Here is a 57,671-nt window from a genome sequence, read left to right as displayed (position 1 = left end):
ATTGAAACATGGAGATACAATGATGAAGCCACTCAAAATACTTCGTGCACTTAAAACGCGTGTTCCTTCGCCTTTTTCCATGCTGCGCATGGCGGCTGAATATGTACCGGCCGCTGCTGCGGGCGTCGCGTGGACGGTCTTCTCCAGCGGGCCGGCCGCGGCCCAGGTGACCGGAGGGACGGATCCTGCCAAGATGGTCCAGAATATCTGCGCCTTCATACTTGGTCCCTTCGGACAATCACTGGCCGTGCTCGGACTCGTGGCCATCGGCATCTCCTGGATGTTCGGTCGTGCTTCACTTGGCCTGGTTGCGGGTGTTGTTGGAGGAATTGTCATCATGTTTGGCGCCAGCTTCCTGGGCAAGGCGCTCATAGGCGGTGGCTGATGAGCGACCGGTTGGAAGTGAGCACCCTCTATGTGGCGGCGACACGCCCCGCACTGTTTCTGGGGGTGCCGCTGACACTGGCCGGAGCGCTCATGATGCTGGCGGGGCTCATCATCATTATCCTTAAGAACCCGCTTTATGAAGTCGTGCTCGTGCCACTCTGGTTCGGAGCACGGCTGATTGTTGAGCGTGACTATAACGCCGCAAGCGTCGCGTTCCTCTATTTGCAAACGGCCGGCAGAAGCGTGGACGGGCCGGTCTGGGGCGGCGCGAGCGTCAGCGCCAATCCGATCAGAGTGCCGAAACGCGGAAGAGGAATGGTGTAATGTTTGGCGCCAGTGGCCGGACCGAGAGATCTGGCGAGATCTACCTTCCTTATGTCGGTCATCTAAGCGATCAGGTTGTCCTTCTGGAAGACGGATCGATCATGGCCATGGCACATGTGAACGGGCTGCCGTTTGATTTGGAAGACGCTGAGATGCGCAACTCGCGCTGCCGCGCGTTCAACACTCTCTTGCGCAACATCGCAGATGACAATGTCTCGATATACGCTCACCTTGTGCGACACAATGATGTGCCGGCGCCAGCGCCGCGCCAGTTTCAAAGTGCATTCGCTGGCAGTCTGAGCGAGGCCTACGAGCGCCGTGTGCTGTCGGGAAAGCTCTTTCGCAACGATCACTTCCTCACTGTCATCGTGTTCCCCCGCAGCGCAATCGGCAAGATCGGCTTGCGGATTTTCAAGTCCCCCAGACGGAATGACAATGATCTAGCCGCCCAAATTCGAAGCCTGGAAGACCTCTGGCACATCATTGCTGGCGCACTCGGCGGTTACGGTCTGCGCCGGTTGGGTATCCGTGAGAGAGGCAACGTGCTCTTCACGGAAATTGGTGAGGCGCTTCGGCTGATGATGACTTGTCGGTTTCTTCCGGTTCCGATGGTTACCGGCTCACTCGGCGCCTCGATCTACACTGACCAGGTCATCTGCGGGAAGCGGGCGCTTGAGATTCGAAGACCTGGGGATAGCTCCGTGGGATCATTGTTTTCATTCCGTGAATATCCGGCGACGACGCGGCCAGGCATGCTAAATCCCTTGCTGTCGGCCAACTTCCCGCTTGTGCTCAGCCAGAGCTTTTCCTTCCTCACACGGCCACAAGCTCATGCGAAGCTTAGCCTTAAGTCCAGCCAGATGACGAGCGCCGGCGACAAGGCTCTCACCCAGATCAATGAACTTGCCGAGGCAGAGGACGCACTGGCAAGCAACGAGTTCGTCATGGGTTCGCATCATCTGAGCCTGTGCGTCCATGCCGAGAGCCTCAACAGCCTTGCAGATCGCGCAGCCAATGCGCGCGCAAGGCTGGCCGATGCGGGCGCCGTTATCGTCCAGGAGGGTATCGGCATGGAGGCCGCATACTGGTCCCAACTTCCGGGCAACAACAGGTGGCGCACACGCCCCGGGGCGATCACCTCGCACAATTTTGCCGGGCTTGTGTCATTTGAAAACTTCCCAAGCGGTTCCACTTCCGGCCACTGGGGCAAAGCGGTTGCGCGCTTTCGCACGAACGGTGGAACTTCATTCGACTACATCCCCCATGAGAATGACGTCGGCATGACGGCGATATTCGGACCCGTCGGCAAAGGCAAGACGACGCTGATGACGTTTATCCTCGCGATGCTTGAGCAAAGCGTGGTCGATCGCGATGGTGCCATCGTATTTTTCGATAAGGACCGGGGTGGTGAACTGCTGGTTCGAGCCACGGGAGGGACATATCTGGCGTTGCGCAGAGGCACTCCGAGCGGCTTGGCCCCCCTGCGTGGACTGGACAACACCTCCGCCTCGTTGGATTTTCTGCGCGAATGGTTGATGGCCCTGATCGAGAGTGACGGCCGTGGTCCGATCTCGCCGGAGGAAAGCCGTCGATTGGAACGTGGCATTGTTCGTCAACTTTCGTTCGACCCCGTCATGCGCTCACTTGCGGGCCTACGCGAATTTCTGCTGCACAGCCCCTCCGAGGGCGCAGGAGCACGGCTGCAGCGGTGGTGTAGAGGGAATGCGCTTGGATGGGCGTTTGACGGCGATGTGGACGAAGTAAGGCTGGATGCCTCCATTACAGGCTTCGACATGACGCAGCTCCTGGAATTTGAGGAGGTCTGTGCGCCGGCCGCCGCATATCTTCTGCATCGCGTGGGCGCTGTTGTCGATGGCCGTCGGTTTGTCATGAGCTGCGACGAATTTCGTTTCTATCTGCTCAACCCCCAGTTCTCGGCTGTTATCGACAAGTTCTTGCTCACCGTCCGCAAAAACAACGGGATGTTGATACTCGCAACGCAGCAGCCTGAACACGTGCTTGAATCGCCCCTCGGAGCTAGTCTCGTTGCACAATGCATGACGAAGATTTTCTACCCATCACCGACGGCGGACCGAGCGGCGTATGTCGATGGCTTGAAGTGCACTACGCAGGAGTTCGAGGCAATCCGCCACGGAATGGCAATTGGCAGCCGCAAGTTTTTGCTCAAGCGCGACAGCGGGAGTGTTGTTTGCGAATTCGATCTTGGGCAGATGCGCGAATATGTAGCCGTACTCTCGGGGCGGGCCAACACCGTGCGCTTTGCCGACCAGCTTCGTGACCAGTACGGAGATGCCCCAAGTGGGTGGCTCGACAAGTTCATGGCTCGTTACCACGAAATTCAAGACTGACGGAGGAATATTCATGAGATTTGCCAAGCTTGCAGCAACAACGCTTGCTGCTTCCTTTCTGCTTAGCACACAGGCCCGGTCGCAATTTGTCGTCAGCGACCCGGTAACAGAAACACAAGTGACCTTAACAGCGATTTCCAATGCGGCGATCCTTGAGAGGTCAATCACGACGCTCGCTACCACGATCGAAATGGTGGATATGCTAAAGTCGTCATTCGGTGTCACGGGACTGCTGGGCACACTGAACCAAGGAAATCACTACCCGTCGAGCAATACGCTGGAGGGGCAGATGTTTGATGCTCGGGCGCCAGTTTCGACCATGGCGCGTAACATTGCGCAGGACCCAACTCGGAGAGTCACCGGCACCGATGCAGAAGCGAAACTGTTAGAGGGGCAAATCGCTGGTGCCGCCAATGCCGCAGCTCTTGCAGCCGACACTCTGGGCGTAATGGACAAGCGCCTTAAGGCTAACGACAACACGCTTGGTCAGCTTTCCAGCTCGAGAAATATTGTGCAGGCCACCGTGACCAACGGTCTGGTCCTCAAGCAGATTCATGATGCGATTATCCAAAATGCCCAGGCCACGAGTCTGCTGACGATGGCCACTGCACAAGGCAGCCTTCACGCCGCGGAGGAGGCCGCCACGCAGCGTCGCGAACGCCAGGACACCGCCAAGATGTTTAGCATCCTCCCGTAAACCACGCAGAGTTCATTCGGCTCAGCTGCGCTGATCAGGGACAAATCAGGCTCACGCCATGAATTTCAAAATTCCCGCGCCATTCACGGCTATACACACGATCTTTCATGAGGCCTTTACGTTAGGGCTGCACGAAGTGCTTGAAAAGATCCAAGAGGCGGTCAGTGCGCCTCTGGTTGCGTGTGTCACGCTTTGGATAATAATCCAAGGCTGTCTGGTCATGCGTGGTCAAGTCGATGCGCGCGGGGGTATCTCGCGCGTAATCATGGTATCGATTGTCGTTGCTCTTATCTTAGGGCAGGCCAACTACCAGCAGTACATTGAAGCGGTCTTCGACGACACGATCCCGAGGTTGGCTCACCACATCAGTGGCAGCGACTTGCCCTTCATGGCGATCCCTCAGAAGCTCGACTTCATGTTTGCTTCAAGTCAGTATGTCTTTCAGGTGATTGCTTCCGAAATTGGGCCTATGAACGGCCAGGACATACTTGCTTTCCAGGGAGCGCAATGGATTTTCTACGGCGCGCTGTGGACAGCGTTCGAGATCTACGATGCCGTTGGAATCCTGACGAAGGTGCTCTTGGCGATCGGCCCCCTGGTCCTTGTAGGCTACCTTTTTGATCACACTCGAGACATAGCCACCAGATGGATCGGCCAACTGCTCTCGTACGGGCTGCTGCTTCTCCTCCTCAATATCGTTGCAACGATAGTTATCGCTGCCGAAGCAGCCTCGCTGGTATTCATGCTGGGGGTGATCAAATTCTCGGGCACGACAGCAGCCAAGATCATCGGGCTTTACGAGCTCGACATGCTTTTCCTGGCTGGTGACGCTCTGATCGTCGCGCTTCCGACGATCGCCAGCAGCATCGCCGGCGGCTCTTGGGCAGGTGCGAACCAACCTCTTAACAACCTCAATCGCCACTTTGCCAAAACGGCGGGTGGTTAACCAATCGACAAGCGCGGTGCCAAAAATGAAACTTTATCTACTTTTGTCAATCCTCGCTTTGGCGGCCTGCAAGACAACCGATCGGCTTGCGACCTGCACGGGTGCGCCATTCCAACTGAACGTGGGACAATGGGAAACCACCCCTGAGGATCTTCAGGTCGAATGTGCGGAAGAGCCCAAGTGAAATTTCCTGAACATGCCCTTCTGGTGGAGAGAGAAACGCTAGCCGCCCACTACAAGAAGGTGGAAGCGTTTCAAACTTCACGAGCGAAGTCTGCGCGGCGCCTGTCAAAGGCCCTGATAGCCTTTGCCGCAGCGGCGGTCCTAGGAAATGTTGCCCAGGCATTTACCATCGCTGCCATGGTCCCGTTGGCCAAGCTCGTACCTGTGTTCCTCTGGGTACGGCCGGATGGGACCGTTGACAGCGAAGTGTCAATCTCTCGACTGCCGGCAACCCAAGATCGAGCCGTCATAAATGCTTCGCTGTGGGAATATGTACGCCTGCGCGAGGGCTACACAGCAGATACAGCCCAATATGCCTATGACCTCGTGTCCAGTTTCAGCGCACCGGCTGTGCAACAGCAATATCAAGATTTCTTCAACTATCCGAATCCCACCTCGCCGCAAGTCACGGTCGGCAAGCGCGGCAAGCTCGAGGTCGGGCATATTTCCTCAAACGACATCAGTCCGGACGTTCAACAGATCCGATACAAGCGTACGCTTGTTGTCGATGGGCAGATGCCGATAGTGACCACCTGGACAGCTACCATCCGCTACGAGCGCTTGACGGGTCTGCCTGGCCAATCGAGACTCACCAATCCGGGAGGTCTACTCGTCACGTCCTATCAAGCCTCGGAAGATAGCGTATCGAACCTGGGCTATGCGCAGCCATGACAAAAAGAGCATTTCTCGCGCTGGCCTGTTCACTTTTCCTAACCATGGAAGCGTGCGCGGAAGACACGCCACTTGCCGGCAAGCATGATGCGCGAATGCGCTACCTGGCTTACCGTCCCGACGAAGTGGTGCGCCTATCGACCGCAGTGGGGGCAACGCTGGTTGTCACATTCGCGGCCAACGAGACCGTCGCAGCCGTGGCCGTTTCCAACAGCAAAGACCTGGCTGCGCTCCCGCGCGCCAACTATCTCTTTTTTAAGGCTAGCCGGATGCTCCCGCCGCAGCCGGTCATCGTGCTGGCCGAGAGTGAGTCCGGTACACGGAGATACGTCTTCAGTATTTCAACGAAAGCGATGCCAAAACTCGATGAGCAGCAACCTGACCTATATTACAGTGTGCAGTTCACCTATCCTGCTGATGAGGCTGCTGCTCAGAGAAAGGAAGCAGAAAGGCGCTCGATTCTTGGTCAGGCCCGGGCGAAAGTGCTGCAAGACGAGAGAGTTCAGGATCTGTTGAATCGGCCCGCCGCAACTGCCAGTCCGGACGAAAGCAATTTCCACTACGTCGCAAAGGGCGATCGATCGCTGGCGCCGCTGGAAGTTTTCGATAACGGCTTTACGACCGTATTTGGCTTCGCAAGCAATTCCCGCATACCCTCCCTCTACGTTATCAATCCCGACGGCAAAGAAGCCGCTGCCAATTACACGGTCAAAGGGGACTATGTTGAAGTATCCGCAGTCGCCCGGGAATGGCGTCTGAGAGATGGCAATACGGTCTTGTCCATTTTCAACAGGGCTTATGATCCTGTGGGACGAGCGCCAGTGACCGGTACAGTGACACCCGACGTGTGGCGCGTTTTGAAAGGCTCGGGCCGATGAATGAAACCGGCCCACAGTCGGGACATGATGTCCATGCATCCGGATCGATGGTCTCGGAGCCGGCCCGCCGGCATGTTTCGGGATTGCAGAAGTTGGCCGTCGCTGCTCTTGTTCTCGTCTCATCTCTATCGCTCATCTGGCTCGGAGGTCGTCCCGGCACACAAGACGATCCGTCTCAGCCAAAACCGCCAATTGTCGCCAACGCCGAGCCATTCCGCCCTGTGCCAATTGAGATTGCTCCCGAACCTCCAGCACCCGTACAGGCGGCCCAGGCGGCAGATGCTGCGCCATCCACGCCGCCCCCACCGGCGCCAGCTGATCCGCCGCCCGAGGAAACGCCAATTTTCGCCTACAGTAGCAGCAGTCAAATGCCCAATGACGGTCAGCGGAGCGAAGACAACCATAAGGATACTCCCGCGACCGCGGATGAGATTTCAAACGGTGGCGATCTGTCAGGCCGATTGAAGCCAGATATACAGGAGCCGAGCCGGGCCACACTTATGCCGCACCCTGATCTCGTGATTACTCAAGGAACGATCATTCCCTGCATTTTGCAAACGGCAGTCGACACAAATTTACCCGGCTATGTGAAGTGCGTCTTACCAAAAGACGTCCGCGGCGCCACCAACAATGTCGTGCTCTTGGATCGCGGGACGACCGTGATTGGCGAGATCCAGCGCGGTCTCCAGCAGGGGGATGCGCGTGTCTTCGTGCTGTGGACGCGCATCGAAACACCTGACCATGCCCTCGTTTCGATAGCATCGCCGGGCGCTGACGAGCTCGGCCGCTCCGGAATTCCTGGCACGGTGGACAATCACTTCTGGCAACGCTTTGGCGGAGCGATGCTCATGAGCGTCATCCAAGGCGCGTTTCAGGCGGCCGGTCAATACGCGGCCAGCTCTGGCGGAGGAAGCGGCATCAACAGCTTCCAGAGCAATGGTGGACAAGCCGTCGAGACGACACTGAGAGCGACGATCAACGTTCCGCCAACCCTGAAGAAAAACCAGGGAGATGCCGTATCCATCTTTGTGGCTCGGGACCTCGATTTCTCAGATGTATACGATCTTAGAGCGACTGCCGTGGCGCCAGCCCCCCAATATCGCAAACGCCGGAGAGACAACAATGCAATCGGAGGCTGATCCTCAATTGCGTTTGCTTCTCGAGCCCGTTCTGAAATGGCTTGAGGAGCCAAGGACCGAAGAGGTCGCTATCAACCGGCCTGGGGAAGCCTTTGTCCGACAGGCCGGCGTTTTCACGAAACATCCGCTGCCGCTGTCTTATGACGATCTGGAGGACATCGCGATCCTCGCTGGAGCGCTGCGCAAGCAAGATGTCGGACCGCAAAGCCCCCTCTGTGCGACTGAGCTGCCGAACGGAGAGCGGTTGCAGATCTGTTTGCCGCCCGCCGTTCCCTCAGGAACAATAAGCCTGACGATACGGCGTCCCTCAAGTCGTGTGACTGAACTCAAGGAAGTTTCTTCTCGCTACGAACACTCGCGTTGGAATCAATGGCGGTCACGAAAAGAGCGCCAGGAGCGGCAGGACGAAACGATTCTTCAGCACTACGACCATGGTGACTTGGAGCAATTTTTGCGGGCCTGCGTCTGCGGGCGGCTCACGATGCTGCTTTGCGGACCTACTGGAAGCGGCAAAACGACAATGAGCAAGACTTTGATCGATGCTATACCCCCCCAAGAGAGGTTGATCAGTATCGAGGACACGCTCGAGCTTGCAATCCCGCACGAGAATCATGTCCGGTTACTCTATCCGAAGGACCGAACAGGCTTAGGTGCGGTGACAGCCGAGCAACTGTTGCAGGCCAGCTTGCGCATGCGCCCTGATCGAATATTGCTCGGCGAGATGCGCGATGATGCTGCTTGGGCTTACCTTAGCGAAGTCGTCTCCGGCCATGCGGGATCAATATCAACCATCCACGGGGCTGATCCGGTCCAAGGCTTCAAGAAGCTCTTTTCACTCGTCAAGAGCAGCGCGCAAGGAGCCGCTGTGGAAGACCGCACGCTTCTTGACATGCTGTCGGCTGCCGTTGACGTCATTGTCCCGTTCAGTACCCAAGGCGAAGTGTATGAGGTGGGAGAAGTATGGCTCGCCGCTGATGCCCGGCGACGGGGAGAGACAGTAGCCGACCTTCTCAACAAGCACTAAGGTTGAAACAACGTCTCGGGATCGATAAGTCGGTGATGTGACGCGTCATTTTATTCTGCTTCGATGTCTTTTGAGAGGCCTTCCCGGATTGCTTGAGGCCCGAGCGAGCCGGCGGCATCATGCCATCATCATTGTACGAATTGCATGCTCCATTGTCCTGGACGAGACCGGCTTCGCTAGCCAAAGGACGAAGGCCTGATTATCAGATGTGACCGGCATGGGGTCGATTTCACCGACGACTATGACAGGCACCGTCATGAGGGTGGGGCATACGGATTCGGCCTGTCCTCGCTCGAGGAAAGGCATTTTACCCAAGATTAGCAGGTCAGCTCCTTTCCCGCTCTCGATCCAGCCGCAAAGACTTTCGAAGGTCGCGAAGCCGACCGGCTTATAACCCAGCGCGGCGACCTTGTCCTTGTAGATCTCCAACTCTGCTGGATCGGGCTCCACGACTGCAATGATTTCTCCGTTGCCGAGTGATCCCTCGTAGGGACCGAAAGCGATGTCAGCGCTGACTGGCTCCTCCTCGGAGGCCGGTAAGTAAATATCAAAGCGCGTACCTCGGCCAACAGCCGAGGTGACGTCAAGGCATCCTGCGAGCGCGCTCACGTGCCTGTCAACCGCGGCAAGACCCAGCCCGGTCCCGCCGACGCAAGAGCGCGTGGTAAAAAAGGGCTCAAAGACATGCGGAAGTATCGAACTTGCGATTCCTGGGCCATTGTCGCTGATGGAGATGAGAACGTAATCTCCAGGTCTCAAGGTTCCCTGAGCCAGCGGCTTGGTTTGGCACACCTGGGCGCGAGAAACGCTAACCTCGACACGGCCCTCGTTCAAGACAGCCTCCGACGCGTTCTTGCACAGGTTCATGAGAATCTGCTGTATCTCGGTTGGGCTGCCCTCGACCACCGTTTGCCACTCGTTGATCTTGAAGTTCAACTGAACATCGGCACGAACTGTGACCCGCAGCAATGGCGCAAGATCCATAAGAATTTCAGAGACATTGAAAGGCACTGCCACGCGCTGTCGGTTTCGGCTGAGTGACAAAATCTGGTCAACGATCAGCTTGGCTCGGTGTCCAGCTAAGATGATTTGATCGATGTGGTTACGAAGTCTTGAGGGACGACGCACAAGACTTTGGGCAATCTCTGAGTATCCAATTATTGCTCCTAAAATATTGTTGAATTCGTGTGTGGCGCCGCTTGCGATTGTGCCGACAGTCCTCAGCCTTTCCACATGCTCCCATCGACTCACCAGAAGGTCGCATTCCGCATTTACACGTTGCATTTCAAGATGGTTGCTTAAACGCACAATAGCACTGGCAAGAACCCGGAGGTCGTCTGCTGAGGGGAGTGAGCGATCTCCTTCAAAAACAAGGATGCAAACCACAGCCTGCTGATCGGAGGCCCGGCATCCAACAATTTGACACACACCGGAAGTGCCTATGGCGGTCCGAACCATTTCCGCCGCCGGAATGACGCGAAACACTGGCCGTCCGGGGCGGACAAGTGAAACGACTTGATCAATATGCGCGACGTTCCAGACGGGTATGCACGTGTTGGCCATAAAGCACTCGGTATGCCTGCTGAGACTCGGATCCACCAGAGCAAGCGCGCATTGATCCGCATCGAAAACGCGTTGAACGAGTCTAAGCGCTGCTTCGGCGGAAAAGCGCGCCGAGGCGTTCTTTGCTTTACTATCGTTGAAGCGAGCTTCGATCTCATTCAACGCCTCTTCAAGCTCCAACCGCCTTTTCAACCGGTTCGTCCGCAGATGCTGCCTGGAGGACCGAATGATCGCAAGCAAGCAAAGGCATATGGACACCAAGCCAAAGAAAAGTCGCGTACGCTGCGCTTGCGCGTTGGCCAAGCTGTAGCCTTTCAGATGCTCTCGCTCCAGTTCGGCTGCCATGGAGAACGTGTCGAGGGATGCGATCTGATTGGCAGCTTCGTCCAACCTCCATAAAGAAGACAGGAAATTACCCAAAGCATCCGCGGCAGCTCGGGCCTGGTTCGGAGCAAATCGGTCGAGAGGCTGATCCATCTGTGATGCGAGGGTGAGCCCCGGTTCAGCCGAAAACACGATCAGCTTCGAAAGTTCAACCCTGCCCAAGGGTGCCCCCCCGAGGCGACCAATCGAGCGAGCAAGATCTGCGAGAGAGCTTTGCATAAGCTGATTTTGCTTGATCAAGGCTGAGATGGCAGCCTCTTTGTTTTCGATCGAGTTTATGAGCTGCGCGAGCAATTTGGATTGCCCGGAGCTCTCATCGGGCGAAACGTCGAGAGGGCGTTGCAAGTATTCACGATTCCTTTGCAATGCCTGTCCGGTAGAAGCAACCGAACGGTAGTCCAATGCCATATCGGTCCGAGCGCGGGCGACGTCGCGCCGGAGCAATGCATCGTTGATCTGAATCGTTCGCAGCTGGCTTAGGACCGCGTCGTTGATCTGGGGCCCCTGCGTCCCGACCAAGAGCGCAATCGAGGCAGCTAGGGCGATTACAATTGCTTTGTCGGAACTGAGCCATGTTCCCCAAGGAAACGGCGTTTGATCCGTGGTGCACGCCTTGCGAAGGTCCGACCTGAATTCCAGCTCCTTATAGGTTCGGTATGCGGCCGGATTTTGCTGGAACAGGAAAGCCACGCCTACCTCTCCCCTTATGAGGACGGTTTAACACCGTTGCCAAACTTGGTCTTGGTCCGCTTCCAGGACGAGATGAGCTCCCAAAGCCTCCGCGACGCGGAGCACATCCTCACGATCTTGGAAGCAGATGAATATAGCTCGCAGGCGGTGCTTCGACCCCTCACGGCGGCAGGGGCCTCAGCTGAGCCGTGCTCGCCGACCACATGCGGTTTGTAGCAGCTATAATCAGGTAGATGGTCCCAGCTATCTGGCTGAATCCGTGCTCATTGTCTCCACGACCGCCGATTGCCGTTCGATTGCTGATCACATGGTCGACCTCACCGGAGATCGCCTCGGCACCCGGGCCACACTGGACAAACATTCCATGCAACTACTCCGATGGCGCCCACCACGCCAAGTGACGCTTCATATTCATCATCGGACAGCCAGAAAAATCGATTGCTTCGATAAAGAACATCCACGACATGGATGCAATCACGCACAATTTGCGGTGCTGCTGAGGACGCCGGCTCGATCCGCCATATCTCGGCGTCAAATCACGCGCCGGAGAACTAGGCAACGTAGCACCACCGTGGACTAAAGATCGAGCTTATGCTGTCACGCGTTCCGTTCGATCAGGACCAAAGGCTTGCGCGCCTCTGGACGGTCCGCTGCGACTCAGACACTAATCCTTCAAGATGACCCAAACAGAACAAGAATCTTACTGAACCGAACTGATTTTGCAATGACGGTCGTTCTGAACCACTGAGGAAACTTGACGAATGCCTGGACGAAGCTTCCAGGCATTTCTCAGCCGTTCTTGCCGTGCCTCCGAAGCTCTCGATCTCGAGCGCTCATCGCAATGAGGGTAGCACAACAGGGATGCAGATGGGGCCGAGAGACATGTCCTGGACGAGTTATTCAGTGGAATTGCTAAGCGCTCTATGGAAGCCTCGCTGATCAGGCTATGAAGTCCGGCAACCAATGTCCGGGCATGATCGTCCGGAACCACATCTTGAACATCGTAAAGCCAGACACCGAGGCCTCCAGTCGGGCCTCCGACATTCAGGTTCGCTCCGTTAGAACGAGCTTTGGAATCGCAGCACGCCGCCGAGGCTGTTCCTTTTGCCGACATGAGCCGGGTTCATTCCGGAACGGTCGACGGCAGCGAACTTGGCGTAATGGGCATAATCGACTTCGGCTGTGACTGTGAAACCTGGAATGACCATATAGGCGACGTTTGCAGCCAGTCCTGAGTCCCTGAGCTGATCACCCGAGACCTGAAGGTTGAACGAAGTTTTCTCGTTTAACGTGTAAGTGGCGCCCGCCCAGAAAGCCCAATTGCCGCTCCAAATTTTGTAGATGCCGCGACCGTGAGCGGCGACCGCGTTGGTTGGGTCATCGTTGAGATTGCCAATGGAGCCGTAGCCGAACATTCCGAATAGCGACAGGTCATCTGTGACATTGACATCGACTCGGAGCTTGCCGGCCAAAGCTTCGTAGTCGCTGTCACGAGCGATTACGCCGGTGATCGCGCCCCAGCCCTGCGTCTGTTTCACGCCGAAGACGACGTGCGGAACATGGCTGTCGATAGTACCGACTACACCCGACCCTTGTTCAAGTGAAACCAGAGCCGAAAAGCCGTTATCGGCATCGAAGTAATACTGAGCCACGTTGGTATCGAAATCGCCGTACGGAACGAGTACGTTATTGAGCACGTTTCCGGCGTAGCCTGTAAACGTGTCGAAGGCCGAATCGTCCTTGCCAACTCGGAGGCCACCAAGCTGGATCCAGGCGGAAGTCAACTTGACGCCGCTGTTGAAGATATAGTTGTGAGGGCTTTCCGGACCCGGATAAGCGTTTTGGTTGCCGAAGTTCACGCGAGTTTCAGTATAGGTCTTCAGTGCGCCTAGTTCGGTCTCCTGGCGCGTCCAAGTTTTGAACGTGAAACGCGTGTTGTTTCGCCAGGTGCCCTGAGCCTCGCCAGTTCTCACATCGGAGGTTCTTATCCCGTCATACGATCGGACATCGCTGAGGCCGACGTCGTAACGGATGTAGCCGCCGATGCGCACGCAGGTCTCGGTGTCGGGGATATGGAAGTAGCCCGAACCGTAGACGTCGCAGATCTTGACGTATTCGGTCGGAGCCGGCGCGGAGACTTCGTCCGTCGCGCGAGCGACGGAAACGGAGATCAGGGCCGCAACTGAGCCGAGAAGAAGGCTGCTTACGTTCATTCTGAATCTCCAGTTCAAAGAATAAAAGGCGGACGCGTCAAAGGGCGAACCGGCGGCCTATCCCAGGACCAAAAACATGTGCATCTCGCTCCTCTTTGAGGAATGCGCGATACTAAGTTGACTAGAGGAGTTCCGGTGTGAGTAAGCCAAGTGATACTTGTACTGTGCTTTATCGCAGTTCGATTTATGGAAGAAACAACTGTGGTTGGCTACCAACTGCCCGAACGAGGTGAGATTCGACCTCCGTCCGGATCCAAGAAAGGCAAAATCGCCTATTGCCTTGCCGCGCTTCCCACAACCGTTCCTCAAATTCTTTCAGTACACCGGGGGTTCAGCATTTCTGAACCAATATTCATCTCCGTTATTTGTGGGTTGGCCGTCGGCGTTCGATGCGGAGCAGCAAGCGACGTGCCATCCTGAAGAGGTAGCTCCGCGCTGACACTTGAATTGGCCGGCGCAACTTCGTCGCGCTCCCTTCTTTTTGCTTTTTGGGGGTCAGGCTGAGCACCGAGCAGACGTTTTGGGACAGGCTCGTATGTTCGATATGTGACACTTTCGTTCGATACCGACAGCACCTGTTGTTGTGAAGCTCGGGTCGAGACAGCATGCGGCGGCGCCGCTCGGTACGTCAGGCGGGAGCCCCGCTGCAGCACACATCTGGATCGTGCCAAGGATGGCCCGTTTCGTTTTGCAGCGGCGCAATCGTTCACACCCCCGTGCGACTCACCTAGCGCCCATTGCGGATCGGATGGATGCATGCTCACGAGAGTAGTGTGGTTGGTTGCAGGGCCACCGCCTTGTCGATCGGTCAAACAGGCCAACTCTCGACAGATCACGGTTTAGGTCTTATATAAGCGCCCTAGAATGAGTTAAGGTCGTTTGTATGAGACAAACATGCGCTCAACAGTGACAGATACATTGCCTCCCAGAGTCAAGAGGGCGCTTGGCAAGCTCGGTGCCGACATTGCGCTCGCCCGTAAGAAGCGCAGCCTGACCGTGATGATGATGGCGGAACGACTGGGTGTCGCAAAGAGCACCTATCTGAAGATCGAAAAAGGAGACCCGACTGTCGCTATGGGGGCCTACGCCATGACCTTTTTCGTTTTGGGCTTTGATGAGGCTTTGGCGCAGATCATCGACGCACATCGCGATGAGCAAGGCCTGCTCCTCGACGCCGAACGTTTGCCCAAGAGGGTAAGGGTGCGGAAGCCACCGGGTGCAATATGAGACGTTCTATTGCTGTTCACATTGGCGAAGAAGCGATGCCACTGGGTACGTTGCGCTATGATCAGCAGGGTGCGCGCGAGAGCGCTGCCTTTGAATATGATGGAGGTTGGCTGAGAGCAGCGGAAGGCTTCTCGATCGAACCCGGTCTGCCACTCGTTACTGGCCCTCAATTCCATCGAAAGACCGGCGACGGATCCGTGTTCCACAACGCGATCGCCGACACGGAGCCGGACGGATGGGGCCGGCGTGTCATCCAGCGCGACCACGCCAAGCGTCGCCAAGAGGTGCGCCGGGCGGGAAATGTCGCCGAAACGCGGCCTCTGAACGCGATGGATTACCTCTTGGCAGTGGACGACATGAGCCGCATTGGTGCGCTCCGGTTGAAGGACGAAGAAGGGCGTTACCAAAGAACGACCGAGGAGGGTCGACGCACCACGCCGCCGCTCATTGAAATCGGTCAACTCCTCGCAGCCACGCACGCCGTCGAGACGAACACCGAGACGGCAACGGATCTCGCCTATTTGCGTGGACGTGGCACGTCTCTTGGGGGCCTTCGTCCGAAATGCTCTGTCGTCGACGATGACGGACGCCTCGCTATCGGTAAGTTTCCGAGCGTTGCCGATGATCGATCTGTCACAAAAGGCGAAGTGCTCGCTATGAATTTGGCCAGAAAAGCCGGCGTGGATGCTGCTGAGACACGTCTGCTCGACAGCGACGGCGCCCCTGTCGCGCTCATACGGCGTTTCGATAGGACTCCGAACGGCAATCGACTCATGTATATCTCGGCCGCCACGATGATCGGCGCAGAGTCAGGGGACGTTGGCGAGCATAGCTATACTGAACTCGTGGATGTGCTTCGTCAGCACGGCAGCCAGCCAGCAGCCAACATCGAAGAGCTTTGGCGGCGCATCGCGTTCTCGATCCTTATCACCAATGTCGATGACCACCTCCACAATCACGGCTTTCTCCATGTACATCGCGGGCAATGGCGCCTGGCGCCTGCATTCGACATCAACCCGTTCCCTGAGCGCGTGCGAGAGCTGAAAACCTGGATATCCGAAGAAACTGGGCCCGAAGCGACTGTCGACGCACTGATGTCGGTAATCGCTTATTTCCGGATCAGGAGCGATCGAGCGAAGACGATACTCGCAGAAGTCGAAAAGGCGGTCGCGTCATGGCGGGAGGAGGGGCGGGCGCTTGGGATGACCCCCCAAGAACTCGATAGCTTCACCGACGCGTTCGAACATCGGGAACGGCAAGCCGCCCAAAGGCGCAGCAATGATCCCTGAAAGCTCGCCGTTCGCGGTTAAGATGGCGTCCTGCAAGGGCGTCAAGGCGACTGGTGCTCCGTCGCCCACCCTCACTCCATGTCCGGCGCCGAAAGGTCGAGCGCCAGCGCCGTCTTCGAACAGGCCTGGTTCCGGCTGGCCCAGCGCCAGCCGGTAGCGAGTCAGATCCTCCTCTGCCAGTCTCTGAGCCGCACAGCGCTGCTGAAGCGCACGTCGAACGTGATGCTGATCGGCTTGTGCGCAGGCGCGACCACCAGCGCTCGAAAACGATGCCCTCCTTCTTGCCGTCGCGCGCCGCATCGAAGATGGCCCAGAACGGACCGTTCCTGCCCCCGGCCTCGAGCCCCGCGGCGGCATGGGTATTCGCGAGAGAGCGCCGGACGCATAGGCTCCGCGTACTGGGATGCGGCCTTCGCGCTGCTTCAAGTCGACCGGCGCGGCAGATCCCAATGCGCGATGCGATCGCTTTCGTGATCACGTCACCTCGGAGGACGAGAAAAGATTGTCGAGGCACGGATACGAGCTGCCTCAGTCGTTCGTTCGATCGAAAGCACTGTTTGCGGAGGACGCTCTCCATCATGCAGTGCCAGGAGACGCTGGCCGACTTCCTTGTCCGCTGCCGTGAGCCGATGATTCAGGCGAAGAAAGTCCATCCAGGTTGGCGTGCGGAATGTCTCTGTCCAAATCGAAGGCGTTTGAAGATTTCGCTGGAGTGTCCAGTTTCGCGCACCGGCACGGCTCTGAACATGGCGCCTTGCGCGCATGTAGCCCAGAAAGGTCTCGATATTCTCTTCGGCTATAAGATACTCGACCTTGACGACTATGGGGCCACTCCTCGGCTTCAACTCGAGTGCCAGCTCCGGCGGGTGAAAATCCGAACTTTCCTGATCCGCTTCTTCCCATGGACGGACCGGGAACAGTATACCCGCAGCTGCAACCAGCAACAGAGCGCCTGCGGCGCCCTCCAGAGCCCAGGCTAAGGAGTAGTCCTGTGCGACAGTACCCCAGATCCAGCTGCCGGCCGCCATACCCCCTGCGCTCAGGGCGTAGTATATCGACAGTGTGCGGCCGACGACCCACCTTGGGCTTGCCAGCTGCACCGACACGTCGATGCCGGTCCAGGTGATAAGCCAACCCGCGCCACCAAGTGCCAGCGAAATGGCCGCCACGGCGACCGATGATGTGAGTGCAAGGGAAAGGCAACATGCTGCACAAGCAACAGAGGCGAACGATACCAGCCTGTTTTGAGACGTGATCCGCCTTAAAAAGCTATTGCTCATGCCCGCGACGAAAGCACCCATGCCGAAGCCGGCCAGCAAGATGCCGTAGACGATTGGGCCGCTTTTCAGCTGATCCCGGACGACTAGTGGGAGTAGCGCAAGTATGGAGATGCTTGCCAGCCCGAAAAAGGTTGCACGGGCAATCGCTGCCCTGATCTCCAAGGACAATACCGTGAAGCGCACTCCGTCATGAATTGCCATCGTCATTCGCTCACGAGGGAGAGGCGAAGTGCGAACCTTCCATTTGGTACGCCATATCGCGCCGAGAGGGACCAGATCGCTCAGCGCGGCCAGGGCGAAAGCGGCGAGCGGCCCAAAGAAGGCCAGCATCGTCCCACCCAAAGCGGGTCCTATGCTGCGTATGATGTTATATCCGACAGACATCAGCGTCACTGCGGCCGGAATGTCGCGCTTGTCCAAGATATCGCCGACCGAGGCATGCCAGGCCGGATCATTCAGAGCGAAGCCGCAGCCAGCCAGAAAGCCCAATCCAAGTAGGAGCCAGGGATCGACAAATCCCAGGCCCACCGAAATCATCAGCGTCGTCGATGCCAAGGCTATCAGGAAGTGCCCCGCAAACATCACCCATCGGCGGCTGAAGTTGTCGGCGATGGCTCCGGCAAGAATTGAGAGGAAGAATACCGGCAATGTGGATGCGGCCTGCACGAGTGCAACCATCAGATCCGAAGCGGAAATCGTGGCCATCAGCCAACTGATGGCCACCGTTTGCACGAGCCACCCGAGGCTGGATATTTGTGTGGCCGTCCAGATCGAGCGAAACACCGGGTTCCGAAATGGAGCCAGCGTTGTTGAGACAGGCAGATGAGCATTTTTTTCGGACTGCATGACGGTTGATGCCTTCGAGGGGCCGGTTATTCAATTCACGGCTGCCACTACTGCCGTTACGATGTTGGCCAATAAGGGCCGACATATCGAGGATGACTTCATCGCAATGAGGAGTTGGATACCTCCGCTCTCTAGACTGGCGCAAACCACTCCTCGCCCAGCAAGGTAGCCTTGCCGATCGTCCTGCTCGAGAAAATCGTCTGCAGGGTTTTCGCTCTCGCGTCACCGAACCAGCGCCCATGCAGCTTGCCGGCGACTATTTTTTTCGCATTGGGCCCGTTTTGCTAGTGTCATTCGTGACAAATCCTGTGCATGGCCGTCGTACCGCTAAATTCCGAGGATGAGGGCGCCTCCGGTGAGACCGGCACCCGCCGCCGCAAGGAGAACCTTTTCGCCCGGCCGAAACGGCTGCGCCCGATGCGAAAGCGAGAGCGAGAGCGGGATGGTCGCGGCGGAAGAGTTGCCGTACTCGGCGATCGTCTTGACGATTGCTTCATCGGCGATTCCGAGGTTCCTCCCGACCACATCGAAAATGCGGGCATTGGCCTGGTGTGGCACGAACCTGTCGATGTCTTGCGACCGCATTCGGGCAGCAGAGAGCGCGTCCTGCGAGCAGCGAGACATCATCTCCACGGCCTTGGCGAACACTTCGCGGCCGTTGGCGATCGTCATGCGGGTCTGCTCGAGGTCCATGCCGCCGTGGAACGGTGTGTTGCTTCCTCCGGCGGGAATCTGGATCAGGCCGTAGCGCGAGCCGTCCGAAGCCAACGCGGCGCCGAGAATGCCCCGATCCGGCTCTTCGCACGGACCAACCACCACGGCGCCGGCGGCATCGGCAAACAGCACCGCGCTTGCGCGCTCGACTGGATTGATGCGGCGACTGAGGATGTTGGCGGCGATGACCAGGCTCGCTTTGCCATGGAGGCGGGTGAATCCGTCCGCAAACATCAGGGCATAGATGAAGCCGGCGCAGGCGCCTGTGAGATCAATCGCACCGGCGCGGCCTAAGCCCAGGCGATGTGCTACCAGCGGGGCGCTGGGCGGCAGAAGGTGATCGGGCGTCGAGGTGGCGAGTAATAGCAGGCCGATGTCGCCACGGTCGAGGCCGGAATTCGCCAGTGCCATGTCGCCGGCGTGCGCGGCAAGGCCCGACAGCGTATCCTGGTCGGTTGCCCAGAAGCGCGAGCGAATTCCGGTGCGCCGCTCGATCCAGCCGGGTTCGAGTCCAAGACGGGTCTCGATTTCCTGGTTCTCCACCTTTCGGGCCGGCGCATGATCTCCAAACCCGAGAAAGCGCGACGATCTGCTCATGCGCTCGGACCGAAGCGTTCGCCGGCCTCTTCGAAGGCGTCATACAATCCGTCGAGTTCCTCTCCGGTGATGCAATAGGGCGGCAGAACATAGAGCACATTACCGAGCGGGCGCACGAGCAGGCCGCGCTCGAGGAAGAAAGCGCGCAGCTTTGGTCCGATCTCGGCCAGATAGCCGGCCGAGCCGGCGCGCAGATCGAGAGCTGCGATCGTGCCGGTCGCCCGGCAATCTGTGAAGTTGGCATTGTTGCGAAAGCGTCGAAGCCCGAGGGCCTGCCCGGCGCTCAAGGCCGCAATCCGCTCGGCCACCGGCTCGTCCCGCCAGATCTCGACATTGGCGAGTGCTGCCGCGCAAGCGATCGGATTGGCGGTGTAGGAGCTCGAGTGGAAAAAGGCCTTCTGCCGATCTTCGGAGTAATGGGCCTGGAAGATGGCATCGGTCGCGAGTGTGGCCGCCAGTGGGATCGCGCCGCCGGTCAAGCCCTTCGAGGTGCATAGTATGTCCGGAGAGATCAGCGCCTGCTCGCAGGCGAACGTGCTTCCGGTGCGCCCCCAGCCCGTCATCACCTCGTCGGCGATCAGCAGGGTGCCGGAGGCCTCAGTGATCTTTTTCAATTCGGCCAGAACCCAGGCCGGATACATCAACATGCCGCCGGCGCCGAGCACCAGCGGCTCGACGATCAGCGCGGCGGCGCGGCGGTCGCGCGAGAAAGCCTCGAATCTATCCAGCGTTTCCTGCTCGCGCCCTGCGGCCGGAAACGGAATGGTGTCGACCTCGAACAGCAGGGGTTCGTAGGCGGCGTTAAACACGCCGCGGGCTCCGACGCTCATCGTGCCGATCGTGTCGCCATGATAGCTGTGTTCCATGACGACGATGCGCGAACGCGGCGCGCCGATGTTGCGGTAATAGCCGAGCGCCATCTTCAGCGCGACTTCGACGGACGTGGATCCGCTGTCGGAATAGAAGACCCAGTCGAGGCCTGCCGGCACTATTTCGATCAGGGCGGAGGCCAATTGCTCTGCCGGCTGATGGGTGAGACCGGCGAAGATCACCTGGTCGAGCATCTCAGTCGCATTCCGGATTGCTTCCATGATCCGTGGATGGCGGTGTCCGTGGGTGACCACCCACCAGGAGGAGATTGCATCGAGGATATGCCTTCCGTCATTCGTCTCTAGCCAAGCCCCTTCCGTGCGGACAACGGACGGCATGGCCGGCTCGATCGCGTGCTGGGTGAATGGATGCCAGACCGGCGACCGCGACATCATTCGCCTCCGGCAATCTTGGCGAGGTCGAAGCCGGCAAACATCGCCTTCCGCAGAGTTTCGCGCGTCAACGGAACGAGGTGTGGCAGCCTGCCGAGCTGACGCACCGCGCCGAATTCGGTGATTGTCCTTTGCGTATCGGCTACCTCTTCGCCGATGAAGGCGACGCCGATCAGCGGGATGGAGCGAGCCCGCAGGGCTTCGATCGACAGCAGAGTGTGGTTGATCGTGCCGAGCTCGGTGCGGGCGCACAGAATGACCGGCAGCCGCCATTCAGCGAAGATGTCAATAAATCTTGTCTGTCGGTTGATCGGCACCATCAGTCCGCCAGCGCCTTCGATGACGAGCGGTGTCGGCAGGACCGGATATGCAAGATCGGCAGCCTCAATCGAGACTCCGTCAATTTCGGCTGAACGATGCGGCGACAGCGGGCTCTTCAAGCGGTGAGCTTCCGGCAGCACGCGCCCTGACGGCAGGCCGGCGAGCCGTTCAACCGCCTCACTGTCGGTCTCCTCATCGAGACCCGATTGCACCGGCTTCCAATAAAAGCCGTCGAGCAGCCCGGCGAGCCCAGCCGAAAACACGGTCTTCCCTATTCCGGTGTCTGTTCCGGTGACGACGATACGCGTGGTCATGCCGTGGCCAACACCTCGACGAGCGTCTCGACCATGGCCGAAATGTCAGCCTTGCCGACATTGAGCGTCAGCGAAATGCGCAGCCGCGAGGTACCCTCCGGCACTGTCGGCGGACGAATGCCGCGTATGTCAAAGCCGCGAGCCTGCAGAGCCGCCGCGATCGCCATGGTGCGCGTCACCTCCCCAATGACAAGTGGCTGGATCTGCGAGCCGCTCCGCGCCACGCCACAGCGCTCGGCCAGTTGGCGGCCCGCGAAGGCAACGTGCTCATGCAGCTGAACGCGGCGCATCGGCTCGTCGACCAGGATTGCGAGCGCTTCGCGCGCCGCCACCGCCATTAGCGGCGATGGCGCGGTGGCGTAGATAAAGGGCCGGCAGCGGTTGACAATATAGTCGCACAGCACTCCCGGCCCAGTGACGAGTGCGCCGGATGCGCCGAGCGCCTTGCCGCATGTGTGGAGCGCGACAATGTTGTCGCGGCCCTCGAAAGCGGCGGCCATCCCCCGGCCGTCCGGTCCCCAGACGCCCGTGGCATGCGCCTCGTCGACCACTATGAATGCCTCGTACCGATCGGCAAGCGCGACCAGGCTTTCCATCGGCGCGCAGTCGCCGTCCATGCTGTACAGGCTTTCGACCCCGATCCAGACATGCCCCATGCCACCTTCGGCGCGCCAGCGCCTGATCGCGTCCTCAAAAGCATCTATGTCGTTGTGCGTGGCCGGCCTGAACTCAGCGCGTCCAGCCCGCGCCCCTTCATGCATGCTGGCATGCGCGAGTTCGTCGAGGATCAGCAGGTCACCCTTCTGCGGCAGGGCGCTCAGCAGGGCGAAGTTGGCGATGTAGCCGCTGCCGAAGAACAGCGCCTGTTCGGCCCCGAAGAACGCGGCCGCATCTGCCTCCAACGCCTCATGCTCCGGCGCGTTGCCGCGCAGGAGCCGCGATCCGGTAGCGCCGACCGGGGTGCCCCCCTCGATTGCCGCCGCGACTGCATCGCCAAGTCTCTTCGAGGCAGCAAGCCCGAGATAATCGTTGGACGAGAAGTCGAGCCCGGCGCGCGGCGCCAGTGTCCGCAGCCGGCCCTTGCGTGCCAGACCCTGCAAGATTGCTTCATAGCGGGCAAGCGGCGGCTCGTTCATCTTGCCTCGCGTGGCATCGGCTCAATGCCGAGACGCCTGAATAGACGATTATCCTTGTCCTCGCCGGGATTGTCCGCCGTCAGCAGCATGTCGCCGACAAAGATCGAATTGGCGCCGGCAAAGAAGCACAGCGCCTGCGTTTCATCGCTCATCGCCGTCCTGCCGGCGGAGAGCCTTACATAGGACTTCGGCATCATTATGCGGGCGAGCGCAATGGTGCGGACGAATTCGATCGGATCGATGGGCTCGGCCTCCGCAAGCGGCGTGCCTTCGATGGGGATGAGCATGTTGATCGGCACGCTTTCCGGCGGCTCGGGCAGGTTCGCGAGTGTGACCAGCATGTCGATGCGATCGGCCTTTTCCTCTCCCATCCCGACAATGCCGCCGCAGCAGACCTTCATGCCAACCTCGCGCACATGCCCAAGTGTTTCCAGCCGGTCGGCAAAGGTCCTGGTTGAAACAACCTCGCCGTAATAGCGCTCGGACGTGTCGATGTTGTGGTTGTAGTAGTCGAGACCGGCCGCCTTCAGGCGCTGCGCCTGACTGAGGTCCAGCATTCCAAGCGTCATGCAGGTCTCCATGCCGAGCGCCTTCACGCCCTCGATCATGGCGACCACGGAGCCCATGTCGCGTTCCTTCGGACTGCGCCATGCGGCGCCCATGCAATAGCGGGTGGCGCCGGCGTCCCGCGCCTTGATCGCTTCGGCAATGACACGCTCCACCTCCATCAGCTTGGATGCCTTCAGGTCGGTTTTGTTATGCGTAGACTGGCTGCAATAGCCGCAATCCTCCGGGCATCCGCCGGTCTTGATGCTGAGCAGCCGCGACAGCTGCACCCGGTTGCGATCGAAGTTCTGGCGGTGGATTGTCTGAGCCAGGAAGAGCAGGTCATTGAACGGCATCCCGTGGATAGCCTCGGCCTCTTTGCGGTTCCATCGGCATAGTGCCCCCTCGATCGATTGCATGGCTTGCTTCACGTCGCACTCCGAGTTCGTTCCAATCGTCGTCGTCAAAAGCTTTGTCGCTGGTCCGACAGCACGTGCAGGAGTCTGTCGACCCTCCTCGGGTTCGCTACGATCGTCGATCAGCCCGATGAGCCTGAACCAGTTGAAGGGTGCGCCGCACAAAGATGCAGGCTCGCATGGAGCAGCTCCTGCGTCGGCGCGCTCCAGCGGAGGGGGGAATGCTTTTCATTCCATCTCCATCAGTTCAAGCGCGCGCCGATGCGCCGGCATATCCAGGCCGATGTCGAGGATAGGCGCGCTGTGTGTCAGCCATCCGACTGAGATGAGGTCGACCCCCGTCGCAGCAATCGACGGAGCCATTTTCGGCGTCACCCGACCGGAAGCCTCGGTGATGGCGCGGCCACCGACGATTGCCACGGCGCGTGCAAGGTCCTCAACCGACATATTGTCGAGCAGCACTGCGTCGACTCCCAGCGTGAGCGCTGTATCGAGCTGCTCAAGGGTCTCGACCTCGACCTCGATCTTCACCATGTGGCCCGCGGTGGCGCGCGCCCGCTCTATTGCCGTGCGAATATCGCCGGCGATCGCGATGTGGTTGTCCTTGATCAGCACGGCGTCGTCGAGCCCGAAGCGGTGATTGGCGCCGCCGCCGACGCGTACCGCATATTTCTCCAGCGCGCGCAGGCCGGGCGTCGTCTTTCGCGTGCACACGATCTTCGCCTTGTGGCCACGCACGGCCTCGACCATCGTCGCTGTGGCAGTGGCGATGCCGCTCAGGCGGCACAGAAAATTGAGCGCCGTGCGCTCGGCCGTGAGCAGGCCTCGCGCCGGTCCGCACAACTTGGCGATAGTCTCGCCCGCCGCGACATCGCTGCCGTCAGCTCGCCAGATGTGCATGTCGATCGCAGGCTCGACGAGCATGAAGGCGAAGGCGGCCAGATCGAGACCGGCAACGATGCCCATCTGTCGCGACTTGAGCACCAAGGTGGCCGTGCGATCACGCGGGATCACGGCGTCGCTGGTCAGATCACCGCATCTGCCCAGGTCTTCGAGAAGAGCACCGCGCACGATCGGCTCGATCAGGGTTGAGGGAAGGGGTGAGAACGAATTCATGTCAGGGTGCTCCGTATCGGCGCCCGCCAGCTGAGTGCGACTGCGGTCTGTATTGCGCTGCGCAGTGTCAGCCGTGACTGGCGCGCATCTGCATCGCGTCCGGGGAAATCGGAACGACAGTGCGAGCCGCGGCTCTCTTCGCGCCGCAGGGCCGCAATGGCGATCATCAGCGCGACCAAGGCGGGGCCGGAGGCAGCGCTGTCGTGAGCTGCGATCGGCAACAGGGTCGCCACCCCGTCGCGTAGCGTCTCGCTATCGCGTATGATGCCGAGCGCGGCCGAGACGATTGGGCGGATGCCGGAGGCGTCTGGCCGTCGAGGCACGAACGCGGAACACACGCGCGGACGCCGGGTGTGTGATACGTCGGCGACGCTTTCAGCAACCCAGCTCGCTGTGACCGCCGCTTCGATAAGCGAGTTGCTGGCGAGTCGGTTCGCGCCGTGCAGACCGGTGCATGCGACCTCGCCACATGCCCACAATCCCTCGATGGAGCTGCGGCCGGCAGCGTCTACAGCAACACCGCCCATGTGATAATGTGCCGCCGGGCGCACCGGGATCGGGTCGATCGCGGGATCGATGCCGGCCTGGCGGCACAAATCGGCGATCGCCGGAAAGCGCTTGTCAAATCTGAGGCCGAGACATCGCCTTGCGTCCAGGAACACACGGCGTCCGGCAGCGAGCTGGTGCCAAACCGCGCGCGCAACCACGTCGCGAGGCGCAAGCTCGCCCCCGGGGGTTTCAGCGAGGAAACGCTCTCCGTGCTCGTCGATGAGCACAGCACCCTCGCCGCGCACCGCTTCGCTCACCAGCGGCATCGGCCGCCGCGGACCCTCGAGGGCGGTCGGGTGGAACTGCACGAATTCCAGGTCAGCGAACTCCGCCCCGGCACAGGCGGCCAGCGCGAGCCCCTGTCCACATGAGCCAGGCGGGTTTGTCGTATCGCTAAACAAGCCGCCGATGCCGCCGGTCGCCAGGACCGCGCGGCGCGTTGGCAAGGCGATTGCGCCCGTGCACCCGGCCGCGACCACGGCGATAATCGCCCCGTCTTCCACGACAAGCCGGCGGGCCTCCACGTTTTCCAGGATAGTGATCGAGGTTGTGCGCCGTGCCGCGGCGATCAGCGCGCGGACCAGCTCGCGACCGGTGGCATCGCCCGCCGCATGCACGATCCGCCGCTGCGAGTGCGCCGCCTCAAGCCCGAGCCGCAACGCGCCGTCAGCGCGTCGGTCAAATGCGACACCGAAGCGCTCTAGAGTCCTGATCGCTTCAGGTGCAGCTCGGACCGTTCGCCGCACCGTCGTCACGTCGCAGAGACCGTCGCCGGCCGCGACGGTGTCACAAAGATGAAGTTCGGGACTGTCCTCGCCGCCGACGCTTGCCGCAAGACCGCCTTGGGCGAGCTCGCTGCAGGCTCCGGTTCCCAGCCCCGCATTGGACAGAAGCACAACCGGTTCCGGCGCCAGATGAAGCGCCGTCATCAGGCCTGCCACACCGGCGCCGATGATGACCGGCGCCCCGCCGATGTCATGAACGTCGAGGCTCATATGGAAAGCATACGCTCGACCGAGCGGCGCGCGCGCCCTGCAATCCCGGGATCGATCCGAACCTCATGCCGGTTCTCCTCGAGTGCGACGCGAATGTTAGCCAGCGTGATGCGCTTCATGTGCGGACAGAGATTGCAGGGGCGGACGAACTCGACGTCGGGATTCGCGATCGCGACATTGTCGCTCATCGAACATTCCGTCATCAACACTACGCGGGGTGGTTTTTCCCGCTCGACATAATCCGACATGGCCGCGGTGGAACCCGAAAAATCCGCCTCTGTGACAACGTCCGGGGGGCATTCGGGATGGGCCAGCACGATGACTCCTGGATGTGCGGCGCGCAGTTCGCGAATGTCGGCCGGGGTGAAGCGCTCATGCACCTCGCAACGACCCTTCCAGGCGATGATCCCGACCTTCGTCTCGGCGGCGACGTTCTTGGCGAGATATTCGTCGGGCAGCATGATCACACGCGGCGCGCCGAGCGATTCCACCACCGCCTTTGCGTTGCCCGAGGTGCAGCAGATGTCGGACTCGGCCTTCACGGCCGCGGAGGTGTTGACATAGGTGACAATGGGCACGCCGGGATAACTCTGTCGCATCAGCCGCACGTCTTGTGCCGTGATCGAATCGGCCAGCGAGCAACCAGCGCCGAGGTCGGGGATAAGCACGGTCTTGTTCGGATTAAGCAGCTTGGCCGTCTCGGCCATGAAATGCACGCCGGCAACCACGATGATTTGCGCCTCGACCGTAGCCGCCTTGCGGGCCAGCGCCAGGCTGTCGCCGACAATGTCTGCGACGCAATGGTAGATCTCGGGCGTCTGATAGTTGTGCGCCAGGATGATGGCATTGCGCTCGCGCTTCAGCGCAAGGATGGCTTCGATATCGCCCACGAAAGACGGCCATTCAATCGGCGGGATCACGCGCCGGACGCGCTCGTAGAGGAACGCGGCCGTAGGCAGCACGGCGCTCATTGATGCCCCCGCTTATACTCTAGTTGAAGATAACCGGCATATACTTGCCGTGAGTATAAGGGATGTCAACCCCGCGCCAGCGGCAATTTTGTCCCGGCGATGGCCCTTTCGTCGAGAACGGCGTGGCGGAAGCGGTAGAGCTTCGCCGGCCGACCACCGGTCTCCGCAGTGGTCTCACCGGTCTCCTCGACCAGTTCCTGTTGCTCGATCAGGCGGCGAAAGTTGGGCTTGTGGATGAGCCTGCCGGCGAGCGCCTCCACGGTTCGCTGCAGCTGCAGTAGCGTAAAGGTCGGTCGCATAAGCTCAAAGACGACGGGCCGGTATTTGATCTTGGAGCGCAGCCGCGCAATGCCCGTTGCCACGATACGGCGATGATCAGCGACCATAGGTTTGCTCGGCACCAGGGGAAGCGGCGTCTCCCGTCCGCTTCCGGCCTCTTGGACCAGGCCTGCTTCATAAAGTAACTCATATCGCTGAAGCACGAGCTCCTCGTTCCAATAACGGTCGTCGAAGCCAAAGGCGATCGCCGCCCGCTGCCGGCGTTCGCGTCGCGTGGCCGCGTCGCTGGCTCCGTCTGCCCAACCGATCAAGCGCGGTCGCACAACATCCAGCACCACCGGCGGGGTGCCGGAGCGGTGGTCCTCCCATGGAAAATAGTCGTACCAGCTTTGCCAGCCGCACTTGGATGAGCCCGCTGCCTGTTCTTTGCTGGTCAAAGCGAGATAGCTGATGGAGATGACGCGTTGCTGGCGTTCGACGCCGATTCGGTCCCGATCGGCGAAGGTGTAAAGCTGCTCGATGTACCCCAAGGGCTGGCCGGTCTGCTGCTCGACCCACCCCCTCAAACCGGATTGCGGCGACCGGTGCTCAAGCGCAAAAGGTCCGGACGGCAGGGTGTCAGCCTCCCCGATGGTTAGGAGACAGGGGTCACTTTCATTTACGGCCACGACGACGGCGATCAGGTCCACTTTGACTTGGTCCGCCTTGCCGGCTTTGTCTTTCCTGGTTCCTGTTGCCTGATCGTCCATGTTCGTGAAAGTGGTTGACCCGTGCCCGGGAGCCTTAATCGATTTAATGTAAGCGAGGCTGTCCGCGCGTCAACACCGCACAGCTGCATCCCCATTTTTAGCTCTTCGCACTTGCAAAAAAATGTGCCAAACGCGACACCTGCGGCGGGTAACGCTAGGGAAGGAGGGATGGGTTGAGCGCAGCTGGTGATCGAAAGGGAATTGCACCGCTGGATGTTCGGATGCGAAAAGGCCAGACTCCACTCGTCTGCCTGACGGCATATACCACGCCGATCGCCAGGTTGGCCGATCGACACTGCGACATCGTTCTCGTCGGCGACAGCGTCGGCATGGTCCTGCACGGCCTCTCGTCGACGCTGGGCGTCACTCTCGACATGATGATCATGCACGGCCAGGCGGTGCGCCGCGGTCTGGTGCGAGCATTGATGGTCGTAGACCTGCCATTCGGTTCCTATGAAGAAAGCCCCGACCAGGCCTTCCGCAACGCTGCGCGCCTGATGGCGGAGACCGGTTGTGCAGCGGTGAAGCTCGAGGGGGGGGCAGACCATGGCCGAGACGATCCGCTTCCTCGCCGCGCGCGGCGTGCCTGTCATGGCCCATGTCGGCTTACGCCGCAGGCGGTCAATACTCTCGGCGGCTACCGCGTCCAGGGGCGGGGAGACGATGCCGAGCGCATCAGGCGCGACGCCGGTGCGGTCACGGAGGCCGGCGCTTTCTCGGTGGTGCTGGAGAAAGTGCCCGAGCCGCTTGCACGGCGCATCACTGCGGAGATCGCCGTCCCCACGATCGGCATCGGTGCCTCGCTCGCCTGCGACGGCCAGATTCTGGTCAGCGACGATATGCTCGGGCTTTTCAGCTCTTTCCGGCCGAAATTCGTCAAGCGCTACGCCGAATTAGGCGACCAGGCCGATGCGGCGATAGCGGCTTACGCCGCCGACGTGAGGGAACGGCGCTTTCCGGCGGCCGAACATCTCTACGCCAACGAGACGGAGGCCGGAGGCGTCACATGAGCGTGCCGATCGTTCGAACCGTTGCCGAGCTCCGCGCTGTTGCCGCGGGATGGCGTCGCTCAGGCACCCGTATCGCCGTTGTGCCGACCATGGGAGCCTTGCACGAAGGCCATCTGAGACTCGTGCGTGCCGCGCTTCAGAAGGCCGAGCGGGTAGTCGTGACGCTGTTCGTCAATCCCAAGCAGTTCAACAGTGCCGCCGACCTTGCCGCCTATCCCCGGACGGAAAACGAAGATGCTGCCAAGCTCGTGCCGACAGGCGCACATCTGCTCTATGTGCCGAATGCAGACGAGATGTATCCAGCGGGCTTCGCCACGGCCGTTTCGCTGTCCGCTCTCAGCGAGGGCCTGTGCGGCGCCTTCCGGCCCGGCCATTTCGATGGCGTGGCGACGGTCGTGGCCAAGCTCTTCCTGCAGACCGGCGCTGACTTCGCCTTCTTTGGCGAAAAGGATTTCCAGCAGCTTCAGCTTGTCAGGCGCTTGGTCCGGGACCTTGACATCCCGATCACGGTGGTCGCATGTCCGACAGTCCGCGAAACCGATGGTCTTGCACTGTCGTCGCGCAATAGCCGGCTTTCGCCAGCAGAACGCGCCATTGCCCCAAAGCTGGCTTCGGTCTTGCTCGACACGGCTGAGCGGCTTGCGCGTGGCTCTCCTGTCTTGCCCACGCTTGATGAAGCGCGTGCAACAATTCTGGCGGCAGGCTATCGCGAGGTCGAGTACCTGGAACTTCGCGGCGAAACAGACCTGCAGCCGCTAGCAAGGCTTGACCGACCAGCACGCTTGCTTGTCGCGGCTTGGCTCGGCGACACACGGCTCATCGATAACGTCTCAACATCCCCGGTTGGTATGCGGCCAGGTGCGCGGCGTTCGCTTCACGGGGAAGCAGCAAAGTAATGCCGACGATGATGGCGACCAAATCGTCCGCGTCGCATCGATGCGGGGTCATTTAGGCCCAGGTTTCCGCCTGGCGTCGAGCAACATTCGAGGAGGTGGCGCAAAGGGGCTGATGTATCGCGTATTCGAAAACTTCGTCGAGCAACTCTCTGCAAGCGTCGATGCGGTCGACCTCCATGAGGCGATTGCGTCCGCCGCAGCCGGCTTCGACTTTCCGCTCTTCGCCTATTTCAGTTACCCGTCGGCCTCCGGCCAGAGGCCGCGATTGATTTCAAATTATCCTTCATCCTGGACATCGCACTATCTGCAACTGCGCTACCACAGCCATGATCCGGTGATCCTGCGCGGGCTGCAAGGCTGGGATACTTTTGATTGGGGCGTGGATCGACCCCGCCAGTGTCTGCCGGCCTCGCAGCAAGAGATCCTGGAAAAAGCAGCTCACTTTGGCATTCGCGGCGGATTGACCATGTCCATGCATGACCGTCGCGGCCGGTTTGCGGCGCTGACCTTCGCTTCCGACCAGTCCCGTCCGCCTCTCTTGCGGTCACTCACTCGCTACGAAAAAGCATTGCAGCTGGTCGCAATAAACTTTCATATACATGCCCGGCGCCAGCTCGCCGAAGATTGCGTGGTGGATGGCATAACGCTGACCCCGCGGGAGTTCGAATCCCTGAAATGGGCGGCGCGCGGTAAGTCCGCCTGGGATATCAGCCAGATCCTCGGCGTCTCGAAACGCACCGTGACCTTCCATCTGGAAAACGCCAAGGCAAAGCTTGGCGTGCGAACCATAAACCAGGGCATAGCACGGCTAACTGCGTCCCGTCAGTGGAGATCCTGACTCCTTTTGTTGGAAAGCTGTAAAGGTCTACAGGCTGCATCAATGTCGGCTTTGCTCTTCGATAGCGGGAACACATCCTGCACGGAGGCGACAGATGATGCAGCTGATAACACCTGAGCTCTATGGCGAGTTTCCAAACGAGCTCAATGAAATGCACGGGCTCAGGCATCGGGTCTTCAAGGAAAGGCTGGATTGGGAAGTTCAGACCGAAGGCGAGATGGAAACAGACGCATTTGACAGCCTGAACCCCGTCTATCTGCTTCTCAAGGGATCCGACTGGCGAATTTGCGGTTGCGTCCGTCTTTTACCGACTACCGGACCGACAATGTTGCGCGACACCTTTCCGATGCTGCTGGGTGAGACTGCGGCGCCCGCGAGTGTCCGCATTTGGGAGAGCAGTCGTTTCGCACTCGATCTCCCTCCATCAGCGCCTAAGTCTGGCGGACTGGCGCAAGCAACGTACGAGCTCTTCGCCGGCATGATCGAATTCGGCTTGGCGAACAATCTCACTCGGATTGTGACAGTGACCGATACGCGCATGGAACGGATCCTGCGTCTCGCAACGTGGCCGTTGTCGCGCATCGGACAGCCGAAGCCGGTTGGTAACACAGAGGCGGTCGCCGGTTTTCTCGAGATTTCCCACGCTAGCCTCAAGCGCATCCGCTGGAGGGGACGTCTGAACGGACCTGTATTATGGCAACCGGTTCTCGGCCTGTCGGCGTAGCGCTTAACGATGCTCAGCCTGACCAATGCTCCCGCCCGCGTGCGCTACGTACGGTTGATATGCTGGCCGGACTGCGTAGTGCGAAGCTTACGACTATTCCGGTCGATTCCCCCGCACGACCTGGGCCCGGGAAGTTTTTAGGTGCAATCCGCAGTTCCAGCGTTGCCACGCCAAATGGCGCGCCCCGCCGCAGACACCCGAGTTTTTGGACACTGTAAAAGCCCGGATTTCTTTACGCCGCAAAAAAGCAGCAACTCCGGAATCGTTCACAAGCAGCCAAGGCCTGCACCGCTGGACGATTGCTCCTCTCAGCGGTGCCTTCTGGTACCAAAAAAGCCCCGGCGCTGGGTCGATGCGCCGGGGCTTTGGGCACGTACGAGCTACACCAACATGTCCGCTTCTGAACGTGCGCTAATAAAGTGAATGAATGGTGAATCGCGCAATAGCTCGGCGAACGGGGTTCGTATTCATGCTCCCACGTAAGAAGTGTTGCTGGCATGGATCAACGCTGCCGTAGGCCTAAGAGCCAAGGCTGGGGTGAAGCCCGCAGGATCGGTGAATCGCATGATCAGTTTGCCACCTGATTGTAAAGCACCAGCGGTAGTGTGCTGAGTTCTGCAAAATGGCGGGGCATTAACGGTGACGTTGGCGTGTCCGTCGCGCAGCCCCGTGTTTAGCGGAGCGGCGGACATGGCGGGCCGCGTCTCAGGCGGCCAGTGCTCTCAGGCTCTCCTTCTTGTGCTCGCGCAGATGATCCATGTTGAGGTAGCGGGTCGCCTCGAGCCAGTTCTCGTGGATCTCCACTGATTGCGCGATTTTCCTGCTCGATTAACTGCAGAAGCGCGGCGTAACCGCCAAGCAGGCGCACCGGCGGAATATTTTCGCGCAATCCTGTAACGTGAAGGAGAAGGTAACTAAGGAGCGCGGCTCGTGCGCGTGAGGTATATCCGAACGTGTGCAGCAGATCGTCGCGCTCTCCCCGGACACATCCGCGCGCCACAGAGCCTCGGTGGCCGGCAGCTCGGACGCGCAGATGGAGCCAAAAATCCACAGATGCATTCCGGTCATATGCTAGCTGCCAAGCATATGACCGGCATTTCGCAAGGCGCCTAGGAAGAGACCGGCATGGACGGTGACATCGATCTTGGCCTGCATTGACAGGGGCATGCCGGCCCAGTTCTCCAATGGCGAAATGAAATGTGAGAAAGTGCCATTGACCATGCAAGAGCGGGTAACAAGGCCTTGTCTGTCCAACGCGACCACGCCCGTCTGGTCGGCTCGATATCGGATGGCTGCGATCCGCTGGACCTCCGAGTCACCATCGACCCGCACGTCGAAAACCAGGACACCGTGGCTCCTCGTGGCTATCTCTGCGGCTTTTTGGTTGAAGCTTAGGGAGAGTGAGCGGACGCTTTCGACCGCCATCTGGAAAATCGCCAAATCCAGTTCATCCAACGCCATGTAGGCTATTGCGCGCAATATAGGGGTGATTGCAACGACGGATTCGTGTTCCAGATCGAACTGATCCTGAAGCAGGGCGCGCGCACTGTCCTTGAACTTGGGCTTCTGCACTTCCGCCGTTAACGAACTCCGTACCTTCCTCGTTACTTCGCCAATTCCCGTGTGGCCTATGCAAGCATCCCTAACGCAGATTGGATGGGTCATCTTCTTTCCCAGCAATGCCTCGAGGTCGCTTCGCATCTGTCCTTCTGAGCATATGCTTGGGTTTGGACATCCATGAAAGAGCCCGCTGTCGACGCCCGCTGCGCCACGGCACGTCAGCGATCAGACTCCACCGGGTTCACAAAGTTGACTCGCTGGGGTAGGGGGACCGCAGAGAAATCTCCGGTCGCAGCCTTACCCGGTCAAAACAAGGATACCACGATGAAGACTCTCGTCATCTGCTCCGGCGGATTGGACTCCGTTTCCCTTGCTCACAGCATGGCAGCGGAGCACGAGCTCGCCGGCCTCCTGTCTTTCGATTACGGCCAACGGCACAGGAAAGAATTGGGCTTCGCCGCTCTCTGCGCGGAGCGACTGAACACTATGCACCAGATCATCAACATCCCCGAAATCGGCCGCGGCCTTTCCGGCTCAGCGCTCACCGATAATTTCGACGTGCCGGACGGCCACTACGCCGAAGACACGATGAAGATCACGGTAGTGCCGAACCGGAACGCCATCATGTTGGCAATTGCCTTCGGTCTCGCCACCGCGCACAAGGCCGAAGCGGTGGCGATGGCCGTCCATGGTGGGGACCATTTCATCTATCCAGATTGCCGTCCGGCCTTCATCGAAGCTTTCCAGATGATGCAAGACCGCGCGCTGGAAGGCTACGCAGAGATTCGCCTTTACACGCCTTACGTCAACCTCACGAAGGGCGACATCGTCCGGGATGGAGCAAGATGCGGAACGCCATTTGCGGAGACCTGGTCGTGTTACAAGGGCGGCGAGCGTCACTGCGGACGGTGCGGGACCTGCGTGGAGCGGCGCGAGGCGTTTCATCTCGCGGGGCACGCTGATCCTACCGACTACGAAGACCCTGTCTTCTGGCTCGAGGCGCTGCGGAGGAGGAGCGCCTGATGTTCCGCATCACCAAGGAATTCCACTTCTCGGCCTCGCACCAGCTCACCTCTTTGCCGCCGGATCATCAGTGCGCACGCCTGCACGGGCATAACTACATCGTCGAAGTGGAACTTTCGGCGAAGGACCTGGACGCGCACGGCTTCGTGCGTGACTATCACGATCTGGCGCCGCTCAAACGCTATATCGACGAGAGCCTAGACCATCGGCACCTCAACGAGGTGCTGGGACATGAGCAAGTCACGGCGGAATACTTGGCCAGACATTTCTATGAATGGTGCAAGGCACGTCTGCCGGAAACCGCGGCCGTGCGGGTGAGCGAAACCCCGAAAACCTGGGCGGAATACCGGCCGTGACGGACACGTGTCCCGCAATCCGTGTGAGCGAGATATTTGGGCCCACGATCCAGGGCGAGGGAGTGCTCATCGGTTTGCCTACAGTCTTCATCAGAACCGGCGGGTGTGACTACCGGTGCTCCTGGTGCGACAGCCTGCATGCGGTGGACAGTCAATTCCGCCACGAATGGGAGATGATGCCAATCGATGCGGTGTGGCAAAGCGTCGTTGGGCTTTCCGGTGGCCGGCCAGTGATGGTGTCGCTGTCAGGAGGTAATCCGGCCATTCAGCCCTTCGGTGCGCTGATCGAGCGAGGCCATGGTGAAGGTTACCGTTTTGCGCTGGAAACCCAGGGTTCGGTGGTCAGCGACTGGTTTGCGGATCTTGATGTGCTGGTTCTCAGCCCAAAGCCGCCGTCAAGCGAAATGAGGACCGATTGGGCTGCATTCGAGGCGTGCATAGAAGCGGCGCAGCAGAAGCCGCAAATCGTGCTCAAGCTCGTTGTTTTCGACGAGAGTGACTACGCCTATGCCAAAGACGCCGCCGCGCGATTTCCGCGCCTTCCGGTCTATCTGCAACCCGGCAACCACACGCCACCGCGCCCTGGCAATGAAGACGCACCTGTCGACCTGGACGGAATAATAAAACGCATGGAGTGGCTTGTGGAAAAGGTGACACACGACAGGTGGTTCGAAGCACGCGTGTTGCCGCAGTTGCACGTTATGCTCTGGGGAAACAGGAGAGGCGTCTAGTCGCGCCTGTGCGGGAATGCGCCCCCGGATTTTCGGTTCGACGGGTTGGCCGCCATTTGGCGGCGCTGCCGGGTACTTCCGGAGGTGCTCGATGCCGAGATGGTGCTGGGCGCTTCGAAAGTGAGCGCGCACCGGAGCGGCTAGGCTACCGCTCCGCTGTATTGTGGCCGCAAACTTTGGCAGCCATCTATCCATGGCGTGGATGGGCTTCATCGAAACAAACGATTTTCTCAACCTTCCGGAATCTCGCATTGACGTCAGCACCGGCACGCATCGACCATCCGCTGCCTCTGTCGCGTGAAAAGGGGCCCGAAAGGGGAAAATCTTTGCATGACCTCAGACGTGCGCTGGAAATTGTCCTGGGAATGACTTGCAGCAGGCCGACGATTTCGAATTGTCCGACCTCGATTTCTTAGCGGAGTCTTTCCCCTCTCAGAACCGTTGAACGATCGGCGTCACCCAGGCCTAACTCATTCAGGCCAGTCCGCACCTGCCTCTTCCCGCAAAGAAATTCGACAGCCCATCTTTCCGCTCGTCGTTGCCGTCGCTGGTCGGCAACGCTTCCGGACTGACCGGGGCTGACGCCGGAACTCCTCTTTCGGTTCGCAGACGCGAACACTGCAAATCACCAGTCGTTTCAGAGTCGTTTGCCGCGTTAATTTGTTAACGCGGATCAGATTGGAAGAATCCAACCTACACACACATAACTTGGCTAGCAATGTTGTACGTATAACCTCGGAATGGCAATGGGATACTTTACAAAGCGCGACGCCAATCAAATTATATACCGCAGTTGGGAAGAGTCGGAACAGCCAAGCGCCAAGATGAGAATTTTGGCGCTTAAGCTTGATCGTGTCGGGGACTTTTGGATGTCTCTAGCGCCCCTGATGGACCTGCGTCAGCGCTTTGCCGATGCCCACATTACGTTGGTGGTCGGAAGCTGGAACATCGACACTGCAAAACAGTTCGACCTCGCCGACGATTACGTTGCTTTTGACTTCTTTCCTCGCAACCCGAAGGTCGATACCCGCAAGAAAGCGGCCGACATACGGCCGCTGCTGACCGGCGAGTTTGATCTCGCCATTGATATGCGTGTCCCGGATGAGACAAGGCCCATTTTGCTCGAAGTCCCCGCCAGGCATCGTGCGGCGATAGTTGATCCTTACGGAATGCATCAGATCGATATTGCGATAGCGCCATTCGATCTGAAATTGCGCAGAACCATCTTCTACAAGCTGGCCCAAAAAATAGGGATCGCCGACAAATTCCCTCGCACATGGCTTGATTGGTTCGTTGACCGTAAGCAGGTACGTCTCCAGCATGTGTCGGAAATCCTCCTCTTTCTGGTCGCAAAGGCAGCGGCCTGTTTCGACGCAGAAAGTGAAGCGGGCCGCCGACAGAGTTCGGCAGAAGGCAAGTCCCCGATCGTCGTGGCTCCGTTTTCGAATTCCAGCCTGCGCGATTGGCCGATTGAAAATTTTGGCAAACTTGTCGCTGCTCTTTCTACCCGCGGTGAGGTGGTTCTCGTCGGCCGTGGCGAAAGCCGGGAAGCGCTTGAGGAGGTCGCGATGACAGCTCGCGACCGTGGAGCCGCGGAGATTCGAACGGCTGTCGACTTGTCAGAATTGGAATTCAATCATCTCATGAATTCGGCCGCGCTCGTGGTGTCGAACAATTCAGGCACTGGGCATGTCGCTGCCCAGCTTGGCCGCCCTACTGTCGGCATTTTCACCGCGTCACATCTACCGGAAATTTGGGGCTTTCGTGGTCCCCTGGTCAGCATGCTTATGAGCGTTATTGAATGTCGCGGATGTGGTCTGGACAAAGTGCGGCGCTGTCCGGTCAAAGTCCGCTGCAAGTTCGACATCACGCCCGATCTGGTGATTGCCGAGGTAGACGCCTTGATGAATTATTGTAAGGGGCGGGACAAACTTATTGTGGCACGTGGGCGGTGCGGCCAGAACGACGATCGCGCGCGAAGAGGCAGCTCAGGGCCCATGCCGTAACACGGCCGTCGATTACTCCATCTGTGGAACGCCAGACTATACGCGTCGCGGTAGCGATCGCCTGTCGACAGCGGTGTTTGATATCCGACAGGCTCAGCCGACTGGGCGATGGCTTGGACATAGCCATAGCCAGATGTCGACCATCTAGATCCCGATCCGCAGCCACCAAGGCAAACAGGTTGCCTCGACGACCTTTCGGCCGCTGCCAGGTCGCATGTCCGCCGACGGTCTGCCCTTGTTTTTAAGAGAGCACGCGCCTGCGGCGAATGCGGCACTGCGTGAAAGGTCCTGCGCATTATCGCGCCGCCGCTGCTTGGCACGGCACTTGCGCCCGAGATGGCAGCAGCGTTCGACCGGAGCGCCGCCAGTGAGAGGCCTTGAAGCGAGGAAGAGCCCGCCCCGATCCGGCAGGGAGAGAAACGGTGTTAGCTCCACAAGTCCACAGCGCGAACGCCGGGCCTCGTAAGCCCCATATTGCGCGGCTTTACGTTCAGGTGCTTGCCGCCGTCGCCCTTGGCGTCGCTGTTGGCTTTTTCTATCCGGGGAGCGGAGAGGCTCTGAAGCCGCTCGGCGATGCTTTCATCAAGCTCGTGAAGATCATCATCGCGCCTGTCATCTTCCTGACAATTGCAACCGGCATCGGCGGCATGAACGATCTCAAGAAGGTCGGCCGGGTCGCCGGCAAGGCAATGATCTATTTCCTCACCTTCTCGAGCCTCGCATTGATTGTCGGTCTCATTGTCGCAAATGTCGTTCAGCCAGGTGCCGGCCTCAACATCGATCCAGCCTCGCTCGATGCTCAGGCCGTGAAGGGCTATGCGGCGAAGATCCACGAGCAGTTCGTGACCGGCTTGCTGATGCCGTCAATCGTTGGTGCCTTCGCCGAAGGCGACATCATGCAGGTCCTGTTCTTCTCGGTGCTGTTCGGCATCGCTCTGGCGATGGTCGGCGACACGGGCAAGCCTGTGCTTTCTTTGCTTCAGGCGCTCCTCGCGCCGGTGTTCAAGCTGGTCGGCATTCTGATGAGGGCCGCGCCCGTCGAAGGGGCGAGCGCCAGGCGTTCGGTCGTGGGCCTCGGCATCCCGGCCGCATATTCATTCAATCTGCACGGCACCAATATCCACCTGACGCTGGTCCCCCTCTTCCTCGCCCAGGCGACGAACACGGATATGTCGATCGGCGGTCGGATCCTGCTGCTGTTCGTCGCCTTGCTCTCTTCGAAGGGAACAACTCGCATTACCGGTGCGGGCCTCCTCACGTTGGCCGCGGCGCTCTTTGTCGTTCCGACCGCCCCAGCTGTCGGCGTGACGCTTATTCTTCGCGTCGACCACTTTGTGTCGGAGTGCCGTGTGCTGACCATTTTTCTCGGCAACGCAGTGGGAAGGTTCGTGTTGCCCGAAGGGCGAGCCGGATGATGGACGATTGGCAAAGGCTCTCGCGAGCGGGTCCTTCGGCGCTCGGGCGTTCGTTGAAGGGCAGATCGCCCGGCGTGATGACCGGTGGTCTCGGCTGGCAACTCGCGAACGCCGCTCAGCTATGCAGTCAGCCCATTGGAGCGAAGCCGTCATAAAGCAACCGCCAGATGGCGCCGGCATCGACATTGTGAGCCCCCGCGACTGCCGATACTGCGGGAACTGCCGGGCAAGCGATCCAAAGCGACGACCAACTTTCACGCCAAAAGGCCAGCCGTTGCTGCCCCGTTAACGGCTGATTGGAGCCCGACCCATGTCAAAGCAAAACGCCGTCCTTGTCGCCGTAATCGGTTTTTTAGTCCTCGCCCTGTCCGTGCTGGGAACGCTAAGGCGACAGCCAGATAGGTTGACGACCTGCAACGGCTCGGAGATGAACGCCTTGCTCGCGGCGGACTTGAGGATACTCATTCCGCAGCATCGCGACGCACTCCTCAACGACCTCGCCTCGCCAATCGCCGGCAATCCGCAGGGCGACGTCCCCCTGGTCTCATTCCTCGACTACAACTGCCCGCTGTGCAAGGAAATGGACCTCATTCTCCAGCAAGCCCTCAAGCATGATTCCAATCTGAGGATTGTGCGTAAACAGCTCCCGGTCCTGGGACCTGCTTCCGAATTCGCCGCGCGTGCGGCGCTCGCCTCCCACAAACAGGGAAAATATGAGGCGTTTAATCGCGCCCTTTTTGCTTTTCCCGGCTTGGTGAACCAAAGAACCACCCTAGTCATTGCGGCACGTGTCGGCCTCGATGTTGAGCAGCTCAAGCGGGATATGGAAGGCCCGGCCATCACCGAAGCCATCGCACGCGATCGCGCGCTCGCGAACGAGCTGTACATCACCGGCACGCCGGCGTTGGTGGTCGGCGACGAAGTGATAGCCGGGGTGGTAGAGACGGCCGGGCTGCGAAGCTGCATCGCCGATGTGCGCGCAAACGCCAAGGTTCAGTCTTCCACAGCTGCAAAATGGGCATTTTGACCGCATCAACTGCTCTCGGGACCAGAGTCCTGAGCGCCCGCGCGCCTGAAGGCGCGCGCCGGGTGCTCGTGCACCGAGCCCGCTTTTCTTCGACAGGCTCAGGCGGTCTCGGCCATCCGGCTTCGCCCCCTTGACGCCGGCAGCCTGTCGGCTGCTGACGGTCGCCGGCCAGCTGGCCGGCGTCGATTTTTGTGGTGGCCTTCCCCGGTGGCACGGGGTGGGCGGCACTCCCTTCTAGGCCAGCCGCGGCATCCCGCAACCCTCCGCTTGCCGCTCCGGGTCCTCCTCTTCGTTCCGGTCCTTCGGATGCGGTCCGCCTTCTACGGCGGGCCTTTCCGGTCGCTTTTGCCGCCCACCCCGCTTCCGGGGGAGGGCGCAATTGGCGAACGGAGGAACAGACAATGCGTGCAAACAACAAGCGTTCCGGCAGCCGAGGGGCTGGCGCGGGCAAGGGCGGGCGCTCAGGCGCCAGCCTCTATCAGGAGATCACAGATCGCATCGTTGCCGAACTGGAGCGCGGCACCGTGCCATGGGTCAAGCCCTGGGGCAGGGCAAAGGCAGGCCTTGGCCTGCCCAGGAATGCAGCCACCCAGCGGCGCTATTCCGGCATCAATATCCTGATCCTGTGGGGCGCCGTCATCGAGCGCCCATACCCCAGCCAGAACTGGCTCACCTTCCGGCAGGCGCTTGCCCTTGGCGGCAATGTCAGGAAGGGCGAACACGGCACCACCATCGTGCATGCCGATCGCTTTGTCCCAAAGGACGAGAAGGAACGCGCGAAGGCCGATGGCGATGAGCCGCAGGCCGTGCCTTTTTTGAAGCGCTTCACCGTCTTCAATGTCGCGCAGTGCGATAACCTGCCCGAACATCTCTATGCCGCCGCCGAACCGCTGCCCGCGCGCCAGATCGTCCCGCAAGCCGAGGCGCTCATTCATGCAAGTGGTGCTGATTTTCGCATTGGCGGCGATCGCGCTTTCTACATGCCGGGCAGCGACTTTATTCAGGTGCCGCCGCAGCCCGCCTTCTTTCACCAGATCGACTATTACCGCACCTGCTTTCATGAACTTGGCCACTGGACCGGCCACCCGACGCGACTCGCGCGCGACCTGTCAGGCTCATTCGGCTCCAGAACCTATGCGCGCGAGGAATTGGTCGCCGAGATGGCCGCAGCCTTCATCTGCAGCAGTCTCGGTATCGAGCCGACGGTGCGCCACGCCGACTATATCGGCTCATGGCTGAAGGTGCTGCGCGAGGACAATCGCGCCATCTTCCGCGCCGCCAGCCACGCCTCGAAAGCCGCCGATTTCCTGCTCGGCCTTAAGACCGACGTCGAAGGTGAGGCGCATGCCGAGATCAAAAGTGAGGCGAATGCCGAGATCGCCGCGTGAGCACGCTCCATCGCCATGCGCGACCGCCTTGCGCTTCTGAGGGCGCGCCGATGCGCGCCCGCGCGCGGCGCACCAGCCGCTCGTATCCGCCTGTTTCAAAAAGCCGCAACTCAGTCAGCCCGAACCGTCTTGAAGGAATTCCGCAATGATCCTGATCACCGATGAACTGCGCGCCCGGCTCCTCGCCAACGGCGCTGCCGACACCGAAACCGACCACGCACCGGTCGTGAAACTGTTCGATCCGGCCGGTCCTGCGATCTGGCTCCTGACCGAACTCGATGTGGACGGCGACACGCTGTTCGGCCTTTGCGACCTCGGCTTCGGCTTCCCTGAACTCGGCAGCGTCAGCCTTGCCGAACTCGAATCCATCAAGGGTCCGCTCGGACTGGGCATCGAGCGCGACCTTTATTTCATAGCGCGTTTTCCGCTGTCCGTTTATGCGGAGGCCGCGCGCAGCGCCGGCCAGATCACCGAAGCCGAGCGGCTTCTGCGGCAGGCAGCGGAAGCACTTGCCAAATCCCATTCCGAGCTTCCGCCAGACGCGGCGGAGCCAGAGCGCCGCTAGGCGCAAACCCGTCCCCGCCGCATCGGCCTTCGGTCTCCCCGGCGGGGACAATCGCACCCCAAACGAAGGAGAAAGACACGAAGCTTGCCCATATTCCGCTCGACCGACTGAATATTTCCGCCCTCAACATGCGCCAAGGAAAACGCGCGCCCGACCTGTCCGACATTCTGCCGTCCGTCCGCGCGCGCGGCGTCCTCGTGCCGCTTCTGGTGCGGCCCAACGGCTCGCCGGAAAGCTTCGAGATCGTCGCCGGACGGCGCGCTATTTCGCCGCGAAATCGCTCGCCGACGAGTGAAGTACAGCCGATCCCTTGCCCTGCGCCATCATGGAGGCTGGCGAGGACGCCGATGCCCTCGAAGCCTCGTTGATCGAGAACGTCGCCCGCCTCGACTCCGACGAAGTGTCGCAATGGGAGACGTTCTCACGGCTGATCAGAGAGGCGTGCGCTTGGGGCTGCTCGACCGTCCGAGCGAAGCACTTCGCCTGATGGTGGCGCATGCGATAGCCGGTTCCGGCCTGTGGCAGGTTCGCCGCGAACCGTAGCGCGCTTGCAGCGAGATCGTGGCCGCAAGCCTCGCCGGAAGCAGGGCGGAAGCCGCGTTCGCCGAAAAACGGCGCGAGGTCTTGGCGCTGCTTGGGCAACCGGATGAGGATGGCACAATCGCTGCGGCAATGGCGACGACCTCGGCACGGCAAGCATCTTCGCGCGGCTCCGGCGCTCCGCGACGATCATGTCGTGCGCGTTCTCAGCATCGTCATGGCCGAGACACTTGAAGCCGGCAGCGCCGTCATCGAGGCGCTCGGCAAGCATCTGAATGTCGACATCGGCCCTTGCTGGCAACCGGACGACGCATTCTCGACCTGTTGCGCGACAAGGAAATTGCCAATTCCATGCTTGCCGAAGTCGGCGGCGAACATGTCGCGGACGGCAGTGTCGCCGAAAAGGTGAAGACGCAAAAGAGGATCATCCGCGACTTTCTTTCGGGCGATAACGCCGCAGACAAGTCGAGACCTGGCTGCCGTGCTGGATGAAATTCCCGGTCGAAAGCTACACTGATCGAGGCGGCTTCCGCACCGCCGATCAATGGGCACGGGTCAGGTCGCTGTTCGTCTTCGAATAGCCTGTCACGGCCGGCCGCGGCTTCTCGGCAGCAGCCCTTCGGCACTGTACCCCGGTCGCAGTGGCTGCATGTTCGAGCTTCCTTTGCCCCGCATCGCGCACCAAAATCCAGGCCGGCAAACTCCTGATCCCCATGGGTCGGTCCGCCCGCCCGATGCCTGATCTGCGCCCAACCTGCGGTCACGATCTCGATCGGCGTGGGCACCTGATCAGCCGCAGGCCTTGTAAATTCCCGCCCCTCCTGCCTGGCTGTAGCGACCGCGTTTCCCACGATCTCCTGCTCTCTTCAAGGACCATTCCCCTGCGGCTGGCTTGTGACCTATGGGCGGATCCGGCCGCCCGAAACCCTCGCCGATCAGCTTTTTTCCCCGCCGCCTGCGGCGGCTTCCTCGCGCCGCTTCGCTTCAAAAAAGCTGCCCGCTCGGGTCCTCCGCTATCGCTTCGGCCCTGTCGGGTTCAGGCGGTCCGGACGCGCCCATTACGGTCCGCCATCGCAGGGGATGGTCCCCGGCGACAGCAAAAGGAGACTTCGAAATGACCGCGATCGGTTACGTCAACAAGCAGGAAAACGGCAGCTACAAGGGCCAGCTCAAGACGCTCAGCGTCCGCGCCGACATCGACATCGTCCCCAACCAGGCCAAGAGCGCCGACAACCATCCCGACTTCCGGGTGCTGACGCAAGGGGTCGAAGTTGGCGCCGGCTGGATCCGCACCGGCGAAACCTCCGGCAACGACTATGTGAGCCTGTCGATTGCGGCGCCGGAGTTCGGACCGCGCAAGCTCTACGCCAATCTCGGCCGCGCCGCCGGCCAGGACGATGACGACACCTACGCCATCATCTGGAACCCGGCCGACTGATCGGCCGACCCGAGCCTCGCGCCCCAGCCGGCGCGGGGCTCATTCCCAGGCGCTCCAGCCAAACCCATCCGCCCGAAAAGGCGGCGAAAACTCTCCCCGGACTCTTCGCCCGTCCCGGAGGCGATCTCGCTCGCCCATCCTCGCCCTCGCTTGTCCGAAGCGAAACGAGGATCACCATGGACGACGAAAACGAACGCGCGGCCCGCGCCAAAAAGGGCAGTCCCTTTCTCAGCACAGCCCAAGCAGCCTTCTATATCGGGCTCTCCCAGCGCACCCTGGAAAAGATGCGGCTCACGGGCGGCGGCCCGAAATTCCGCAAGCACGGCCGCTATGTCCGCTACCACATCGACGAACTCGACGGATGGTCGAAAGGACACCCACAGTACGCCGGTAACGAGGGTGGTGAGGCCGGTTCCGGCCAAGCCGGCCAGGGAGGCCGAGCATGAGCCGGCGCCCTTCCATCCGTCTGATCGGCAGCGGCCTGCGGCGCCTCCAGGCACCCAAAACCATCGCCGCTGCCGTGATTGGACTGACCCTGATCGGCTTCGCCGGCACCGTCAAACCAAGGCCCTGGCTGGTCTGGAACGCCTCGGCCAGCGCGCCCGTCGGCCTCTATCGCCTCGGGTTTGCAGCACCGGCTCGGGGCGATCTGGCGCTCGTCCGCCCGCCAGAATCGCTCGCCGAACTCGCCGCCCAACGCGGCTATCTGCCCCGCAACGTGCCGCTGGTAAAACGTCTTGCCGCGCTGCCGGGCGACGAAGTCTGCACCTTCAATGAAGCGGTCATCATCGACGGCGAGATCGTTGCGCGACGGCTGGCGAAGGATACCAGAGGCCGCCCGCTGCCACGGTGGAACGGGTGCCGGACACTCGCCGACAACGAAATCTTCCTGCTCGGCAGCGACGATATTCGGTCATTCGACAGCCGCTATTTCGGGCCGGTGCCGCGCGCAAATGTCGTCGGGAGGCTCGTGCCGCTATGGACCGAGTGACCCTCCTGATGTTCGGCACGATCGCGTTTGCGCCATGCGCCTGTTCCGCATCGACCGGCGCTGAGCCGGTCGCCATCTCCCAAATTCCGCAGCTTCATAGGTGGCACCAGTTCACAGGCGAAGCAAGCAGACGCTTCCGTATTCCTCAGGCCTGGATTTACGCGGTCATGGAGGCCGAAAGCGGCGGCAAGACCATGCTCGACGGCCGCCCAATTACCTCACGCGCGGGCGCAATGGGCCTCATGCAGGTGATGCCGGAAACGTATGAGGACATGCGTGCCGAGCACGGTCTGGGAGCCGATCCGCACGATCCGCGTGACAATATTCTCGCCGGAACCGCCTATCTCAGCGCCATGTTTGACCGCTTCGGATTCCCCGGCCTGTTTGCCGCCTATAACGCAGGACCCGAGCGCTACGAAGAGCATTTGAAGCGTGGGAAGCCGCTGCCCAAGGAGACAGCTGCCTATCTTAAACAGCTCAGGGGGAAGGGGATTTCGGCGGACGACATTGATCAATTCGAAGGGGACTCCAAGGCGCCAAACAGCCAAAACGCTCCCTCCGGCCGCTCGCTCTTCTTCCTTCGTAACGGCGTTCGCGCCGGCGAAGCGAAAGGCGATCTCTTTGTGCCGCTGCGCGTCAATCGCGCTCGGACGAAACCGAATGGCGGGTGACTCGGCGAGCGGGCGGTTTGCGGGGCGGGAAAGGGCGGGTGCGGAAGCCGGAAAGCGGAAGGGCGGCGTAAGGCAAGATAAAGGCATTGCCTCCAGGAGGCGGCGAAGTCTTTGTCTGCACATCGTTTTTCCTGGAGGCTGCTGGCAGAGCCGGGAGTGCGGAATACGCAAGTATCTGACACTGCTTGAGATTTCTGGGAGGCCACGATGCAGGATGACGAATTCAGGCCGAAGCTCGGCAGAATAGGCTCGCGCGGCTCGAAGGCAGGCAAACGCTTCGCCAGCCAGGTCCTGGCGGCGATCAACAGAGCCGGCGGCCGGCCCCAGCCCGGCGGCCGCTTTAACGGCAGCTGGGCAGGGCGCGGCGGAGCGGCCGCCGCGCTGCTGAAATCACGCGACAGGTATGCTGCCTTCCGGCAGCGGCGGGTGGTGGTCAAGGCGCGCGTCGTCAAGCTGGCCGGCAAAGGCCAGGGTGGGGCGCGTGCGCATCTGCGCTACATCCAACGCGACGGCGTTACCCGGGAAGGCGCGCCTGGCGAGCTCTACGGCGCCGACAGTGATCGCGTCGACAGCAAGGCCTTCCTTGATCGTGCCGATGGCGATCGGCATCAATTCCGCTTCATCGTCGCACCCGAAGACGGCATCCAGTATGACGACCTGAAGCCACTCACGCGCCGGCTCATGGCGCAGATGGAGGAGGATCTCGGCACGAAGCTCGACTGGGTTGCCGTCGATCATTTCAACACCGGCCACCCGCACACCCATATTATCGTCCGTGGCAAGGACGACCGCGGCGAGAACCTCGTCATTGCGCGGGAATATATCTCAAGCGGAATCCGCGAACGGACCGCCGAGCTGGTCAGCCTCGATCTCGGTCCACGAACCGATCGCGAGATCGAGCACCGCCTGCGCCAGGAAATGGAGCAGGAGCGCTTCACCAGCATCGACCGGCAGCTGCTCAGCATGCGCGACAGCGATGGACTGGTTTCTCCGGTCGGCCGCAACGACTTTCGACAGACCCTGCACCAGGGCCGCCTGCGCAAACTCGGACGGATGGGTCTGGCCGAGGAGATCAGCTCCGGCCGCTGGCGCCTCGACGATGAGCTCGAAGCGACACTGCAGCGCATCGGCGAGCGCGGTGACATAATCAAGACGATGCACCGAGACATTGCGGGTAGAGGACTATCCCGAAGTGCAGCCGACTGTGTGATCCACGATCAATCCGGGCAGCTCGCGCAACCTTTCGTTGGCCGCCTTGTGGCGCGCGGGCTTGCCGACGAGATCAACGACCGCCACTACCTCATTGTGGATGGGGTGGACGGGAAAAGCCACTACATCGATGTCGGCAAAGGCGAGGCCACCGAACCGACGCCCGACGGCTGCATCGTCCGTGTCACGCCAAGAAACACCGGGCCGAGGCAGGTTGACCGCACCGTGGCCGAGATCGCTGCCGTCCACGGCGGGCGCTACAATGTTGATATCCACCTGAAGCATGATCCGTCTGCCAGCGAACGCTTCGCCGAAACCCATGTGCGTCGTCTGGAAGCCATTCGCCGCGAAACCGGCACTGTCAGGCGCGAAGCCGACGGCACATGGATTATCGCGCCGAACCATCTCGACCAAGTCGCCGACTACGAGCGCAAGCGAGCCATGGCTGTGCCTGTTGTCGTCGACAAGCTCTCATCAATGTCGCTTGATCAGCAAATCGGGTTCGACGGTGCCACCTGGATCGACCGGGAAATGGTTTCCGATTCACCGGAGGCCCTGCGCAACTCCGGCTTTGGCCGTGACGTGCGGGAGGCGCAAGCCCGCAGGCGGCAATGGCTGATTGCTCAGGGTCTCGCGCATGAAGAGCAGGACCGCACCGTCTATCGCGCCAACATGATTTCGATCCTCCGCCAGCGTGAACTGAACCGTGTTGCCGGTCAGCTCTCGGAAGAGCTCGGTCTGTCCTATGCTGAAGTGCGACCCGGAGACCGGGTACAAGGCACTCTCCGCCGCTCAGTTGAGCTCGCCAGCGGCAAATACGCCCTTATCGAGAAATCGCGCGAGTTTGTGCTCGTCCCGTGGCGGCCGGTGCTCGAGCGGCATGTCGGCAAAGAGATTTCTGGCATAGTGCAGCGAGACGGTATCTCCTGGAACATCGGTCGGCAAAGGAGTGGGCCTAGCGTTTCATAACTTGTGTGGCAGCCATGCGTGAGTGCGGTGTGCCTTGGATGGCCCGGCAAGAGTTCGACCAAGGCGCTCCGAGAGCGTGAGTGCCACCAGCTCTGGTAGGTCTATCGAACCAACGACAGCGCGCCCCGTGGCCAATTGCGATCCCATTCTAACCAAGATGCTCGGGCTCGCGCCAGATCGCCGTTAAGCTTGCCGGAGCTCGTGCAAACGTCGAGGACATTTACTGAACCAGCTCGACAAAAAACAAGGGATCGAGCTCCTCCCGGCTGCTGTCGCTGTGGATGCCCTTCCACATGGCATGAGGATAAGGGCATTCCGAGCAACGAGTCCGCCTCCGCTTCAATGGCTCGCGAACGATCTGACGAGGTCGAGCAGTTTGGCCATGCGCTTCGAGCATCAGAGTATCGCCGCTTTCCAAGCTGATCGGTGGACGAGGTGAACCGCTCTTATGCTCGGAAAAGCCGAGGCTCGTCGCACCGATGGGGTGTAACGATGTCGACATCGGCGATAAACGTTACGAGCATCGTCGGCTGTAGGCGAGCATCATGCTTCCGTCCCAACTCGGGAGGGAGCCATGAGCAGCCCCAACACCTCGAAAATTGGCCTTGCCTACTCAAAAGACCGGACCGTGCGCAGCCGATTCATAACCCAGCAACGGCACATAAAAACGAACTGCTGCTGCGCATGTCTCCGGCCGACCCGCAATTGCTCAGCCCACACCTTCACCGCAGCTATCTGCCATTGAGAACCCAACTCGAAACCGCAAACGCCCCTATAGAGGCTGTCTACTGAGATGGGGATCGGCCCGGTGGTGGCGAAACTCCGGCCGGAGCTCGACGCCGAAGTTGTCGTAGTCCGGTTCTTGTAGCACATCAGCTGTCCGCTTTGGGTTGACGGCGAAGCCCGGATGAAAGCGGATGAACACCCGGGGCCGCTTGCTGGTTCAGTTGACTGCCGCGGCAGGCTCCTGCGCATGTGCTTGTCGCTGCCCTTGCGTCGTTTCCGGTGAAGCGCCGACCTCGTGTCGAGACGCAGTCAAGGTTGGCCGCCGCGCTGCCGCGGGCGCTGCGACGCTTCCAGGCCACGCCTTGAGGGGCGTTGAGCAGCCGGCCGGGATGTAAGCGTGCCGATGGAAGTCAGGGTCGTTGCCACGCGCTGTTTGGCATTGTCCAGAACTGATGAGTTTGGCGCAAGTTCCAGACGGCCGACAGTGCGCGTGAGCAAACATGCAGGAGTTTGCCAAGGCGGCCAGCAAGGCAGTCGAACAGGCAAAGGGAAGGTCTGGGTGACTGCATCCCTCAGCGGAGATGACGAGTAGCCCGCCGCTTCGATCTGATGAGTTCAAGCAGCTCAGCCTCATCCGCGTCAGCCTCTTCTTCCAACGCGACTAAAATATCCAGGGCGAGGTTGTCGGCCTCCAACGATGAGCGGGCGATATGCTCGTCACTGCATATCTGGTCGAATACCCGTTGGCATAGATCGAGATCGGCAGGGTATAGACCGGCCCGTTTGAACGGCATTTTGAAAACCCCTAAGCATTGTAGCAGTCAATGGTTCTAAGGGCCGTTAACTGGGCGAGTCAACAGCATGTAAAAAGCGGACATTGCGATAATCGTTACGCCTCAGCCGACTACGGAAACTCGTCCCAACTGGCGGTTGGTGGACGCAAGCCGGCACCGCGCGTACCGTTTCTCGCTGGTCAACACGTCCTCTTCTATCCACTGGCTGGATGGCAGCCATCCCAACAATCGATTTTACCTGTTTTACCGAATTCTACTAGGAGGCTCAGCGCCGGGCGGTGCCCTTCGGGTCGGCTGAGGCTACCGGGAAGAATTCGGAGACGATCATGTGCGGGATTGTTGGCATCGTTGGGCATCAGCCGGTGTCTGATCGGTTGGTCGACGCTTTGAAGCGTCTCGAATATCGAGGATATGACTCAGCCGGCGTTGCCACCATCACCGAGGGCTCGTTGCACTGCCGGCGCGCCAAGGGCAAGCTCATCAATCTCGAGACGAGGTTGAAGGAAGAGCCGCTGAGTGGCACCATCGGCATCGCACACACGCGCTGGGCAACGCATGGGGCACCGACTGAGCGCAACGCGCACCCGCACTTTACGGACGGTGTGGCCGTCGTTCACAACGGCATTATCGAGAATTTCGCCGAGTTGAAGGACGAACTGGTGGCGGCGGGCGCCGAGTTCCAGACCGACACCGACAGCGAGGTCGTCGTGCATCTCTTGGCAAGACACCGCCGGGAGGGCATGGGGCGGGGTGAGGCAATGCACGCCATGCTGAAGCGCGTCAGGGGCGCCTACGCGCTTGCCATTCTCTTCGAGGATGATCCGTCGACCATCATGGCGGCGCGCAATGGACCACCGCTGGCGATCGGTCACGGCGACGGCGAGATGTTCCTGGGCTCCGACGCCATGGCGCTAGCTCCCTTCACAAATGCAATCACATATCTCGTCGACGGCGACTGGGCCGTTATCGGCAAGGCAGGCGCCGATATCTTCGATTTCGATGGCCATCCCGTCGAACGTCCGCGCCAGACTTCCACGGCCGGGGCATACCTGGCCAACAAGGGCAACCGTCGCCACTTCATGGAGAAGGAAATTTACGAGCAGCCCGAGGTCATCGCCCGTGCGCTCGATCATTACATCAACTTCGAAGGGAATCGCGTCGATGCGGTTTCGAGCATAGATTTCGCCAGCATCCCGAGCCTGGCGATCTCGGCTTGCGGCACCGCCTATCTGGCCGGACTGATCGCAAAATACTGGTTCGAGCGCTATGCGCGCCTGCCGGTCGAAATCGACGTTGCGTCCGAATTCCGCTACCGGGAGATCCCGTTGCCGCCGGAATCGGCGGCTCTTTTCATTTCGCAATCCGGCGAAACCGCCGATACGCTCGCGTCCCTGAGGTACTGCAAGGGGCGTGGGCTGAAAACCGGCGCTGTCGTCAATTCCCGCGAATCGACCATCGCTCGGGAGGCCGACGCGATCTTCCCGATCCTTGCCGGCCCGGAGATCGGCGTCGCCTCCACCAAGGCTTTCACGTGCCAGCTTGCGGTTCTGGCCACACTCGCCATCGGCGCTGCCAAGGACCGTGGAACGCTAACTGAATATGAGGTGAAGGCGCTCGTCCGGAGCCTTGCCGAAATGCCGGGCGTCATGGGCCGGGTACTGAACAGCATCCAGCCAGATATCGAGCTCCTGTCGCGCGAACTGTCAAAGTGTCATGGTGTCCTGTATATTGGCCGCGGCACCAGTTTCCCACTGGCGATGGAAGGTGCGCTGAAGCTCAAGGAGATTTCCTACATCCATGCTGAGGGCTATGCGGCTGGCGAATTGAAGCATGGTCCGATCGCATTGATAGACGAGAACATGCCAGTGATCGTCATCGCGCCACATGATCGCTTTTTCAACAAGACCGTCTCCAATATGGAGGAAGCGGCCGCCCGTGGAGGGCGGATTATCCTCATCACCGATGAAAATGGGGCCGCTGCGTCGAAACTCGACACGATGCATACGATCGTGCTGCCGGCCGTCGACGAGATTATCGCACCTATGATTTTCTCGCTGCCGATACAGCTTCTTGCCTATCATACGGCGGTCTCCATGGGCAAAGATGTCGACCAGCCGCGCAATCTCGCAAAATCGGTTACCGTCGAATGATTGTGACGCGCTCATAGGTGGCATGCGTCCATCGGAAATACACTTCCAAGCGTCACCGGCATTTGGATGTCGACGAGACGCAGATCAGGTCTGCGGCCAAGTGGACATATTTGCTCCACCGAAAGGTTCCAGTCTGAGCGGTCCTGCCCATTCCCTCATCGCACCTGGTCGTGCGTAGTGCGCATTTCAGTTCACATCGCGCCGCGCGATGCTTGGCCCCGCATGTCCAGAACTGCGGAGCAAGCCAATGACGCCTACGAAGTTGCTGATTGGGCAGATCGCCGTCGTGTTCGCAATCGTGATACTCGGCGTATGGGCGGCCACGCAGTGGTGCGCCCACATGCTCGGCCATCAACCGCCACTCGGCGCGCCATGGTTAGTCGCGGCTGGCTGGCAGATCTACAAGCCGTGGAAACTGTTCGAATGGTGGTTCCACTTCGACGCTTATGCGCCCGAGGTCTTCGATAAGGCCGGTGCGCTTGCCGGCGCCAGTGGGTTCGTGGGCTGTGCCGCCGCGATCGCCGGCTCGCTCTGGCGCGCGCGACAGCTCGGGTCGGTCACCACATATGGGTCGTCAAGGTGGGCCGCGACTCACGAGATCGAGACGGCAGGGCTGTTTCGGCCGGCCGGCGTTTTCCTAGGCAAGCTGAAGGATCGTTATCTGCGCCATGACGGGCCCGAGCACGTCATGGCCTTTGCCCCAACACGATCAGGCAAGGGCATCGGACTGGTTGTTCCAACTCTTCTGTCCTGGACCGGCTCGGCCGTCATTCACGATATAAAAGGCGAGAACTGGCAGTTGACCTCCGGCTGGCGCTCGAAGTTCTCCTACTGTCTTCTGTTCAATCCGACCGATCCGAGGTCGGCGCGCTATAACCCGCTGCTGGAGGTACGAAAAGGTCCAGACGAGGTCCGCGACGTCCAGAACATCGCCGACATCCTGGTAGATCCGGAAGGCGCGCTGGACCGGCGGAACCACTGGGAGAAAACCAGTCACTCACTCTTGGTCGGCGCCATTTTGCACGTGCTTTACGCCGAAGAGGAAAAGACGCTCGCTCGCGTCGCCACCTTCCTGTCGGACCCGCAACGCTCGTTTGCCGCGACACTACGGCGGATGATGACGACCAACCATCTCGGCGCGGCGGATAAGCCCCAGGTCCATCCTGTCGTGGCCTCGGCAGCTCGCGAGGTGTTGAACAAGTCGGAGAACGAGCGTTCAGGCGTTCTTTCGACCGCCATGTCGTTCCTCGGCCTCTATCGCGATCCTACGGTGGCGGCAGCGACATCAGCCTGCGACTGGCGCATTGCCGACCTCCTGGATGCTGAGCGACCGATGTCACTCTATCTGGTCGTGCCGCCATCGGACATCTCGCGCATGAAGCCGCTGGTGCGACTTGTGCTCAATCAGATCGGCAGGCGTCTGACAGAGCGGCTGGAGGGGGATCCTAAGAAGAGCAGGACCCATCAACTGCTCATGATGCTGGACGAATTCCCGGCGCTCGGTCGCCTTGATTTCTTCGAAACCGCGCTCGCCTTCATGGCCGGCTATGGCATCCGTGCATATCTGATCGCGCAATCCTTGAACCAGATCTCCAAGGCGTATGGGGACAACAATGCCATTCTCGACAACTGCCATGTGCGGATTGCCTTTTCCTCCAATGACGAGCGCACGGCCAAACGCATTTCGGACGCGCTCGGCACGGCAACGGAGCTGAGGTCCATGCGCAACTATGCCGGCCATCGCTTGGCCCCCTGGCTGTCGCACGTGATGGTTAGCCGCCAGGAGACCGCCCGCCCACTATTGACACCGGGCGAGGTGATGCAGTTGCCGCAAGCCGATGAACTGGTGTTGGTTTCAGGGCTGCCGCCGATCCGGGCGAAGAAGCTGCGCTACTACCAGGATCAAAATTTCACCGAGCGCGTGCTTTCTGCGCCGGTATTGCGCGACGGCGCTTACGCGGATCGGCCAGTACCGCGCCCGGACTGTTGGATCGGGCAGGTGCGGGGCGTTGACCGCCGTCTTGCTGGCGGCGGCGAAAGCGCGGGCGAGGCAATTGAAGATGAAGGAGGTGTCCAGCAACAGCGACATCCGGGTCTGCCTGAAGAGCATACAGCCGTCACCCTGGAGCCCGACCGGGACGACCTGCTCAAGCCCGCGGACGATGATAGCGAGGCAGTTGCCGACAGGCGCGTGATGGACCGAATTTCCACTGCCGCACGCGCCTATGGCATCAACGAGGGAACGGGCGACAACAAGGACATCGTACCCGGCTTCTGAAAGAAGCTGCCGAAGACAGAGCGCAAATCAGCGTAGATAACGGCCATAAGCAATTTCGAGGAAGTCGCCGATGCTCGTTCCCGCCCGCGCAACAGCGCTGGGACAGTTGGAACGAGCCACATGAGCCCTCAGCGCATTCGTCATCAGTTTCTGCTCGAACCCGACCTGAGCAAGAAACTGGACGACCTCAACCGCGATCCATCGACGACCAAATCAGCGATCGTGGCGAAGGCAGTCGAGGCCTTTATCGAGCGGCGTGGCGAGAACGAGCTCGACCGGCGCTACGGCGTAAGGCTCGACCGTCTTTCTCGTGACCTCGGTCATCTCAGACGCGACGTCGAGATGATCCTAGAGAGCCTGGCGCTCTTCATTCGCTTTTCTATCACGCTTCATGCTCACACGCCAGTCCCGGACAGGGCGACGCAAGCGATTGCCCAGGAGCGCTTCGACAAATTCGTCGAGCAAGTGGGCCGCCAGATCGCCTCCGGCAAACGGTCGCTTGGGACGGATAATGGCGGGGGAGGGGAAGGATGAGTTCTCATCCGGAGGTCGACCATCGCCATCGTGCCATGTTGCGCACCGCCATGGGCCCGGCAATCGCTGAGGCCCTTGCCGATTCATCTGTTGTCGAGGTGATGGTCAATCCCGACGGTGCGCTGCGGCTCGACCGGCTGGGAGAAGGTCGGGTCGGTACCGGCGTGCATATGCACCCATCCGAGGCGGAACGCATCGTTCGCCTGGTCGCTTCCCATGTGCGTGCCGAGGCGCATGCGGGTAGTCCGATCGTCAGCGCCGAACTGCCCTCGGGTGAGCGCTTCGAGGGGCTGTTGCCGCCAGTCGTTCTGGCGCCATGCTTCGCCATCCGTAAACCGGCCGCAAAACTCTACACGTTGGCCAACTATGTCGCCGACCAAATCATGCTGCCGCTGCAGGCCGATGCGCTGAGGAAGGCCGTGCGCGAGCGGCGCAACATATTGGTCGCAGGCGGCACGTCGTCGGGTAAAACCACGCTCGCCAATGCGCTGCTGGTCGAAGTCGCGGAATGCGACGAGCGGGTGATCTTGATCGAAGACACACGCGAGCTGCAGTGCGCTGCCAAGGACTGCGTTGCACTCAGGACAAGACGGGGCTCGGTGACGCTTGCCGATCTCGTACGCTCGACACTGCGGCTCAGGCCCGACCGCATCGTCGTCGGCGAAGTCCGGGGTGCGGAAGCCCTCGATATGCTGAAGGCATGGAACACTGGCCACCCCGGCGGCATCGCAACGGTTCACGCCAATTCGGCGCGCTCCGCCCTCTACCGGATCGAGCAACTCGCGCAGGAAGGCGTCGTCACTGTACCACGCCGTCTGATCGCCGATGCCATCGATCTGATTGTCTTCATCGCCGGGCGCGGATCCTCGCGCCGCATTGACGCCATCGCCGAGGTCACCGGTCTCGACGGCAGCGGCGATTACGCCGTCACCCAACTGACGCTCCCGCAACTTCAGCAGTTTTGAAAGGCCAATTCATGTGCAAGAAGCTTCGCTTTCTTTCGTCCACCGCGCTCGTGCTTGTTCTCACGGTCTCAGCCCGCGCAGCAGGCTCCGGCATGCCTTGGGAACAGCCGCTGCAGCAGATCCTGGAGTCTGTACAGGGACCGGTCGCCAAGATTATCGCCGTGATCATCATCATCACCACGGGCTTAACCCTTGCCTTCGGTGACACCGCAGGCGGTTTCCGCCGGCTGATCCAGATCGTCTTCGGGCTGTCGATCGCCTTCGCGGCATCGAGCTTCTTTCTCTCCTTCTTCTCCTTTGGCGGCGGAGCACTCGTCTGATGGCCGCTGGAGAGCAGCATATTGAGGGCTTCGCGGTTCCCGTTCACCGGGCATTGACCGAAGCCATCCTGCTGGGCGGTGCACCGCGAGCGGTGGCGATCCTCAACGGCACGGTGGCCGCAGCTATCGGCTTCGGTTTGCAGCAGTGGATCGCTGGGCTGGTGCTGTGGATTGCCGGCCACACGCTGGCGGTCTTTGCCACAAGACGCGATCCAGACTTCGCCAGCGTGCTCGTTCGTCACCTTCGTCTGAAGGGATGGTTGGCATGCTGAACCTGTCAGAATACCGCAGCAAAGCCGACAAACTTGCGGACCATCTGCCCTGGGCAGCGCTCGTCGCGCCCAGCATCGTGCTCAATAAGGACGGCACCTTTCAGCGGACCTTACGGTTCCGCGGGCCCGATCTCGAAAGCGCGACGGAAGCAGAACTTGTCGGCATCTGCGCCCGGGCAAACAACGCGTTGAGAAGGCTCGGCTCCGGCTGGGCATTGTTCTTCGAAGCCGAGCGCATAGAGGCGCTCGGCTATCCTAACTCGACCTTTCCCGACGCCGCGTCTTGGCTGGTCGATGAAGAACGACGCGCGGCCTTCGAGGGCAAGGTCGCGCATTACGAGAGCCGCTATCATCTGACTTTGCTGTTCATGCCGCCCCCGGACGCACGGGCGAGGGCTGAAAGCGCGCTCGTTGACGCACACCAATCTGGCGGCGGGAGAGACTGGCCCCAGGAGCTGGCGCGGTTTCGCGACGAGACCGACCGGGTCCTCGATCTTTTGTCCGGCTTCATGCCCGAGGTGCGCGTGCTCGACGATGCCGAGACCCTGACTTACCTGCACGGCACAATCTCGACCCGCCGCCATCCACTCGCTGTCCCGGAAACGCCGATGTATCTCGACGGCATCCTGGTCGACGCGCCGCTTACGGGCGGCTTGGAGCCGATGCTCGGCGAACACCATCTTCGCACCCTTACCGTCCTCGGATTCCCGAATCTCACCCGGCCCGGAATTCTCGACGCGTTGAATCATCAGGATTTCGCCTATCGCTGGGTGACGCGCTTCATCCCGCTCGACAAGACGGAAGCCACGAAGACGCTGACACGGTTGCGCCGCCAGTGGTTTGCCAAGCGCAAGTCGATCGCGGCCATCCTGCGCGAGGTCGTGACCAACGAACCTGTCCCGCTGGTCGACAGCGATGCCGACAACAAGGCGCTCGATGCCGACGCAGCCCTTCAGGCGTTGGGCGGCGACCATGTCGGCTTCGGTTATCTCACCACAACGGTGACAGTGTGGGATGAGGACCATCAAGCCGCCGCGGAGAAACTTCGCGCGGTCGAGCGCATCATCAATGGGCTCGGCTTCACCACCATCCGCGAAAGCGTCAATGCGGTCGAGGCGTGGCTCGGCTCGCTGCCTGGTCATATCTATGCCAATGTTCGCCAGCCGCTCGTTCACACATTGAACCTTGCGCATCTCATGCCGTTGTCGTCGGTCTGGGCAGGTCCTACGGCGAACGAGCATCTCGCCAAGGTCACCCAGCGAGAGGCCTCGCCACTTCTGTTCGCAGAGACCAACGGGTCGACACCATTCCGGCTATCCACCCATGTCGACGATGTCGGCCACATGCTGATCGTTGGCCCGACCGGCGCCGGCAAATCGGTGCTGCTTGCCCTGATTGCACTGCAGTTCCGGCGCTATGCCGGCGCGCAGGTCTATGTCTTCGACAAAGGCAATTCAACGCGCGCGGCAGTCCTTGCCACGGGTGGAGAACACCACGCACTGGGTGCTGACGGTGCGCTCGCCTTCCAGCCCCTGCGCAATATCCGCGACCAGGCTGCCCGCAGTTGGGCAGCCGAGTGGATTGCCGGCCTCATTGCCCATGAGAATGTCACCGTCACGCCGGAGGTGAAGGAGGCAATCTGGTCGGCACTCACCAGCCTTGCCACCGCGCCGGCGCAGGAACGCACGCTGACCGGCCTTTCGGTCCTGCTTCAGTCCAACAGGCTGAAGTCCGCGTTGATGCCCTACACACTCGACGGTCCTTTCGGCCGCCTGCTCGACGCCGATGATGATCGGCTGGCCTTATCGAATGTGCAGTGTTTCGAGACGGAAGAGCTGATGCAGAGCCAAGGCGCTGTGCTGCCTGTGCTCACTTACCTGTTCCATCGTCTTGAAGAGCGGTTCGATGGACGGCCGACGCTGCTGATGCTCGACGAGGCTTGGCTCTATCTCGACAATCCGCTCTTCGCCGCCCGCATCCGCGAATGGCTGAAGGTGCTCCGAAAGCGGAATGTTTCGGTGATCTTCGCTACGCAATCGCTGGCTGATATCGCGGGCTGTTCAATCGCGCCGGCGATCGTCGAGAGCTGCCCCCAGCGCATTTTCCTTCCCAATGATCGTGCTGTGGAACCGCACGCGCGGGCAGCCTACGAGCGCTTCG

The 57,671-nt window shown here is 60.5% G+C and carries 52 protein-coding genes and 1 pseudogene (2 of these 53 cut by a window edge); 39 read left to right on the top strand and 14 right to left on the bottom strand.

From position 1 onward, the window contains the following. From AC0L2K_RS23940 to virB11, 11 genes are all read left to right on the top strand, one after another. A protein-coding gene (locus AC0L2K_RS23940) for a type IV secretion system lytic transglycosylase VirB1 (RefSeq protein ID WP_065006391.1) crosses the window boundary here: on the top strand, nt 1–5 show its final stretch. The gene continues 778 nt to the left of window position 1, outside the view; 5 of the gene's 783 nt are visible here — the last part of the coding sequence; its start codon lies off the left edge, out of view; its stop codon occupies nt 3–5. A 74-nt stretch (nt 6–79) separates the two neighbouring features. Next, entirely contained in the window at nt 80–385 is a 306-nt protein-coding gene (gene virB2, locus AC0L2K_RS23935) for a pilin major subunit VirB2 (protein WP_404927828.1), read from the top strand. Then, nucleotides 385–711 carry a type IV secretion system protein VirB3 gene (locus AC0L2K_RS23930; protein ID WP_065006389.1) on the top strand — a complete coding sequence of 109 codons (327 nt, stop codon included), beginning with the start codon at nt 385–387 and terminating at the stop codon, nt 709–711. The genes virB2 and AC0L2K_RS23930 overlap by 1 nt, the downstream gene beginning before the upstream one ends. Then, the gene (gene virB4 / locus AC0L2K_RS23925) at nt 711–3,080 is read left to right on the top strand and encodes a type IV secretion/conjugal transfer ATPase VirB4 (protein ID WP_473532492.1); all 2,370 of its coding nucleotides are present in this window, start codon (nt 711–713) and stop codon (nt 3,078–3,080) included. Before AC0L2K_RS23930 ends, virB4 begins: the two co-directional genes overlap by 1 nt. A gap of 13 nt (nt 3,081–3,093) precedes the next feature. Then, entirely contained in the window at nt 3,094–3,777 is a 684-nt protein-coding gene (locus AC0L2K_RS23920) for a TrbJ/VirB5 family protein (protein WP_065010587.1), read from the top strand. A gap of 58 nt (nt 3,778–3,835) precedes the next feature. Then, nucleotides 3,836–4,723 (top strand): type IV secretion system protein, encoded by an 888-nt coding sequence (locus tag AC0L2K_RS23915; RefSeq protein WP_065010588.1) that lies wholly within the window; start codon nt 3,836–3,838, stop codon nt 4,721–4,723. Between the two features lie 25 nt (nt 4,724–4,748). After that, complete coding sequence (locus AC0L2K_RS23910) at nt 4,749–4,907, top strand: type IV secretion system lipoprotein VirB7 (RefSeq protein ID WP_082982598.1); 159 nt, start codon at nt 4,749–4,751, stop codon at nt 4,905–4,907. Beyond that, nucleotides 4,904–5,617, top strand: coding sequence for a type IV secretion system protein VirB8 (locus tag AC0L2K_RS23905; RefSeq protein ID WP_065010589.1), 714 nt, complete (start codon nt 4,904–4,906; stop codon nt 5,615–5,617). Before AC0L2K_RS23910 ends, AC0L2K_RS23905 begins: the two co-directional genes overlap by 4 nt. Next, nucleotides 5,614–6,495 carry a TrbG/VirB9 family P-type conjugative transfer protein gene (locus AC0L2K_RS23900; protein WP_065010590.1) on the top strand — a complete coding sequence of 294 codons (882 nt, stop codon included), beginning with the start codon at nt 5,614–5,616 and terminating at the stop codon, nt 6,493–6,495. Before AC0L2K_RS23905 ends, AC0L2K_RS23900 begins: the two co-directional genes overlap by 4 nt. Then, the gene (gene virB10, locus AC0L2K_RS23895; RefSeq protein ID WP_473532491.1) at nt 6,492–7,634 is read left to right on the top strand and encodes a type IV secretion system protein VirB10; all 1,143 of its coding nucleotides are present in this window, start codon (nt 6,492–6,494) and stop codon (nt 7,632–7,634) included. The genes AC0L2K_RS23900 and virB10 overlap by 4 nt, the downstream gene beginning before the upstream one ends. Then, entirely contained in the window at nt 7,618–8,658 is a 1,041-nt protein-coding gene (gene virB11 / locus AC0L2K_RS23890; RefSeq protein ID WP_065010592.1) for a P-type DNA transfer ATPase VirB11, read from the top strand. The genes virB10 and virB11 overlap by 17 nt, the downstream gene beginning before the upstream one ends. 117 nt (nt 8,659–8,775) lie before the next feature. Here virB11 and AC0L2K_RS23885 read toward each other — a convergent pair whose 3' ends face one another. Then, nucleotides 8,776–11,295, bottom strand: a complete 2,520-nt coding sequence (locus AC0L2K_RS23885) for a two-component system VirA-like sensor kinase (RefSeq protein WP_473532490.1) — start codon at nt 11,293–11,295, stop codon at nt 8,776–8,778. Nucleotides 11,296–12,353: 1,058 nt separating this feature from the next. Next, nucleotides 12,354–13,508 carry a porin gene (locus AC0L2K_RS23880; protein WP_473532489.1) on the bottom strand — a complete coding sequence of 385 codons (1,155 nt, stop codon included), beginning with the start codon at nt 13,506–13,508 and terminating at the stop codon, nt 12,354–12,356. A gap of 894 nt (nt 13,509–14,402) precedes the next feature. Between AC0L2K_RS23880 and AC0L2K_RS23875 the strand changes: the two genes are divergently transcribed. Both AC0L2K_RS23875 and AC0L2K_RS23870 read left to right on the top strand, forming a co-directional pair. Beyond that, nucleotides 14,403–14,735 carry a helix-turn-helix domain-containing protein gene (locus AC0L2K_RS23875; protein ID WP_065010596.1) on the top strand — a complete coding sequence of 111 codons (333 nt, stop codon included), beginning with the start codon at nt 14,403–14,405 and terminating at the stop codon, nt 14,733–14,735. Beyond that, a complete protein-coding gene (locus AC0L2K_RS23870) occupies nt 14,732–16,024 on the top strand; it encodes a type II toxin-antitoxin system HipA family toxin (protein ID WP_473512894.1) in 1,293 nt (430 codons plus the stop codon). Before AC0L2K_RS23875 ends, AC0L2K_RS23870 begins: the two co-directional genes overlap by 4 nt. Nucleotides 16,025–16,503: 479 nt before the next feature. Here AC0L2K_RS23870 and AC0L2K_RS23865 read toward each other — a convergent pair whose 3' ends face one another. The 10 genes from AC0L2K_RS23865 to AC0L2K_RS23820 form a co-directional block, all read right to left on the bottom strand. Beyond that, nucleotides 16,504–18,150: an MFS transporter gene (locus AC0L2K_RS23865; RefSeq protein ID WP_473532488.1), complete on the bottom strand. Its 1,647-nt coding sequence runs from the start codon at nt 18,148–18,150 to the stop codon at nt 16,504–16,506. Nucleotides 18,151–18,477: 327 nt separating this feature from the next. Next, entirely contained in the window at nt 18,478–19,461 is a 984-nt protein-coding gene (locus AC0L2K_RS23860; protein WP_473532487.1) for a beta-ketoacyl-ACP synthase III, read from the bottom strand. After that, complete coding sequence (locus tag AC0L2K_RS23855) at nt 19,458–20,723, bottom strand: adenosylmethionine--8-amino-7-oxononanoate transaminase (protein WP_473532486.1); 1,266 nt, start codon at nt 20,721–20,723, stop codon at nt 19,458–19,460. The genes AC0L2K_RS23860 and AC0L2K_RS23855 overlap by 4 nt, the downstream gene beginning before the upstream one ends. Further along, nucleotides 20,723–21,358, bottom strand: coding sequence for a dethiobiotin synthase (gene bioD / locus AC0L2K_RS23850; RefSeq protein WP_473532485.1), 636 nt, complete (start codon nt 21,356–21,358; stop codon nt 20,723–20,725). Before bioD ends, AC0L2K_RS23855 begins: the two co-directional genes overlap by 1 nt. After that, complete coding sequence (locus tag AC0L2K_RS23845; protein WP_473532484.1) at nt 21,355–22,494, bottom strand: 8-amino-7-oxononanoate synthase; 1,140 nt, start codon at nt 22,492–22,494, stop codon at nt 21,355–21,357. The genes bioD and AC0L2K_RS23845 overlap by 4 nt, the downstream gene beginning before the upstream one ends. After that, a complete protein-coding gene (gene bioB, locus AC0L2K_RS23840) occupies nt 22,491–23,459 on the bottom strand; it encodes a biotin synthase BioB (RefSeq protein ID WP_473532506.1) in 969 nt (322 codons plus the stop codon). The genes AC0L2K_RS23845 and bioB overlap by 4 nt, the downstream gene beginning before the upstream one ends. 225 nt (nt 23,460–23,684) lie before the next feature. After that, on the bottom strand, nt 23,685–24,572 hold the full coding sequence (gene nadC / locus AC0L2K_RS23835; protein ID WP_473532483.1) for a carboxylating nicotinate-nucleotide diphosphorylase: 888 nt from the start codon (nt 24,570–24,572) through the stop codon (nt 23,685–23,687). Further along, nucleotides 24,569–26,116: an L-aspartate oxidase gene (locus tag AC0L2K_RS23830; protein ID WP_473532482.1), complete on the bottom strand. Its 1,548-nt coding sequence runs from the start codon at nt 26,114–26,116 to the stop codon at nt 24,569–24,571. The genes nadC and AC0L2K_RS23830 overlap by 4 nt, the downstream gene beginning before the upstream one ends. Next, nucleotides 26,113–27,087 (bottom strand): quinolinate synthase NadA, encoded by a 975-nt coding sequence (gene nadA, locus AC0L2K_RS23825; RefSeq protein ID WP_473532481.1) that lies wholly within the window; start codon nt 27,085–27,087, stop codon nt 26,113–26,115. Before nadA ends, AC0L2K_RS23830 begins: the two co-directional genes overlap by 4 nt. A 65-nt stretch (nt 27,088–27,152) precedes the next feature. Further along, nucleotides 27,153–28,115, bottom strand: a complete 963-nt coding sequence (locus tag AC0L2K_RS23820) for an NUDIX hydrolase (RefSeq protein ID WP_065010606.1) — start codon at nt 28,113–28,115, stop codon at nt 27,153–27,155. Nucleotides 28,116–28,336: 221 nt separating this feature from the next. Here AC0L2K_RS23820 and panB point away from each other — a divergent pair, with 221 nt between their 5' ends. The 4 genes from panB (at nt 28,337) to AC0L2K_RS23800 (ending at nt 31,583) form a co-directional block, all read left to right on the top strand. After that, entirely contained in the window at nt 28,337–29,125 is a 789-nt protein-coding gene (panB, locus tag AC0L2K_RS23815) for a 3-methyl-2-oxobutanoate hydroxymethyltransferase (protein WP_473532480.1), read from the top strand. Continuing rightward, complete coding sequence (gene panC / locus AC0L2K_RS23810) at nt 29,122–30,021, top strand: pantoate--beta-alanine ligase (RefSeq protein WP_473532479.1); 900 nt, start codon at nt 29,122–29,124, stop codon at nt 30,019–30,021. Before panB ends, panC begins: the two co-directional genes overlap by 4 nt. 112 nt (nt 30,022–30,133) lie before the next feature. Next, nucleotides 30,134–30,859 carry a LuxR family transcriptional regulator gene (locus AC0L2K_RS23805; protein ID WP_065010609.1) on the top strand — a complete coding sequence of 242 codons (726 nt, stop codon included), beginning with the start codon at nt 30,134–30,136 and terminating at the stop codon, nt 30,857–30,859. A gap of 94 nt (nt 30,860–30,953) precedes the next feature. Continuing rightward, nucleotides 30,954–31,583: an acyl-homoserine-lactone synthase gene (locus AC0L2K_RS23800; RefSeq protein ID WP_473532478.1), complete on the top strand. Its 630-nt coding sequence runs from the start codon at nt 30,954–30,956 to the stop codon at nt 31,581–31,583. A 1,071-nt stretch (nt 31,584–32,654) separates the two neighbouring features. On the opposite strand, the gene AC0L2K_RS23795 is transcribed toward AC0L2K_RS23800, so the two are convergent. After that, entirely contained in the window at nt 32,655–33,044 is a 390-nt protein-coding gene (locus AC0L2K_RS23795; protein ID WP_473532505.1) for a hypothetical protein, read from the bottom strand. A 423-nt stretch (nt 33,045–33,467) separates the two neighbouring features. Here AC0L2K_RS23795 and queC point away from each other — a divergent pair, with 423 nt between their 5' ends. From queC to rlxS, 15 genes and pseudogenes are all read left to right on the top strand, one after another. Continuing rightward, complete coding sequence (queC, locus tag AC0L2K_RS23790) at nt 33,468–34,166, top strand: 7-cyano-7-deazaguanine synthase QueC (protein ID WP_473532477.1); 699 nt, start codon at nt 33,468–33,470, stop codon at nt 34,164–34,166. Continuing rightward, complete coding sequence (gene queD / locus AC0L2K_RS23785; protein ID WP_065010611.1) at nt 34,166–34,522, top strand: 6-carboxytetrahydropterin synthase QueD; 357 nt, start codon at nt 34,166–34,168, stop codon at nt 34,520–34,522. Before queC ends, queD begins: the two co-directional genes overlap by 1 nt. Further along, on the top strand, nt 34,519–35,253 hold the full coding sequence (queE, locus tag AC0L2K_RS23780; protein ID WP_473532476.1) for a 7-carboxy-7-deazaguanine synthase QueE: 735 nt from the start codon (nt 34,519–34,521) through the stop codon (nt 35,251–35,253). Before queD ends, queE begins: the two co-directional genes overlap by 4 nt. 746 nt (nt 35,254–35,999) lie before the next feature. After that, a complete protein-coding gene (locus AC0L2K_RS23775; protein WP_473532475.1) occupies nt 36,000–37,259 on the top strand; it encodes a glycosyltransferase family 9 protein in 1,260 nt (419 codons plus the stop codon). A 422-nt stretch (nt 37,260–37,681) separates the two neighbouring features. Next, a pseudogene (locus AC0L2K_RS23770) lies at nt 37,682–38,653 on the top strand (cation:dicarboxylate symporter family transporter); the annotation flags it as partial. Nucleotides 38,654–38,984: 331 nt separating this feature from the next. Continuing rightward, nucleotides 38,985–39,701, top strand: coding sequence for a DsbA family protein (locus AC0L2K_RS23765; protein ID WP_473532474.1), 717 nt, complete (start codon nt 38,985–38,987; stop codon nt 39,699–39,701). A 401-nt stretch (nt 39,702–40,102) separates the two neighbouring features. After that, on the top strand, nt 40,103–41,089 hold the full coding sequence (locus AC0L2K_RS23760; RefSeq protein WP_473532473.1) for an ArdC family protein: 987 nt from the start codon (nt 40,103–40,105) through the stop codon (nt 41,087–41,089). Nucleotides 41,090–41,234: 145 nt separating this feature from the next. Next, nucleotides 41,235–41,654, top strand: a complete 420-nt coding sequence (locus AC0L2K_RS23755; protein WP_473518564.1) for a DUF2958 domain-containing protein — start codon at nt 41,235–41,237, stop codon at nt 41,652–41,654. Nucleotides 41,655–41,782: 128 nt separating this feature from the next. Next, nucleotides 41,783–42,022, top strand: coding sequence for a hypothetical protein (locus tag AC0L2K_RS23750; protein ID WP_473532472.1), 240 nt, complete (start codon nt 41,783–41,785; stop codon nt 42,020–42,022). Nucleotides 42,023–42,485: 463 nt separating this feature from the next. Continuing rightward, nucleotides 42,486–42,686, top strand: a complete 201-nt coding sequence (locus tag AC0L2K_RS23745; protein ID WP_473532471.1) for a hypothetical protein — start codon at nt 42,486–42,488, stop codon at nt 42,684–42,686. 622 nt (nt 42,687–43,308) lie between these two features. Continuing rightward, nucleotides 43,309–43,632 (top strand): DUF736 domain-containing protein, encoded by a 324-nt coding sequence (locus tag AC0L2K_RS23740; RefSeq protein ID WP_473532470.1) that lies wholly within the window; start codon nt 43,309–43,311, stop codon nt 43,630–43,632. A gap of 176 nt (nt 43,633–43,808) precedes the next feature. After that, nucleotides 43,809–44,078, top strand: a complete 270-nt coding sequence (locus AC0L2K_RS23735; RefSeq protein WP_473479475.1) for a helix-turn-helix transcriptional regulator — start codon at nt 43,809–43,811, stop codon at nt 44,076–44,078. Next, the gene (locus AC0L2K_RS23730; RefSeq protein WP_473532469.1) at nt 44,075–44,623 is read left to right on the top strand and encodes a S26 family signal peptidase; all 549 of its coding nucleotides are present in this window, start codon (nt 44,075–44,077) and stop codon (nt 44,621–44,623) included. The genes AC0L2K_RS23735 and AC0L2K_RS23730 overlap by 4 nt, the downstream gene beginning before the upstream one ends. Continuing rightward, the gene (locus AC0L2K_RS23725) at nt 44,611–45,294 is read left to right on the top strand and encodes a lytic transglycosylase domain-containing protein (protein WP_473532468.1); all 684 of its coding nucleotides are present in this window, start codon (nt 44,611–44,613) and stop codon (nt 45,292–45,294) included. The genes AC0L2K_RS23730 and AC0L2K_RS23725 overlap by 13 nt, the downstream gene beginning before the upstream one ends. 207 nt (nt 45,295–45,501) lie before the next feature. Next, nucleotides 45,502–47,472 (top strand): relaxase/mobilization nuclease RlxS, encoded by a 1,971-nt coding sequence (rlxS, locus tag AC0L2K_RS23720; RefSeq protein ID WP_473532467.1) that lies wholly within the window; start codon nt 45,502–45,504, stop codon nt 47,470–47,472. A gap of 1,298 nt (nt 47,473–48,770) precedes the next feature. Here rlxS and AC0L2K_RS23715 read toward each other — a convergent pair. Further along, the gene (locus tag AC0L2K_RS23715) at nt 48,771–48,992 is read right to left on the bottom strand and encodes a hypothetical protein (RefSeq protein WP_473479490.1); all 222 of its coding nucleotides are present in this window, start codon (nt 48,990–48,992) and stop codon (nt 48,771–48,773) included. Between the two features lie 326 nt (nt 48,993–49,318). On the opposite strand from AC0L2K_RS23715, the gene glmS reads away from it, so the two are divergent. The 7 genes from glmS to trbE form a co-directional block, all read left to right on the top strand. Further along, entirely contained in the window at nt 49,319–51,142 is a 1,824-nt protein-coding gene (glmS, locus tag AC0L2K_RS23710) for a glutamine--fructose-6-phosphate transaminase (isomerizing) (protein WP_473532466.1), read from the top strand. A 247-nt stretch (nt 51,143–51,389) separates the two neighbouring features. Then, nucleotides 51,390–53,420, top strand: a complete 2,031-nt coding sequence (locus AC0L2K_RS23705; RefSeq protein ID WP_473532465.1) for a conjugal transfer protein TraG — start codon at nt 51,390–51,392, stop codon at nt 53,418–53,420. A gap of 120 nt (nt 53,421–53,540) precedes the next feature. Next, on the top strand, nt 53,541–53,954 hold the full coding sequence (locus AC0L2K_RS23700) for a CopG family transcriptional regulator (RefSeq protein ID WP_065010491.1): 414 nt from the start codon (nt 53,541–53,543) through the stop codon (nt 53,952–53,954). After that, nucleotides 53,951–54,919: a P-type conjugative transfer ATPase TrbB gene (gene trbB / locus AC0L2K_RS23695; RefSeq protein WP_473532464.1), complete on the top strand. Its 969-nt coding sequence runs from the start codon at nt 53,951–53,953 to the stop codon at nt 54,917–54,919. The genes AC0L2K_RS23700 and trbB overlap by 4 nt, the downstream gene beginning before the upstream one ends. 11 nt (nt 54,920–54,930) lie before the next feature. Continuing rightward, nucleotides 54,931–55,239, top strand: a complete 309-nt coding sequence (locus AC0L2K_RS23690) for a TrbC/VirB2 family type IV secretion system protein (protein ID WP_008871922.1) — start codon at nt 54,931–54,933, stop codon at nt 55,237–55,239. Further along, nucleotides 55,239–55,511: a VirB3 family type IV secretion system protein gene (locus tag AC0L2K_RS23685; RefSeq protein WP_473532463.1), complete on the top strand. Its 273-nt coding sequence runs from the start codon at nt 55,239–55,241 to the stop codon at nt 55,509–55,511. Before AC0L2K_RS23690 ends, AC0L2K_RS23685 begins: the two co-directional genes overlap by 1 nt. After that, nucleotides 55,505–57,671: the 5' portion of a conjugal transfer protein TrbE gene (trbE, locus tag AC0L2K_RS23680; RefSeq protein WP_473532462.1), read on the top strand. 284 nt of this gene lie beyond the right edge of the window; the window shows 2,167 of its 2,451 coding nt (coding positions 1–2,167); it begins with the start codon at nt 55,505–55,507; its stop codon lies beyond the right edge, outside the window. The genes AC0L2K_RS23685 and trbE overlap by 7 nt, the downstream gene beginning before the upstream one ends.

The organism is Mesorhizobium sp. WSM4817 (genome assembly GCF_055811135.1).
This window is presented reverse-complemented; position numbering and strand designations above follow the sequence as displayed.

Coding starts and splice junctions, on each gene's coding strand:
- virB2 (WP_404927828.1), top strand. CDS start 80: ATGCTGCGCATGGCGGCTGAATATGTACCGGCCGCTGCTGCGGGCGTC.
- AC0L2K_RS23930 (WP_065006389.1), top strand. CDS start 385: ATGAGCGACCGGTTGGAAGTGAGCACCCTCTATGTGGCGGCGACACGC.
- virB4 (WP_473532492.1), top strand. CDS start 711: ATGTTTGGCGCCAGTGGCCGGACCGAGAGATCTGGCGAGATCTACCTT.
- AC0L2K_RS23920 (WP_065010587.1), top strand. CDS start 3,094: ATGAGATTTGCCAAGCTTGCAGCAACAACGCTTGCTGCTTCCTTTCTG.
- AC0L2K_RS23915 (WP_065010588.1), top strand. CDS start 3,836: ATGAATTTCAAAATTCCCGCGCCATTCACGGCTATACACACGATCTTT.
- AC0L2K_RS23910 (WP_082982598.1), top strand. CDS start 4,749: ATGAAACTTTATCTACTTTTGTCAATCCTCGCTTTGGCGGCCTGCAAG.
- AC0L2K_RS23900 (WP_065010590.1), top strand. CDS start 5,614: ATGACAAAAAGAGCATTTCTCGCGCTGGCCTGTTCACTTTTCCTAACC.
- virB10 (WP_473532491.1), top strand. CDS start 6,492: ATGAATGAAACCGGCCCACAGTCGGGACATGATGTCCATGCATCCGGA.
- virB11 (WP_065010592.1), top strand. CDS start 7,618: ATGCAATCGGAGGCTGATCCTCAATTGCGTTTGCTTCTCGAGCCCGTT.
- AC0L2K_RS23880 (WP_473532489.1), bottom strand. CDS start 13,508: ATGAACGTAAGCAGCCTTCTTCTCGGCTCAGTTGCGGCCCTGATCTCC.
- AC0L2K_RS23875 (WP_065010596.1), top strand. CDS start 14,403: ATGCGCTCAACAGTGACAGATACATTGCCTCCCAGAGTCAAGAGGGCG.
- AC0L2K_RS23870 (WP_473512894.1), top strand. CDS start 14,732: ATGAGACGTTCTATTGCTGTTCACATTGGCGAAGAAGCGATGCCACTG.
- AC0L2K_RS23865 (WP_473532488.1), bottom strand. CDS start 18,150: ATGCAGTCCGAAAAAAATGCTCATCTGCCTGTCTCAACAACGCTGGCT.
- AC0L2K_RS23860 (WP_473532487.1), bottom strand. CDS start 19,461: ATGAGCAGATCGTCGCGCTTTCTCGGGTTTGGAGATCATGCGCCGGCC.
- AC0L2K_RS23855 (WP_473532486.1), bottom strand. CDS start 20,723: ATGTCGCGGTCGCCGGTCTGGCATCCATTCACCCAGCACGCGATCGAG.
- bioD (WP_473532485.1), bottom strand. CDS start 21,358: ATGACCACGCGTATCGTCGTCACCGGAACAGACACCGGAATAGGGAAG.
- AC0L2K_RS23845 (WP_473532484.1), bottom strand. CDS start 22,494: ATGAACGAGCCGCCGCTTGCCCGCTATGAAGCAATCTTGCAGGGTCTG.
- bioB (WP_473532506.1), bottom strand. CDS start 23,459: ATGCAATCGATCGAGGGGGCACTATGCCGATGGAACCGCAAAGAGGCC.
- nadC (WP_473532483.1), bottom strand. CDS start 24,572: ATGAATTCGTTCTCACCCCTTCCCTCAACCCTGATCGAGCCGATCGTG.
- AC0L2K_RS23830 (WP_473532482.1), bottom strand. CDS start 26,116: ATGAGCCTCGACGTTCATGACATCGGCGGGGCGCCGGTCATCATCGGC.
- nadA (WP_473532481.1), bottom strand. CDS start 27,087: ATGAGCGCCGTGCTGCCTACGGCCGCGTTCCTCTACGAGCGCGTCCGG.
- AC0L2K_RS23820 (WP_065010606.1), bottom strand. CDS start 28,115: ATGGACGATCAGGCAACAGGAACCAGGAAAGACAAAGCCGGCAAGGCG.
- panB (WP_473532480.1), top strand. CDS start 28,337: ATGCGAAAAGGCCAGACTCCACTCGTCTGCCTGACGGCATATACCACG.
- panC (WP_473532479.1), top strand. CDS start 29,122: ATGAGCGTGCCGATCGTTCGAACCGTTGCCGAGCTCCGCGCTGTTGCC.
- AC0L2K_RS23805 (WP_065010609.1), top strand. CDS start 30,134: ATGTATCGCGTATTCGAAAACTTCGTCGAGCAACTCTCTGCAAGCGTC.
- AC0L2K_RS23800 (WP_473532478.1), top strand. CDS start 30,954: ATGATGCAGCTGATAACACCTGAGCTCTATGGCGAGTTTCCAAACGAG.
- AC0L2K_RS23795 (WP_473532505.1), bottom strand. CDS start 33,044: ATGGCGTTGGATGAACTGGATTTGGCGATTTTCCAGATGGCGGTCGAA.
- queC (WP_473532477.1), top strand. CDS start 33,468: ATGAAGACTCTCGTCATCTGCTCCGGCGGATTGGACTCCGTTTCCCTT.
- queD (WP_065010611.1), top strand. CDS start 34,166: ATGTTCCGCATCACCAAGGAATTCCACTTCTCGGCCTCGCACCAGCTC.
- AC0L2K_RS23775 (WP_473532475.1), top strand. CDS start 36,000: ATGGGATACTTTACAAAGCGCGACGCCAATCAAATTATATACCGCAGT.
- AC0L2K_RS23765 (WP_473532474.1), top strand. CDS start 38,985: ATGTCAAAGCAAAACGCCGTCCTTGTCGCCGTAATCGGTTTTTTAGTC.
- AC0L2K_RS23760 (WP_473532473.1), top strand. CDS start 40,103: ATGCGTGCAAACAACAAGCGTTCCGGCAGCCGAGGGGCTGGCGCGGGC.
- AC0L2K_RS23755 (WP_473518564.1), top strand. CDS start 41,235: ATGATCCTGATCACCGATGAACTGCGCGCCCGGCTCCTCGCCAACGGC.
- AC0L2K_RS23750 (WP_473532472.1), top strand. CDS start 41,783: ATGCGCCAAGGAAAACGCGCGCCCGACCTGTCCGACATTCTGCCGTCC.
- AC0L2K_RS23740 (WP_473532470.1), top strand. CDS start 43,309: ATGACCGCGATCGGTTACGTCAACAAGCAGGAAAACGGCAGCTACAAG.
- AC0L2K_RS23735 (WP_473479475.1), top strand. CDS start 43,809: ATGGACGACGAAAACGAACGCGCGGCCCGCGCCAAAAAGGGCAGTCCC.
- AC0L2K_RS23730 (WP_473532469.1), top strand. CDS start 44,075: ATGAGCCGGCGCCCTTCCATCCGTCTGATCGGCAGCGGCCTGCGGCGC.
- AC0L2K_RS23725 (WP_473532468.1), top strand. CDS start 44,611: ATGGACCGAGTGACCCTCCTGATGTTCGGCACGATCGCGTTTGCGCCA.
- rlxS (WP_473532467.1), top strand. CDS start 45,502: ATGCAGGATGACGAATTCAGGCCGAAGCTCGGCAGAATAGGCTCGCGC.
- AC0L2K_RS23715 (WP_473479490.1), bottom strand. CDS start 48,992: ATGCCGTTCAAACGGGCCGGTCTATACCCTGCCGATCTCGATCTATGC.
- glmS (WP_473532466.1), top strand. CDS start 49,319: ATGTGCGGGATTGTTGGCATCGTTGGGCATCAGCCGGTGTCTGATCGG.
- AC0L2K_RS23705 (WP_473532465.1), top strand. CDS start 51,390: ATGACGCCTACGAAGTTGCTGATTGGGCAGATCGCCGTCGTGTTCGCA.
- AC0L2K_RS23700 (WP_065010491.1), top strand. CDS start 53,541: ATGAGCCCTCAGCGCATTCGTCATCAGTTTCTGCTCGAACCCGACCTG.
- trbB (WP_473532464.1), top strand. CDS start 53,951: ATGAGTTCTCATCCGGAGGTCGACCATCGCCATCGTGCCATGTTGCGC.
- AC0L2K_RS23690 (WP_008871922.1), top strand. CDS start 54,931: ATGTGCAAGAAGCTTCGCTTTCTTTCGTCCACCGCGCTCGTGCTTGTT.
- AC0L2K_RS23685 (WP_473532463.1), top strand. CDS start 55,239: ATGGCCGCTGGAGAGCAGCATATTGAGGGCTTCGCGGTTCCCGTTCAC.